The organism is Streptosporangium sp. NPDC087985 (assembly GCF_044741965.1).
Lineage (GTDB): Bacteria > Actinomycetota > Actinomycetes > Streptosporangiales > Streptosporangiaceae > Streptosporangium.
In genome coordinates, this window is record NZ_JBIUTQ010000002.1 from 399927 (window position 1) to 455726 (window position 55800).

Consider the following 55800-nt stretch of genomic DNA (forward strand, 5'->3'; position numbering starts at 1 on the left):
GCCGCCGGTGCACCTCCCGGCCGAGCAGGCCGAGCCGCCCCGCGTTGAGGAGCCGCCGGCTCCGTCGGTGTCCATTCCGCGTCCGGCTCCCGAGCCGTCGCAACCTACTTCCATCTCCGCGAGGCTCTCCGACCCCGGCCGCCGGCGCCCGGTGATTTTCGAGGAGCAGGAAGAGGAGCTCGACGTCCCCGACTTCCTGAAGTGACATTGCTCACGGCGGGGTGTGCGACGGATCACTCGGCTGTGGCAGGGAAAATGGATTCCGCCAGTTTGTTGGTAATCGAACGGCGGAAATGTGACGGAAGCAACACGACGTGATGAGATCGCGGCCGGTCTGGCCCGGGTCGAGGCGAAAATCGCCGAAGCCTGCCGGGCCGCCGGCCGTGCCCGCGAGGAGTTGACGCTCATCGCGGTGAGCAAGACCTATCCCGCCTCTGACGTGCGCCTGCTGGCCGCGCTGGGAGTGACGGATGTGGGGGAGAACCGCGACCAGGAGGCCTCGGTCAAGGCGCGAGAATGCGCCGGGCTGGGCCTCACCTGGCACTTCGTCGGTCAGTTGCAGACCAACAAGGCCCGTTCCGTGGTCGGCTACGCCGACGTCATCCACTCGGTGGACCGTCCACGCCTGGTGACCGCACTCAGTCAGGAGGCGGTCAGGGCGGGCAGGGAGATCACCTGCCTGCTGCAGGTCGCCCTGGACGGCGATCCCGGACGGGGCGGGACGCGGCCGGAGGACGTGCCCGCGCTGGCGGAGGCCCTCGCCGCCGCCCCGGGGTTACGTCTGGGCGGGGTGATGGCGGTGGCGCCGCTGGGCGGGGAGCCGGCCAGGGCTTTCGCGGAGCTGCGTGAGATCGCGCAGGCCGTACGGGATGCTCATCCGGGGGCCGATGTCATCTCGGCGGGGATGAGCGCTGATATGTCCCAGGCTATTGCGAATGGCGCGACACACCTGCGTGTCGGTACGGCGTTGCTCGGTCGCAGGGAGCCCTTAGTCAGGTAATGTCCCTCCAAGTGGACCTTGGCGTCCGCCTATCCAGATAGAGGTCGATCGGTGGTGAGCTCCAAGGGGGTGCGGCTACCGCCCCGGGCAAATCGAAGTCAGGCGGAGGAAGAAGTAGCGATGGCCGGCGCGATGCGCAAGATGGCGGTCTATCTCGGTCTTGTGGAGGACGACCGCTACGAGAGATACGACAGCTATTCCGACGACGAGTACGACGACTTCGACGACTCGCGGAGGGGCGGCGACGGGCGGCCTGGCACGGTCCACGACCGCGAGGACGACACCGACCCGGGTGTGCCCGCTCCGAGGCCCGCGACGGCTGTCATGGAGCGCCGCACGACGGATCTGGCACGTATCACGACACTTCATCCTCGCACCTACAACGAGGCGCGGACAATCGGTGAGCACTTCCGCGACGGCACCCCGGTCATCATGAATCTGACCGAAATGGTTGACAGTGACGCCAAGCGACTTGTCGATTTCGCGGCAGGTCTTGTCTTTGGCCTACATGGCAGCATTGAACGTGTTACCAACAAGGTGTTCCTGTTGTCCCCTGCCAATGTCGAGGTGACTGCCGAGGACAAGGCCCGAATCGCGGAACGCGGGTTCTTCAACCAGAGCTAGAGTTCCACCATGAACAGTGAGCGGCCGGACAGGTCCCGACAAGACCGGGGACGGCGGAACAGAGTGGAGGCGGGGGCGGACCGTGGGGATCGTTAGCGAGATCTTGGTCGCCGTCCTGGCTCTCTACCTCGTTCTGCTGATCGGCAGAATGATCTTTGAGACGGTGCAGGCGTTCGCGCGTCAGTGGCGGCCCACGGGGGTTGTCCTCGTCCTGGCGGAAGCCGTATACACGGTAACCGACCCACCTCTCAAGTTCCTCCGCCGTTTCATTCCACCACTCCGGTTGGGTACGGTGGCTTTTGACCTAAGCTTCACAGTGCTGTTCCTTGTGGTCTTGGTCTTGATCCAACTCGTGTCCGCGCTTCGTTGATCGGGTACCGTCCCTCCGGACAGACTCCAAGCGCGCCAAGGAGACCGAAATGCCGCTGACGCCCGCCGATGTGCGGAACAAGCAATTCAGTACGACCCGGCTCAGGCCGGGCTACGACGAGGAAGAGGTAGACGCCTTCCTTGATGAGGTGGAGTCCGAACTGGACCGTCTCATTCAGGAGAACGAGGAGCTCCGCGCCAAACTGGCGGAGTGCCTGCGGGGCAAGGTGCCCGGTGGAATGGGGATGGCCATGGCGCCCGCCCCCGTCGCTGAGCCCAAGCCCGAGATGATGATGCCGCAGCCGGAGCCCATGCGTGCCCCCGAGCCGGTGCAGCACCAGCAGCCCATGCCTGTTGGCATGGGAATGCCCCCGGCTGAGGACAACATGGACACCGCGGCCCGCGTGCTCGCGCTGGCCCAGCAGACGGCCGACCAGGCGATCTCCGACGCCCGCCGGGAGGCGGACGAGACGGTGACCCGGGCGCGCCGCGAGGCCGACGACATCCTCGGCAAGGCGCGCCGCCAGGCCGAGCAGGTCATCGGTGACGCCCGTGCCCGCGCCGAGACGCTGGAACGTGACGCGCAGGAACGACACCGGCAGGCCATGGGCTCGCTGGTGCAGACACGCGACGAGCTTGAGCGCAAGGTCGAGGAGCTCCGCAGTTTCGAGCGCGAATACCGCAGCCGTCTGAAGCTCTACCTGGAGAACCAGCTCGCCGAGCTGAACGTGGCTGCCGAGGGCAGCGGCGGGTTCCCCATGGTGGGTGGACCCCCTGCCATGTCCCACGCCGTGGCTCCTGGTGGACAGCAGCCCATCCAGAACGCCCCCAACCCGTTCGGTGGCGAACCGTCGCAGCATTCGGGCGCCTTCCAGGGCGTTGATGGTCCGCACAACGACCGCCGCTAGGGTGTCGGGTCATCCCCCTGACCCGTATCCGGGAGTTCCTCTGTGATCCTTATCAGCGCCGGCTTGGTGGTTACGGCCATCGTCCTGCTCATCGCGGGATTCGTGCTGGCCAAGCCGTTTCTGGTCATGTGGTCGATCGCGGTCAGTGTGCTGTCCGCGGTCTTCCTGGTGATCGGGGCGTTGTTGCGCCGCCATGAGTTGTTCCCCGGCGGCGGGCACGCCGGGTCGGCTCCGCTTCCGTCCAAGGGACCGGTTCCGGCCGGGCCGATGCCCGCGCCGCACATGATGCCGGACCCGCATGTCCCCCCGGCCCCGTACACGACGGCGACGCAGGGCACGCGACCGACGGCGGTCGCGACCCACCCCCGGATGAGCCCGGCGCCCGGACGGATCCCCTCCGCGAGGCAGGGTCTTCTGGACGCCAAGGCGATCGTCGTGGTGATCCCGGGGCGCAAGCGGTATCACGTCGCCGGATGCAGGCAGCTGGTCGGCAGGGATCATGAGGAGCTCACTCACGAGGAGGCGCGGGAGGAGGGCTTCACACCCTGCACCACGTGCCTGCCCGAGTTCACCGGCGGGAAGCAGCCGCAGGACACTCCCCGTGGAGTCCAGGAGCCGGCCGCGCCCCTGGCGCCCCCCTCTAAGGACGACGTCTCCGCTGACACCAGTGAACTCGGCGTTGACGAGCCCACCGCCCGTTTCAACCCGCCGTACCGACCTGTCACCTCCTCCGATCCTCAGGAGGTCGCCCCGGTGGCCCGGCTCCATGTCCAGGACGCTCCGGCCCCTCAGGAGCGGGCACAGCCCCAGGAGCCGGTGAGCCCGTCGCTCCGCGCGGCTCAGCCCGTCGAACGGCCCGCGCAGGCCCAGCCCCCGGTGCCCCCGTCGGAGACCTCCGCCGATTCCGAGGTAACCAGCTGGTTCAGCCGCGACGTGGCCAAGGCCGCGGCGGCCACCCCGGAGGGGCCGGCCGGACCCACCCCTTCCGGCGACTCCAGGGACGAGACCCCGGCCGAGCCGGAGGCAGCTCCCCCCGGTTCCACCGAGGTCGAAGCTCCCGCCGAGGCCGACAGTCCGGCACCGCCGGAGCCTGCCGGGGACGAGACCCCGGCCGCGTCCTCCGGAACCGGCCCCGCCGGATCCGATGGCCGGCCCGGCTCCGCCACGCGGGAGTCCTCCCCCGAGAAGCAGGACCCCATCGGCGAGCCCGTGTCCGCTGAGCCGGACAGCACCCCCGATCCGGTGGAGCCGGCTGAGACCGCATCCGGGCGCGCCGGGCAGCCGGTGCCGGCCGACTCCACCCCAGAGGAGGCGGAGACCTCTGCGGGCAGGCAGACCGCCCCGGAGGAAGCTCCTGACGAGGACGGTGAAGACGCCGACACCTCTCCCCACGGGATTCCGGTCGTCCAGGACGGGCCGGATCCAGGGGGGCCGGGAACGGTCAAGGTCATCGTCGGGACCCGCCGCTTCCACAGCTCCGCCTGCCCCCTCATCAGGGGCACGGATGACAGTGGCATCGAGACCATGTCCCGGGCCGAGGCCGAGGAGGCAGGTCTGAGTGGTTGCTCGGTCTGCCGGGACGGCTAGGACACCGGCCGGTCATCGGCAATGGGCCCCGGGGATGGATCCCCGGGGCCCATTGCTCTCTCCGGCGGGGATCCCCGTGCCACGGGGATCCCCGCCGGAGATCAGACGGTACGGCGGAGCTGGAAGGTCAGGCCGAGGTCGGCGTCGTGGTGGGCGGGGAGACCGTCGTCGGTGCCCTCGGTGAGGGAGACGGCGAGGACCTCGTCGGCGACTGTGCCGCCCTGGGCGCGCAGTGCCTCGGCCAGGTCGCCGTCGCCGGTGGACCACCACACGTCGATCCGGTCGGAGATGGACAGGCCGGTCGACTTACGGGCGTCCTGGAGCAGGCGGATGACGTCGCGGATCAGGCCGGAGCGGCGCAGATCGTCGGTGATGGTCAGGTCGAGGGCGACCGTCTCACCGGTGCCGGTGCCGATGGCCCCGGTCTCCACGGCCCAGCCGGACTTCGGCTGCTCGGTGACGATCACTTCCTCGCCGCTCAGCTCAACCGTCCCCAGCTCACCGGCGTCCACCGAGACCGCCGAGCCGGAGCGGAGGCCGTGGGCGAGCTCTCCGGCATCGGCGGCGGTGACGGCCGCGGCGACCAGCTTGGTCTGCGAGCCGAACCTCTTGCCCAGCGCCCGGAAGTTGGGCTTGACCGTGAAGGAGACCAGGTCGGCTCCCATACCCGACAGATCCTCCAGGTCCTGCACGTTGAGCTCGTCGGCGATCAGCTCACGCAGCTCGGGGGAGAGCGCGGCCCAGCCGCGAGCGCCGACCAGGGCGCGGCCGAGCGGCTGGCGGGTCTTGACCCCGCTGGAGGCGCGGGCCGAGCGGCCCAGCTCCACCAGGCGGCGGACCAGCGCCATCTGCTCCGAGAGCGCGGGATTCAGCAGTTCCTCGGACACGGAGGGCCAGGTGGCCAGGTGGACCGAGGAGGGGCCGTCGGCGTCGCGGAGCACGTCCCAGACGTAGTCGGTGATGAACGGCGCCACCGGTGACATCAGCCGGGTGACGGTCTCCAGGCATTCGTAGAGCGTGGCGAACGCCGAGGTGTCACCGGACCAGAACCGGCGGCGGGAGCGCCGCACGTACCAGTTGGACAGGTCGTCGAGGAACTCCGCCAGCCGCCGTCCGGCCCGGGCGGTGTCGAACTCGTCCAGCGACGCGGTGACCTCGGCCACCGTCCGGTGCAGCTCGGCCAGCGCCCAGCGGTCGATCAGCGGGCGTTCGGCGGGTGAGGGGGCCTCGGCGAGCCTGGACGGCGCCCACGACTCGGCGTTGGCGTAGAGCGTGAAGAACGACGCGGTGTTCCAGTAGGTCAGCAGGACCTTGCGGACGATCTCCTCCAGAGCGTTGTGCCCCACCCGGCGGGCCGCCCACGGTGAACCGGCGCAGGCCATGTACCAGCGCAGCGCGTCGGCGCCGTGCCGGTCCATCAGCGGGATCGGCTCCAGCACGTTGCCCAGGTGCTTGCTCATCTTGCGGCCGTCCTCGGCGAGGATCAGGCCCAGGCAGAGCACGTTCTCGTACGACGACCTGCCGAAGACCAGTGTGCCGACCGCCATCAGCGAGTAGAACCAGCCGCGAGTCTGGTCGGTGGCCTCGCAGATGAACTGCGCGGGGTAGGCCTTGTCGAACAGGTCGGCCTGTTGGTGCGGAGCGCCCCACTGGGCGAACGGCATCGATCCCGAGTCATACCAGGCGTCGATCACGTCCGGCACCCGGCGCGCCTCGGCCCCGCAGGTGGGGCAGGGCAGCGCGATGTCGTCCACGTAGGGGCGGTGCGGGTCGAGTGCGGACACGTCCTGGCCCGCCAGCTGGCTCAGCTCCTCCAGCGAGCCGACACAGGTGACGTGCGACTCGTCGGCCGAGCAGATCCAGAGCGGCAGCGGCGTGCCCCAGTAACGCGACCGGGACAGCGACCAGTCGACGTTGTTGCGCAGCCATTCGCCGAAGCGGCCCCACTTGATCGTCTCGGGGTACCAGCTGGTCTTCTCGTTCTCGGCGAGGAGCTGCTCCTTGATGGCCGTGGTCCGGATGTACCAGGCGGGGAGCGCGTAGTAGAGCAGTGCGGTGTGGCAGCGCCAGCAGTGCGGGTAGCTGTGCTCGAAGTGACCGCCCCGGTAGAGCAGGCCACGCGCCCTGAGGTCCTCGGTGAGGCCCTCGTCGGCCTCCTTGAAGAACTGGCCGCTGACCTGCGGGACACCGTCGAGGAAGCGTCCGTCGGGGCCGATCGGGTTGACCACCGGCAGGCCGTACCGCTTGCAGGTCGTCAGGTCGTCGGCGCCGAAGGCGGGGGCCTGGTGGACCAGACCGGTGCCGTCCTCGGTGGTGACGTAGTAGCCCAGCACCACGTAGTGGGCACCGGGGATGTCGACCAGGTCGAAGGGGCGCGAGTAGGTGGTGTGCTCCAGGTCGGTGCCCTGGAAGGTGGCCAGCACCTCGGCGCCCTCGCCCAGCGCGGAGACCAGCAGCGGCTCGGCCACCACCAGAACCTCGTCGGATCCGGCGGGGCGCGCCGCCACATAGGTCACGTCGGGGTGCACGGCCACCGCGGTGTTGGAGACCAGTGTCCACGGCGTGGTGGTCCAGATCAGCAGTGAGGCACCGAGGTCGGCCAGCGGGCCCGAGGTGGCGGGCATGCGGACGTAGACCGACGGGCTGGAGACGGTCTCGTAGCCGCCCGGCTGGCCGAGCTCGTGGTCGGACAGGCCGGTGCCGCAGCGCGGGCAGTAGGGAGTGATCCGGAAGTCGCGGAACAGGAGGTCCTTGTCGAAGATGACCTTGAGCGACCACCAGACGGACTCCACGTAGGCCGGGTCCATCGTGCGGTAGGCCTGGGACAGGTCGATCCAGTAGCCCATCCGCTCGGTCATGTCCTCGAAGGCGTCCACGTGCCGCAGCACCGACTGGCGGCACCTGTCGTTGAACTCGGCGATGCCGTACGCCTCGATGTCCTTCTTGCCGGACAGGCCGAGTTCCTTCTCGACGGCGACCTCGACGGGCAGGCCGTGGCAGTCCCAGCCCGCCTTGCGGGGCACGTTGTAGCCCTGCATCGACTTGTAGCGGGGGAAGAGGTCCTTGAAGACGCGGGCCTCGACGTGGTGCACGCCGGGCATGCCGTTGGCGGTGGGCGGGCCCTCGTAGAAGACCCAGTTGGGGCCGTCGGCGTTCTGTTCGACCGAGCGCTCGAAGACCTTGCCGTCCCGCCAGCGGTCGAGCACCTCATGTTCAAGCGCGGGCAGGTCGACCTGCGCGGGAAGAGGACGGAAATAGGCGGACATAACGGGCGGGACCTCCACGCTGGAGCTGGCAGTGGCGTGGAGGGACGAGACCATCGCGGCCCCGCGGTACCACCCTCCTTGACCTTCTCCTGAGAAGGTCCTCTTCCTTGGGTCGCTGCCGGGTCTACTGGGTCGCGAGGACCGTTCTTCCGGCGGCTCCGGGGTGATTTTCCCTCCGGTCCTCGCCCCGGGCTCACACCGTCCCCGGGTCGCTCGTGCGAGGGAACACGGAGTTAGCTGTCCCCATCAAAGCCTTGCGAACTCAAACGATAACGCACGGGCCTGTTCAAAGCTTCCCGTTATCGATGCGGCGGGGGAATCGAGAGGAAGGGGCTGGATGTTACGGGAGTGGTAAACATCACGGCGAGCCGTTTGCCGTTCTGTTATGAGAGACCTAGGCTGCCCGCACCGTTTACCGCATGGGATACGGTCCGATCGAGCAAGGAGGCCGACATGGCCGCGACTGTACGCGCAGACGGGAGCGCGGTAGCGCCGTCGAAGGACAGTACCGTCGTCACCTGGTCGGCCGAGGAACTCGCGAAGGTCCGCGAGCGGCTGGCCGTGGAGATCCAGGAGCTGAACCGGGAGATCATCAAGGCTGAGACCGAGATCGCGTCGAGTGACGTGGCCGACGGTGCCGGGGACGACCAGGCGGATGCCGGCGCCCGCACGTATGAGCGGGAACGCGAGATCGCCCTTACCCTGAATTCACGCGACCTGGTCGCGCAGAACGAGCGGGCGATCGCCCGGATCGACGCGGGAACCTACGGAGTGTGCGAATCGTGCCACAAGCCGATCGGCAAGGAACGCCTTCAGGCGTTCCCGAGGGCGACGCTGTGCGTGGCCTGCAAGCAGCGGGAGGAACGCCACTGACCGGCGACACCGTCGACGGGGCGGCTGCGGTCGCCCCGCCCGGGGCGCGGAGGATCGCCGTGCTGGCGGCGATCGCCCCGATCGTCTACATACTCGATCTGGTCACGAAGACCGTCGTGTTGAAGACGCTCGAAGACAGGGAGCCGCTCGTCGTCATCCCCGGATTGCTTCAGTTCCGGGTAATCTTCAACTCCGGGGCCGCGTTCAGCATGGGCACCGGCATGACGATCGTCTTCACGTTCGTCGCGGCCGGAGTGGTGATCGCGATTCTGCGCACCGCACGGCGGCTACAGAGCCTGCCGTGGGCGGTCACGCTCGGCCTGATGCTCGGCGGGGCGTTCGGAAACCTGACCGACCGCGTTTTCCGCTGGCCCTCGGGCTTCGGCCGGCCCTCGCCGTTCCAGGGACACGTGGTCGACTTCATCGAGACCTTCCCGGGGCACTTCCCGGTCTTCAACGTCGCCGACTCGGCGATCGTCTGCGGCGGGATCCTCGCCGTCTTCCTTGCCTGGCGGGGCTACCAGATCGACGGCACGCGCGACATGGGAGAGAAGAAGAACAATGGCTGAGCAGCGTAGTCTTCCGGTTCCCGAGGGGTTGGAGGGCGAGCGCCTCGACGCCGCCCTGTCCCGGCTGTTCGGCCTCTCCCGTACCCGCGCCGCCGAGCTGATCGTCTCCGGCGACGTGCTGGTGGACGGCTCGGCCGCTGCCAAATCCGACCGGGTCCACGCCGGCGCGTGGCTGGACGTCAGCCTGCCGCCGCCGCCCAGCGCGCCGATGCCGGTCGCGGAGCCCGTCCCCGGCATGAAGATCATTTATGAGGACGACGACATCGTCGTCGTCAACAAGCCCATCGGCGTGGCCGCCCATCCGACCACCGGCTGGACCGGGCCGACCGTCATCGGCGGACTGCTCGGCACCGGGCACCGGGTGGCGACGAGCGGCGCCGCCGAGCGCCAGGGGATCGTGCACCGCCTGGACGCCAACACCACCGGCGCGATGGTCGTGGCCAAGAGCGAGCACGCCTACTCGCATCTCAAGCGGGCCTTCAAGGAGCGCACGGTCGACAAGCGCTACCACGCGCTGGTCCAGGGCCATCCCGACCCGCTGCGCGGTACCGTCGACGCGCCGATCGACCGGCACCCCTCCGGGGACGGGCGGTTCGCGGTCGTGGCCGGGGGCAAGGAGTCGGTCACCCACTACGACACGATCGAGGCGTTCCGCGCGGCGTCGCTGCTGGACATCAAGCTGGAGACCGGCCGGACCCACCAGATCCGCGTTCACATGTCGGCACTGCGTCACCCGTGCGTCGGCGACATGATGTACGGCGCGGACCCCACGCTGGCCGCGCGGCTGGGCATGACCCGGCAGTGGCTGCACGCGGTCTCCCTGGCATTCGAGCATCCCGCGACGGGCGAGTGGGTCTCCTTCGTCACCGACTACCCCGATGATCTGGCCCACGCCCTGAAGGTCGTCGGCAGCGAGTCCTAGCGGCTACCCGCCCTCGCGGCGGTCAACCGTCGTCGCCGTTTCCGTCGGTCCTGGGCCCGGGGCCCGGGCCTGCTCAGGCCCGTTCTCGGGCGGGCCGTGCCTCTGCTGGATCATGGGATGCACCAGCGCAGCAGGGCCGTGACGACGGCCGCCGTCGCCAGTACCACCAGGAAGGGTGCGCGGAGCAGCAGGGCGACGACGGCGGCCCCGAGCCCGGCGGTGCGCGGCAGGTCGAAGTGGAGCGTCTGGCCGTGGGCGAAGGTCTGCACCGCGATCAGCGCGGCCAGCAGCGCCACCGGGACCAGCGCGGCGAAGCGCTGCACCGTCGGATGATCGAGCACCCGGCGCGGAGCCGACAGCCCGGCGAGCTTCAGCGCGTAACAGCCCGCGCAGGTGATCACGATGGCCCACCAGACAGTCACTTCGGCCTCCTCAGGACGACGGCGAGCACGGCCACCGCAGCGATCAGCACGGGCACACCCGGCGGGGTGAACGGGGTCGTGGCCAGCGCGATCGCCGCGCCGCCGCCGGCGATCAGCCTCAGCGCGCGCGTCTCGGGGCCGTCTCCGGCGAGCCGGGGCCACAGGATGGCCAGGAACGTCGCCGGGCCCACCGCGTCCAGGCCGAACACGGCCGGGTCGCTCACCCAGGAGGTGCCCACCGCGCCGAGCAGGGTGGTGGCGTTCCAGGTCAGGTAGAGGCTGACGAACGTGACGAGGAAGCCGGTCCTGGCCGACTCCTCGTCGGGCTGGGCCAGGGCCACCGCGGCCGTCTCGTCGATCACGCCGTGGGCCGCGGGGAGCCTGCGCCAGCCCCGCATCCCCAGCAGGTCGGCCATGCGCAGGCCGTACAGACCGTTGCGGACCCCGAGTAGCAGCGCGCCCGCCGTGCCCGCGACCAGGCTGCCGCCGCCCGCGACGACCCCCACCATGGCGAACTGTGAGGCTCCGGTGAAGGCGAACAGGCTCAGCGCGCATGCCTGCGCGACGCTCAGCCCCGCGGTGACCGCGGCGGCGCCGAACGCCAGCCCGGCCAGCCCCACGGCGATCCCCACGCCCAGTCCGTCCCTGATCGCTGAGGAACGGGTGGGTATATCCATGGTCATGAGGTTATATCCGGTTCTCTGGTCACGTTACGTATGTTCCTGCATGGTCACGGTTGGAAGGTATCGGTGAACTTGTCGAAGAACGACTGGTTCGACCTGATGTCGTCTGGACCTTCCCAGTAGATCGCGTACGGGCGGCCCGTGAGCGTGCGGAAACCCCGGTCCAGGACGCGGGTCTTGACCTTGTCCTTCATGTAGGTGAACTCCCAGTCGGCCGCCGGGAGGCCGCGGTATCTCAGCGGGGTGATGCCGATCCGCTCGTAACCCGGCCAGATGTTCTTGGCCAGGCCGCCCCGCTCCACCTTCTCCCAGTGCCTGACCGGGTCCGTCTCGGGGTCCTCGGTCGACTCGATCCACAGGAAGCCGTTCCTCCCCGGAGGCCGGAACTCGACCCGGTCGCGGCCGGAGAACCGCTTGACGGCCCAGCCCCGGGGCACCGCGACGGTGAAGCCCATCGGGTCCCGGTGGAGCCGCCAGCCCGCGGGGATCGCCGGGGACGGACGCCCGGACGGGGCGGAGGCCGTATCAGGGGTCCGGGAGGGACGGACGGGGGCGGTCGTCTGGCCGGGGACCGCCGACGAGGCGGCCCCGGTGTCACCCTGAACACCCTGATCACGGAGCATCAGCCATCCGCCGACCCCGACCGCGACCGCGAGCAGGGGCACCCCGGCCACGAGCGCCACCCGCCCCGCTCCTGGCCGCCGCGCCGGAGCAACGGGCCGGCCGGTGCCGGTGGGCTGTCCGCCGTGCGGCCACTGCCCCGGATGCGCGGGTCCGTCCGGGAAGGGCTGCCCGGTGTGGGGGGGACCGTTCCGATAGGACGGCCGCACCGGGTCGCCGATGAGGTCCGGGTGCACGGAGGGCCGGTCGGAGGCGGCGCGGCTGAGCAGAGCCGTGGCCTGCTCGGCGGTCATCCGGCCGGCGGGGTCCCTGGCCATCAGGCCGAGGACCGCGGTGCTCAGGGGACCGGTGTGCCTCAGGGGGGCGGGTTCGCCGTTGAGGACGGCCATCATGGTCGCCGCGGCCGTGGCCCGCTCGAACGGAGGGCGGCCCTCCAGCGCCGCGTACAGCGTCGCCCCGAGGGACCACAGGTCGGACTCGGGGGTGGCGGCCAGCCCGTGGAGCCGTTCCGGGGGGAGGAAGGCCGGGGTGCCGATCACCCCGCCCGTCCGGGTGATCCCCGTCTCCTGCGCCATCGAGGCGATCCCGAAGTCGGTCAGCACGACCCGGCCGTCATCGGCCAGCAGCACGTTCTCCGGTTTGACGTCCCGGTGCGTCACCCCGGCGGCGTGCGCGGCCAGCAGGGCGTCCAGCACCTGCAGCCCGACCGAGGCCACCCGCTCGGGCGCCAGTGGCCCGTCCTCGCGGACGATCTGGCCCAGCGAGCGCGACCGGACCAGCTGCATGACGATCCAGGGCCGCCCCTCCTCCTCGACCACGTCGTGCACGATGATCACGGATGGATGGTCGAGCCGCCCGGCGGTCCTGGCCTCCCGGATCGTTCGCCGGTTCAGCTCGGCACGCGCGGCCTCGTCGACCCCGCGATAGCGGACCTCCTTGACCGCCACGATCCGGTCGAGAAGCTCGTCGTGGGCCCGCCAGACGACCCCCATCCCGCCCTCGCCGATGGGTTCGAGCAGGCGGTAACGGCCCGCCACCTTCCGTTCGGTCATTCTTCCGCCCCTCTCGAACGTACTAATCAGAGCCGGTCGGAGCGGACCTCACTTTTTCGACGAGAAGGTCTGGGTGAACCCCTCGAAGAGGGGGAGGTTCTTCTTCCAGTTCTTGTCCAGGGTGTGCCAGTAGATCGCGTATCCCCGGCCACCCTTGGTGACGAACCCCCGGTTGATCACCCGGGCCTTGCCCGCACGCACGTTCCAGGTGAACACCCAGTCGGCGGCCTTCTCCATGTAGTCGACCTTCTCGATCCGGACCCGCTTGTAGCCGGGGAAGTTGCCCCGGCTGTAGGGCTCCTGCTTCTCCCAGTCCTTCTTCGGGTCGGGGCCGGCCTTGTCGACGTATTCGACCATCATGTAGCTCACCGGGTCGTTCGGCCCGCGGAACCGAACCTGCGTCCCCTGCCGCCTCTCCACGTACCACCCCTTGGGGAGGCCGATCGAGAAGTCGTTGCTGTCCTTGTGCATGTGCCAGCCCTCAGGGAGCTTCGACTTCTCCTCCGTCTTGGCGGGACTGGGACTGGGACTGGAGCTGGAGGTCGGAGGGGCGGACGTGGACGGTGCGGAGCTCGGACCCGTCTGAGCCGGCTCGGCCGACCTGGCCGGTCCGCCTGAGGGGGGCGCCGACTGGGTGTCCGGCTCGCCACTGTGCATCCCGAGCCATCCCGCGATCACCCCGACGACCAGAATCGCGGGCACGGCCACCAGCAGGCCGCGTTTCATGGGTGACTGAGGCCCCCGGGAGGTCACCGTCGGCGACGTGAAGAGGTGTCCCTCCACCGGTGCGGCCTCCAGGCCGACGACCTCGGCGTCCCGTCCCGCCGGTGGGACGGAGGCAGGCGCGACCGGCTCCGGCTCCGGCCGGGGCCGGGGGACGGGCTCTCGCCGGACAGGCGGGAAGGGGGCGCGTCCGGCCTTGGGAGCCTCTTCGGGGGCGGGCTCCTGCCGTACGGGGGCGGGCTCCTGCCGTACGGCGGCGGCCTGCTGCGGCTCCGGCCGCCGTGCCGGCGCTGCGGGAGGCGGGCTCTCGGCGGATGCCGACGCGGCCGGCTCCAGCTTCGCCCCGGTCGCGGGGAAGTCCCCCGGTGCGTACTGGATGCCGGGGTCGGTCTCGGCCGTCGGCGAGGTGCCCACGGCCGGCATGACGGCCGTCCTGGTGGGCTTGGCCGGCCGGGCGGGCCGCTGCCTGCCGCCCTCGGCCACCTCGCGCAGCAGCCGCGCGGCCTCGTCGTAGGACATGCGCTGGGCCGGGTCCTTGCGCAGCAGGCCGTCGAGCACCGTGCTCAGCAGCCGGCCCGCACGGACCGGGGGCTCGGGCTCGTCGTTCAGCACGGCGTGCATGGTCGGCAGCGCCCCGCCCCGGTCGTGGGGCGGCCTGCCCTCCACGGCCGCGTACAGCGTCGCCCCGAGGGACCACAGGTCCGACTCGCGCTGCGCGCTGCCGCCCTTGATCCGCTCCGGGGGGATGAACGCGGGCGTGCCCGCGATGCCGGTCATGGTCAGCGCGGTCTCGGTCTCGAGCGTCGCGATCCCGAAGTCGGTCAGCACGACCCGGCCGTCGTCGGCCATCAGCACGTTCTCCGGCTTGACGTCCCGGTGCAGCACTCCCTGCGTGTGCGCGGCACGCAGCGCGTCCAGCATCTGGAGTCCGATCTCCGCGACCCGCTCCGGCGGTAGCGGGCCGTCCTGCCGCAGGACCTTGCCGAGCGACCGGGACTCCACCAGCTGCATGACGATCCAGGGACGCCCGTCCTCCTCGACCACGTCGTGGACGACCACCACGTTCGGGTGCGTCAGCCGCCCGGCGGCCCGCGCCTCGCGCTTGGTGCGCCGGTTGAAGTCTTCCTGGTTGTGCTCGCCGAGCATGTCGGCGTAGCGGACCTCCTTGACCGCGACCTCACGGTCGAGAAGCTCATCGTGGGCCCGCCACACGATGCCCATGCCACCCCGGCCGATGGGCTCGCGGAGGTGGTAGCGGGCGGCAACGCGACGTCCCTCAGAAGACTGTGCTTCGGCCATCAACCGCACCTACCCCTTTCTAAACCCCCGAATACTCTCATAGGCCGAGAAGGGCGATCGACTCCCGCGAGACCCGGGCGTCCATAATCCGAGACGGATTGTCCAGTAGGTGGCATCCGGCGAGGAGATGGCCTATCGTCGATCCCATGACTTGCTATTTCGCGTTTATCGAGCCGGTTCCGGGAGGGCCGGTCGTGACAGTGTGATCTAGCGACCATCCGGAGCCGGCACAGGGCAGAGACCACGTCTCTGCCTTTTTCGTTTTCTACGACCTGCCGGCTCGCGGGATGCACGCCGGCTGAGCATGAGGAGCCGAGATGTCGTTGTCGACCGCACACCTGGAGCGCGGAGCCGTGAATCTGGGGACGCTGGAGGTGGGAGCCGGGCCGGCCGTGGTGATCGGCGGGCCGGGCGCGGACGCCCGCTGGGTCAACCTGCGCGGCCACCATGGGCGGGTGACCGCGGCCGGGGCCGTGGCGGAGGTCCGCGCCGAGTGGGCGGGGCCGATCCTGGTGGAGCCGTTCTCCACGGGCGATCTGCCGGAGATCGCGGAGAACGCCGACGGCGTGGTGGTCGGCGCGGCCTGGATGCAGGACTTCCAGCTGGTCCGCGCGGTCGCCCGCCTGGGTCTGCCCGTGGTCGTCCAGCGCGGCCCGGCGGCGACCTTGGAGGAGTGGCTGGCCATCGCCGACTACTGCGTGGCCGAGGGCAACGACCAGGTCCTGCTCTGCGAGAGCGGCAGCCGTACGCACCTGGCCGGGGTGACCCTCGACCTGGGCCTGATGCGTGCCGCCAGGGAGAGGTCCGGCCGCCCCGTCCTGGTCGACCTCGGCGAGGATCCCGCGCTGGCCGCCGCCGCGATCGCCGCCGGGGCCGACGGCCTGTTCCTGGCTCCCGGCGCCACCGAGCAGACCGCTCTCGCCGCGCTGGAGGCCGTGAAGGTCGTCGGAGCGGTCACCCGTCCCGAGGAGCCCGGCTCGGTCCTCGCCGCCCGCGGTGCCATCGACCGCGTCGACGCGGCCCTCGCCGTCCTCCTGGAGCGCCGCGCCGGACTCGCCGGCACCATCCAGCGCCTCAAACCCGTCGGCGGCTTCGCCGGCCGCGACATGGACCGCGAGCGCCGCCTGGTCGCCGAGATGGCGCGCCGCGCCCCCACCCTCGGTGAGGCGCGGCTCGCCCCCATCATGAACGCCGTCATCGAGGCGGGGCTCCAGCTGGCCGAGGAGCGGCGGACGAGCGATCAGGCCTGACCTCCCGACCGCCGCGGTCCGGGGACCGTCCCGGCGGCCAGGAGCTCCCCGCAGCCGCCACGTTCAGTCAACGGGCGCCTCGACGCGGTGCCGGGAGCCGACGATCCGCCAGCCGACGGCGATGGCGGCGACCAGGAAGGGGGCGCAGAAGAAGGCGATGCGCTGGTCGGCGTCGGCGAACGGCATGAGCAGCACCACCAGGGCGAGGAAGCCCAGGGTCAGCCAGTTGGTGTACGGCGAGCCCGGCATCCGGAAGGGAGGGCGTTCGAGCAGGCCCTGTTCGGCGGCGCGGCGCAGCCTGATCTGGCAGAAGACCAGGGTGCCCCAGGTGGTGACCACGCCGAGGGAGGCGACCGCGGTGGCGATGTTGAAGGCACGCTCCGGGACGAAGTAGTAGAGGACGACCCCGGCGACGAACACGGTCGCGGTGATGAGGATGCCGCCGTAGGGGACGTGGCGGGAGCTGAGCAGCCCGGCGAAGGCGGGGGCCTCGCCCTTGCGGGCCATGGAACGCAGGATCCGGCCGGTGGAGTAGAGGCCGGAGTTGCACGACGACAGGGCCGCGGTGATGACGACCAGATTCATGGCGTCGGCGGCCCAGGGGGCGCCGAGCGCGGCGAAGACCGTCACGAACGGGGACTGGTCGGGGCCGTAGGCGGTCCACGGCAGGACCATGCCCAGCAGCAGGACCGAGCCGATGTAGAAGATCGCGATCCGCCAGATCACGCTGTTGATCGCCTTGGGCATGACCTGCTGGGGGTTCTTCGTCTCGCCCGCCGTGATGCCGACCACCTCGATCGAGGAGTAGGCGAAGATCACTGACTGGAGGCTCATCAGCACGATGGGGAAACCATGCGGGAAGAAGCCGCCGTGGGCGGTGAGGTTCGCGATCCCCGCGCTGCTCCCGCCCAGGCCCAGCCCGAAGATCACCAGCACCAGCCCGATCACCAGGAACGCGCAGATGGCCAGCACTTTGAGCAGGGCGAACCAGAACTCCAGCTCGCCGAAGAGCCGCACCGACAGCAGGTTGACGGTCAGCAGGAACGCCAGCGAGATGAGCGCGGTGAGCCACCGGGGGAACTGCGGCGCCCACATGCTCACGTAGATGGAGATCGCGGTCAGCTCGGCGATGCCGGTAAAAGCCCAGTTGATCCAGTACATCCAGCCGCTGGCGAAGGCCGCCCACGGCCCGACGAAGTCGGCGGCGTAGTCGACGAACGAGCCCGAGGTCGGCTTGTAGAGCACCAGTTCGCCGAGGGCCCGCATCACGAAGAACGCCGCGAGCCCGGCGGCCGCGTACGACAGCACGAGGGCCGGACCTGTCGCCTGGAGCCGCCCACCGGCACCGAGGAACAGACCGACGCCGATCGCGCCCCCGATCGCGATCATCTGCACCTGGCGGTTGCCGAGCGCGTGGCTGTAGCCCTCGTCGGTCTTCACGGCTTCCCCCTGTATGCCCAGCTCAGCAAGAGCATTACTCAAAGTAGCCGATCATTGCGCAGAGTGTGCGGCGGCGGGTGCCCCGAGGGGTGGCAAACGCGCGTAGGCTTCCCACGCCGACACGCGACTAGGGGGAGGAACGAGGCCGCATGTCCGACTCGTTTGTGCATCTTCACGTTCACACCGAGTACTCCATGCTCGACGGAGCCGCCCGGCTGAAGCAGATGTTCAAACAGGTCGGTGACCTGGGCATGCCCGCCATCGCGATCACCGACCACGGCAACATGCACGGGGCCTACGACTTCTACAAGCAGGCCACCGGGGCCGGAATCAAGCCGGTCATCGGCATCGAGGCCTACGTCGCCCCGGCCTCCCGGTACCAGAAGAAGCCGGTGCTGTGGGGAGAGCCGCACCAGAAGCGCGACGACGTGTCCGCCGGCGGCTACTACACCCACATGACCATCTGGGCGAGAAACGCCACAGGTCTGACCAACCTGATGAAGCTCTCCTCGCGCGCCTACACCGAGGGCTTCGTACGCAAGTGGGCCCGGATGGACGCCGAGATCCTCGCCGAGCACGCCGAGGGGCTGATGGCCACGACCGGCTGCCCGTCGGGCGAGGTCCAGACCCGGCTGCGCCTGGGGCAGTACGACGAGGCGCTGGCAGCGGCGGCGAGGTTCCAGGAGATCTTCGGCAGGGACAACTACTACCTGGAGATCATGGACCATGGGCTCGACATCGAGCGCCGGGTCCGTGAAGGACTCACCCGCATCTCACGTGAGCTGAACATCCCGCCGCTGGTCACCAACGACTCCCACTACACCTACGAGCCGGACGCGGCCTCCCACGACGCGCTCCTGTGCATCCAGACCGGAAAGCAGCTGTCCGACCCCGACCGGTTCCGCTTCGACGGCAGCGGCTACTACATCAAGACCGCCGAGGAGATGCGCGCCGTCGATTCCTCCGACCTGTGGGCCGAGGGTTGCCGCAACACGCTGCTGGTCGCCGAGAAAGTCGACCCGACCGGCATGTTCGGGTTCAAGAACCTGATGCCGACCTTCCCGATCCCCGACGGGGAGACCGAGGAGAGCTGGTTCCGCAAGGAGATCTGGCTGGGCATGGAGCGCCGCTTCCCCCGGGGCGTCGACGACGAGCACCGGGCCCAGATCGAGTTCGAGATGGACGTCATCCTGCAGATGGGGTTCCCGTCCTACTTCCTCGTGGTCGCCGACTTCATCATGTGGGCGAAGAACAACGGCATCCGGGTCGGCCCCGGCCGTGGCTCGGCGGCCGGCTCGCTGGCGGCGTACGCGCTGGGCATCACCGACCTCGACCCGCTGCCGCACGGCCTGATCTTCGAGCGGTTCCTCAACCCCGACCGCGTCTCTATGCCTGACGTCGACATCGACTTCGACGAACGTCGGCGCGGTGACGTGATCCGTTACGTGACCGAGAAGTACGGTGCCGACAAGGTCGCCATGATCGCCACCTTCGGCACCATCAAGGCGAAGGCGGCCATCAAGGACGCGGCCCGCGTCCTCGGTCATCCCTACGCGCTGGGCGACAAGGTCTCCAAGGCGTTCCCCCCCGCGGTGATGGGCAAGGACATCCCGCTGTCGGGCATCTTCGACAAGGACCACCCGCGCTACAACGAGGCCGGTGAGCTGCGCAAGCTGTACGACGAGGACGTCGACGTCAAGTCGGCGATCGACCTGGGCAAGGGCCTGGAGGGCCTGATCCGGCAGACCGGCGTGCACGCCGCCGGCGTGATCATGTCCTCGGAGGTGCTGACCGACTACATCCCGATCATGCGCCGCGACTCCGACGGTGTGATCATCACGCAGTTCGACTACCCGACCTGCGAGACGCTCGGCCTGCTCAAGATGGACTTCCTGGGCCTGCGCAACCTCACGATCATCGACGACTGCCTGAAGATGATCGAGGCCAACACCGGCATCGCGATCGATCTGCTCAAGCTGCCGCTGGACGACCGCAAGACCTACGAGCTGCTCGGCCGAGGCGACACTCTGGGCGTGTTCCAGCTGGACGGCGGCGGCATGCGGTCGCTGCTGCGGCTGATGAAGCCCGACAACTTCGAAGACATCTCCGCCGTCGGCGCGCTGTACCGTCCTGGGCCGATGGGCGCCGACTCCCACACCAACTACGCGCTGCGCAAGAACGGCCTGCAGGAGATCACCCCGATCCACCCCGAGTTCCTGGAGTCGCTCTCGGAGATCCTCGGCACGACCTACGGCCTGATCGTCTACCAGGAGCAGGTCATGGCCATCGCGCAGAAGGTCGCCGGGTTCTCGCTCGGCAAGGCCGACTTGCTGCGCCGGGCGATGGGCAAGAAGAAGAAGTCGGAGCTGGACAAGCAGTTCGAGTCCTTCGAGCAGGGCATGAAGGACAACGGCTACTCGGCCGCCGCGATCAAGACCCTCTGGGACATCCTGCTCCCCTTCTCCGACTACGCCTTCAACAAGGCGCACAGCGCCGCCTACGGCCTGGTCTCCTACTGGACCGCCTACCTCAAGGCCAACTATCCCTCCGAGTACATGGCCGCCCTGCTGACCTCCGTCAAGGACGACAAGGACAAGTCGGCCCTCTACCTGAACGAGTGCCGGCGGATGGGCATCAAGGTGCTCCCGCCGGACGTCAACGACTCCGACTTCGACTTCACCCCGCGCGGCACCGACGTCCGGTTCGGCCTGTCGGCCATCCGCAATGTCGGCGGCAACGTGGTCGACGGGATCATCGCCGCGCGCCGGGAGAAGACCCGCTTCGCCGACTTCAAGGACTTCCTGCGCAAGGTCCCCATGGTCGTCTGCAACAAGCGGGTCATCGAGTCGCTGATCAAGGCGGGTGCCTTCGACTCGTTCGGGCACGTGCGCAAGGGCCTGGTGATGGTCCACGAGCAGGCTGTCGACAGCATCATCGGCATCAAGAAGAACGAGGCCCAGGGACAGGACTCCCTGTTCGGCGCCATCGAGGGCGCCGAGGACCAGACCTTCGACGTGCAGATCCCGCCGGGGGAGTGGGACAAGACCACCCTGCTGGCGTTCGAGCGGGAGATGCTCGGCCTCTACGTCTCCGACCACCCGCTCTTCGGTGTGGAGCACATCCTCTCCTCCGGCGCCGACTGCTCGATCGCCGCACTCCAGGATGAGCACCGTCCCGACGGCCAGATCGTCACGGTCGGCGGCATCCTGAGCGGCGTCCAGCGCAAGGTCACCAAGAAGGGCGACACCTGGGTCCTCACCATGCTGGAGGACCTGGAGGGCGCCATCGAGGTGATGATCTTCCCTTCGGCCTACCAGCTCTGCGCGACGATCCTCGCCGAGGACGCCATCGTGTTCGTCAAGGGCCGTCTGGACAAACGCGAGGACGTCGGAAAGATCATCGCGATGGAGGTGACCGCCCCCGACCTGACCCGCGAGAACGGCGGCCCCCTGGCGGTCAGCCTCCCCCTCACCCGCTGCACGCCCCCGGTGGTCGGCCGCCTCAAGGAGGTCCTGACCGCCCACCCCGGTACCACCGAGGTCCACCTGCAGGTCCACAACGGCCCGAAGACCACTGTCGTCCGCCTCGACGACCGCCTGCGCGTGGCGCCCTCCCCGGCCCTGATGGGCGACCTGAAACAGCTCCTGGGCCCCGCCTGCCTCGGGGCGTGAGCGGTTACGGGGTGCCCAGATCGGTCAGGAGGGCGTCCCACCGGGCGCTGATGACGCCGGGCTTGTGGCGCGAGACGGTGAGCAGCGCGTTGCCGCCGAGCGTGCGGCGCAGTTCCTCTGAGGACGCCCCGGTGCCGGGAGCGGATGTAGCGGACGAGTTTGAGGTCGGTCCGGAGGGTGAACCGGTGATAGGCGGTCTCGTCCCGGGGTTGTGAACTGCTGATTGTTTCGTCAGTGTTTATCGGTTCTTCTCTGGATTCTTCCGTCCGGTGGGGCGGGTGGCCGGCCCTTGGATCAGTGGGGTGCCGAAGAGGCCCGCGGGCGGTGCGAGGGCGTGGTGCGGGTTTTTCCGCCGGTCCGGTGGCTGTCGATCATCTCCCGAAGGTAAGCTCACGGTCATCGTTTGACAGCGGTGAGTAAAGAGCGAGGTGGGGGTGGGGTGGTGCGGGTCCATCAGGCCTACCGCTACGCCCTGGACCCCACCCCCGAGCAGGCTGTGGCGCTGGCCTCGCACTGCGGGGCGGCCCGGTATGCGTTCAACTGGGCTCTGGGCCGGGTCAAGGCGGCCTTGGAGCAGCGGGAGGCCGAGAAGACCTACGGCGTCGCCGCCGAGCTGCTGACCGAGGTGCCGTGGTCGCTGTACGGCTTGCGTAAGGTGTGGAACGCGGTCAAGGGGGTGGTGGCGCCGTGGTGGGCGGAGCACTCCAAGGAGGCCTACAACACCGGCCTGGACGGTCTGGCGCGGGCGTTGAAGAACTGGTCGGCCTCCCGTCAGGGCACCCGCAAAGGACCGAAGATCGGGTTTCCCCGGTTCAAGTCCAAGCACCGCACCACGCCGTCGTGCCGGTTCACCACCGGCACCCTCCGTGTCGAGGCCGACCGCCGCCACGTCACCCTGCCCCGGCTGGGCACCCTCCGCACCTGCGAGTCGACCCGGAAGCTGGCCCGGCAACGGGGAACGCTGCCCCGGCGACGCGGCGGCTCGCTGGCTCTCACCGAGAAACACTGAGAATCAGCGAACGGTGGAGCCGGTTCACCAATGATCGCGCGTCCACCGCCGCCATTCGCGGTATCCGCGGTTCTCCCCGCCCCTGAGGTGCGGGCGGTACAGCCCGGGCTCGACGGTGCGGCGCTCCGCGGCGGAGCGCCTACCGGCACGGCGCCCCGCCTCCTCGGCCTTCTTGTCCTTCTCGTCCTTCTCCAGGCCAGGGGTGTGGCCGCCGCCGAAACGCCACATGTCGGGACGGTGGAAGGAGGACGGGGGGACGTCCCGCAGGGCGCCGGACATGGACGACACCCAGATCGGGCCGGGCAGGGAGGCTCCCTGGACCGCACCGTAGTATTCGCCGCCGATCTCCACGTCCCGCAGTGGGTAACGGTAGGAGCCCCGGATGTCGCCCAGGCTGACCGCGGCGGCCAGGTCGGGGGTGTAGCCGGCGAACCAGGCCGAGGTGTAGCCGTTGTTGGTGCCGGTCTTGCCCGCCGCGTCGCGGCCGATGCTCTGGCCCGTCATGGTGCCCTTGGTGAACACCCCGGACAGGATGTGGCTGACCGCGTCGGCCACCCCGCGGTCGATCGTCTGCTCGCAGTCCGGCGGCACCTGGACACGCCTGCCGTTCCGCTCGACGATGTCGGTGATGGCCATCGGACGGCAGTAACGGCCCCGCGCGCCGAACGCGGCGAACGCCGCCGCCACCGTCACCGGGTCCATCTCGTTGACCCCGAGGGTGAAGGTCGGGACCTCGCGCAGCGGCGCGCCGTCCGCGCGGGCGATGCCGAGCGCCCTGGCGGTCCTGACCACCCGGCAGAGGCCCACCCGCCGCTCCAGCATCATGTAGAAGATGTTCACCGACTTCCAGGTGCCGGTGGAGAGGCTGTACGGGCCGCCCGTGCCCTCGCCGCTGGCGTTGAAGATCTCGGCGTTGGGGTCGTTGACCTTGCGGTGCCGGCAGTCGACGTAGCCCCAGTCGGGCACGAACCGGCCCGGCGTCATGTAGCCCTGATCGAACCGCCAGCCCCGGCTCAGCGCGGTGGCCAGCGTGAACACCTTGAACGTGGAGCCGGCCTGGAAGCCCTGGCCGCCGCCGTGCGCCACGTCGGCGGCCAGGTTGTAGGTGGTTCTGGGGCCGTTGTTGGTGTTGCCGGAGTTGCGGCCGTACTTCTTGCTGGCGGCCATCGCCCGGATCCGCCCGCTTCCGGGCTCGATCATGGCTTCGGCCGCGACCTCGGTGTCGGCTGCGCTGACCCGTGAGGAGATGGCCCGCTGTGCCGCCCGCTGGGCGGCCGGGTCCACGGTGGTGCGCAGGATGATGCCGCCCCTGGCCAGGCGGCGCTCCCGCTCGGCGACGGTGTTGCCGAAAACCGGGTTGCTCAGCAACTCCCTGTGGACGTAGATGCAGAAGTAGGGGTAGGTGCTCTCCTCGCAGCCACCGGGCTCCGGCTTCAGCCGGATGCGCAGGGGGTTCTTCTTGGTGGCGTCGGCCTGGGCCTGGGTGATGTTGCCCACCTGGGCCATCCGGTCCAGCACGAGGTCCCTGCGTTCGCGCAGGCGCTTGCGGCGCTGCTTGTCCAGCGACGGGTCCGTCGCGTACGGCGTGCGCACCGCGCCGGCCAGGGTCGCGGCCTGCTGCAGGGACAGCTTCGAGGCCGGGACCGAGAAGAACCGCTGGGCCGCGGCCTCGACGCCGAACGCCCCCGCGCCGAAGTAGGCGATGTTGAGATAACGCTCCAGTATCTCGGCCTTGCTGTACTTCTTCTCCATCGCCAGGGCGTACCGCAGCTCGATGATCTTACGTCTGAGGCTCGGCGCCCGGGCCTGGGCGCGTTCGGCGCTGGTCTGGGCGTTCTCGACCAGGATGTTCTTCACGAGCTGCTGGGTGAGGGAGGATCCCCCCTGCCGGACCCCACCGGCCTGGGCGTTGGTCACCAATGCCCGCAGCGTCCCCTTGATGTCCAGGCCGGCGTGCTCGTAGAACCGGGAGTCCTCGATCGCCACGATCGCCTGGCCCATGACCGGGGCGACCTTGTCGAGAGGGACGACCGTCCGGTTCTCCGTGTAGAACTGGGCGAACTGCCTGCCGTTCCTGTCCAGCAGCACCGTACGCTGCGGAAGCGGGTTCTCGCGCGGGCTGGGAGGCAGGTCGGTAAAGGTGCGCGCGACGCTCTTCGTGGTGATCCCGACGCCGCCGACCACCGGCAGGGCCGCGGCTGCCGCCAGCAGCCCGCCGAGCACGCCGCAGGCCAGCAGCCCCTGCAGGCACACGACGGGACTGTGCCTTACCTCGTGTCGTCGAGATATCACAGATAGTAAGGTGCAACCGGATGATCAGCCATAAACATCCGGGTGGAAGATTTTACTCCTGGAGAGCCTCAGCTCTGCTGATCTTCAGGCCCAGCGAGGCGAACTGCTCGAAGGGGCGGTGGTAGCCCCGCTCGATGTGGTGCACCCCGCGCAACGTGGAGGTGCCTTCGGCGGCCGCGGCCGCGAGCACGGCGGAGAACCCTGCCCGGATGTCGGGCAGCGTCACGTCGGCGCCGCGCAGTTTGGACACCCCACGCACGACCGCCGAGTGCTTGGCGTTGGTGTCGTGGTAACGGCACGCCGGGCCGCCGAGGCACACGTCGAAGACCTCTATCTCACATCCCATCTTCTGCAGGGCGGGCACGTAGACCAGACGGTTCTCGAACACCGTCTCGTGCAGCACCGACATGCCCTGGGCCTGGGTGAACAGCACCATCAGCGGTGTCTGCCAGTCGGTCATGAATCCCGGATGCGTGTCGGTCTGCACCGCCGCCGCCCGCAGCCCGTCCGGTGCCGACGCCGACACGTAGTCGTCGGTGATGTCCATCTCGGCGCCCATCCGGGCCAGCGTGGTGATCGCGGTGACCAGCCGGTCCTGGGGGCAGCCGTGCACCCGGACCTCGCCACCGGTGATCAGGCCTGCCGCCAGGTAGGAGAACGCCTCGATCCGGTCGCCGTTCAGCCACGTGGACGCGCCGCGCAGCCGCTCCACGCCCTCGATCACGATGCGCCGGTCCGGGCTGAGCTCTATACGCGCGCCCATGCGCTGCAGGAACAGGGCGAGCTCCACCACCTCGGGTTCCATGGCCGCGCCCTTGAGCACGGTCTTACCCTCGGCGAGCACCGCCGACATCAGGATCGTCTCGGTCGCGCCCACGCTCGGGTAGGGCAGTTCGATCCGGGTCCCGCGCAGGCGTTTGGCCTTGGCGTAGACACCGGTGTCGCTCACCTCGACCTCGGCCCCCATGGCGCGCAGGGCCTCGACGTGGAAGTCGACGGGCCGGCGCCCGATCGGGTCGCCACCCACCAGCGGCACGAACGCCTCACCCGCCAGGTGCAGCAGGGGGCCCAGCATCAGGATGGGGATCCGGTTGAGACCGGTGAACGCGGCGGGTACGTGGGGGTTGATCTGTGATCCCTGGGCGATTCTGATCTCCCGGGGTGTGATCTCCACGTCGATGCCGAGCGCCCGCAGCATCTGCGCGGTGATCCCGACCTCGCCCACGTCGGGAGCGTTGTGGATCGTGCTCTCACCGATGCCCAGCATCGCGGCGACCATGTGCTTGGAGACGCCGTTCTTGGACCCGCGGACCTCGACGTCGCCGCGTAGCGGCCCGGATGGTTCGATCAGCCATACCTCTTCGTTCACCCGGACAGACTAACGGGATCCGGGCGGAGTCTCGGGGAGCACGGGCCGGGTGCTCGGTAACATCGGGCACATCAGTACACAGGGTGAGGGGAAACACATTGCGGCACGCGCGCGACTTCGTCGTCACGGTGCTGGTGCTCGGCCTGCTGGGGATGGGAGCCGGCGTCCTGTGGTCGGTTCTCGCGCCACGCCCGCCGTACGTCATGACCGGGCAGGGACCGCTGCTCGCCGACCCCTCCACCCAGGCGCTCATCGCGGCCGACGGCTGGTTCGCCGTCGTCACCGGCGCGCTCGGGCTGGCCTGCGGAGCCCTCGGCTACAGCCTGTCGCGCCGAGGGCGCCCGGTCGCGGTGGTGCTCGGCCTGGCCGTGGGTGGCCTGCTTGGCGGCCTCCTCACGCTGGCGGTCGGCCAGGCGGTCAACCTGGGGGCGGAGAGCGTCACCGCCGCCGGGACGGCCGTGTCCCTGGTCCCCGGCCCGCTGGGCGTGACCGCCCGCGGGGTGATGTGCGCCTGGCCGCTGCTGGCCGTCGGCGTCTTCTTCGCGCTGGAGGGCATCGCGGGCTACCGTGACTCGCCGCTGCGCCGCCCGTTCGGCGGGCAGGACCCCTACGGGCCGATGTCCTCCTACGACATCAGTGACAGGTAGCCGCGCGGCGTCAGAGGCCCGCGGGCCTGCGCGTGCCGTGCCCGGTGGCTCGCTCGAACGCGTGGGCCAGCCGCAGCACCCGCAGGTCGGCGAAGGGCGCCCCGATGATCTGCACGCCCACCGGCAGGCCGCCGGCGGTGAACCCGCACGGCACGGACGCCGCGGGGGCGTGCAGCACGCTGATCCAGTAGGCCGAGCGCATCCACGCGAGGTAGTCCGGCAGCGTCTCCCCGTTGATCTCCGAGACGTACGGCGCGTCCACCGGGAACGGCGGCACCTGGCTGACCGGCGCGATCAGGAAGTCGTAGCTGCCGAAGAAGTCGGTCATCCGCCGGTAGAGGCCGCTGCGCAGCCGCTCCGCCCTGGCCAGGTCGGCCCCGGTCACCGCGCGTCCCCGCTCGACGTTCCAGCGCACGTTCTCCCCCAGGCCGTCCTGGGGGAGGTCGCCGAAGGACAGTGCGTAGTACCACGCCCGGTAGATCCGGAACGCGTCCTCGGCGTCCGACAGGTCCAGGTCCACCCTCTCCACCCGCGCGCCCAGCCCCGCGAGCACCGCGGGGGCGTCGGCGGTGACCTTGGCCGTCTCCACGTCGACCGGCAGCCCGCCCAGGTCCGGGCTCCAGGCGATGCGCAGCCCCGTCAGATCCTCCTCCAGCGGTCCGGCGAAGGCCGCGCCGCTCTCGGTGATCGACAGGGGGGAGGCGGCGTCGAACCCGGCGATCACGCTCATCAGCAGCGCGAGATCCTCCACGGTGCGGGCCATCGGGCCCGGCACCCCGAGGGTGAACCACGCCGCCGTGGGTGAGGGCGACGGCACCCGTCCAGGGGTCGGCCGCAGTCCCACCACGTTGCAGAACGAGGCCGGGTTGCGCAGCGAGCCGCCCATGTCCGAGCCGTCGGCCAGGGCCGTCATCCCGGTCGCCAGCGCCGCCGCGGCGCCACCGCTGCTGCCCCCGGCCGACCTCGACAGGTCGTACGGGTTGCGGGTGGCGCCGAACAGTTCGTTCACGGTGTGCGAGCCGGTGCCGAACTCCGGGGTGTTGGTCTTGCCGATCGTGATCGCTCCCGCCTCGCGCATCCGCCGCACGATCGGGGCGTCGGTGTCCGGGACATGGTCGGCGAAGAGCGGTGAGCCGTACGTGGTGCGGATCCCGGCGGTGTCGGTCAGATCCTTGTGCGCGACCGGCAGGCCGTGCAGCGGCCCCCGCAGGTGTCCCCGCGCCAGGTCGCGGTCGGCCTCTCTGGCCTCCTGCCGGGCGCGCTCGGCCACCAGGGTGACGATCGCGTTGACCCGCGGGTTGACCTCCTCGATCCGGTTCAGGTGCGCTTCCAGCAGCTCGCTCGCGCTCACCTGCCTGGTGCGCAGCAGTTCGAGCATCTCGGTGGCGGTCAGGTAGAACATCTGCTCTCCCGGTCGGGTGCGGCCTGCGCCGAGTCTCGCCGAAGGACGCCCGCGACGCGTCGGCAACCTTTGACAACGCGGATGGCCGGGGGAGACTAGGCCGCTCTGCCGATGGGGGCGGTGACCGCCTGGGTCAGCCGTACCAGCTCCGCCGGGGCGGTCTCGATCTGCAGTCCGCGGCGCCCGGCCGAGAAGTAGATCGTCGCGAAGTCCAGCGCCGAGGCGTCGATCACGGTCGGCAGCCGCCGGCGCTGCCCCAGCGGGCTGATCCCGCCCACCACGTAGCCGGTGATCCGCTCCACCTTGGCCGCGTCGGCCATCGCCGCCCGCTTGCTCCCGAGCGCCGCCGCGAACGCCTTCAGGTCCAGTTTGCCCGACACCGGCACCACGGCGACGGCCAGGCCGCCCTCCACCTCGGCCACGAGTGTTTTGAAGATCTGCCCGTACGGCACGCCGAGCGCGTCGGCGGCCTCCTCTCCGTAGGCCTGGGCTCCGGCGTCGTGCTCGTAGGGGTGAAGGGTGAACTCCACCGCGGCCTGGGTCAGCGCCACCGTCGCGGGGGTGCCCTGGCCGCCCTTGTTCCTGCTCTTGCTCACGGGGGGAGTGTAGTGCCAGATTAAAATCTACATTGTAAAGGGTGTGTCCGGATGATGGACAGAACGGGACCGGGCGCCGGACCTACGTAGACTGGACAGGTGATTTCCCGTACCGACCTGCGCGGAACCCTTCCGGAGGATCTGCGCCATGTGCTGCCCCGTGCCGAACTCGACGTCGAAGCCGCTCTGGAGAAGGTGCGGCCGATCTGCGAGGACGTGCATCATCGTGGCGTGGAGGCGGTGCGGGAGCTGACCGCGAGGTTCGACGGCGTCGAGCTCGCCTCCACCCGGGTGCCCGCCGAGGCGATCACCGAGGCGCTGGAGAAACTGGACCCCAGGGTCCGGGCGGCCCTGGAGGAGTCGATCCGCCGCGCCCGCCTGGTCCACCGCGACCAGCGGCGCACCGACGTCACCACCCAGGTCGTGCCCGGCGGCACCGTCACCGAGCGGTGGGTCCCCGTCGAGCGCGTGGGCCTCTACGTCCCCGGCGGCCGGGCCGTCTACCCCTCCAGCGTGGTCATGAACGTCGTCCCCGCCCAGGAGGCGGGGGTGCCCTCCCTGGCGGTCACCTCGCCCGCGCAGAAGGAGTTCGGCGGGCTGCCGCACCCGGCCATCCTGGCCGCCTGCGCCCTGCTCGGCGTGGACGAGGTCTACGCCGTCGGCGGTGCCCAGGCCGTGGCGATGTTCGCCTACGGCACCGAGGAGTGCGCGCCGGTCACCATGGTCACCGGTCCCGGCAACATCTGGGTGGCCGCCGCCAAGCGGCTGCTCAAGGGGCGCATCGGCATCGACTCCGAGGCCGGCCCCACCGAGATCGCGATCCTCGCCGACTCGACGGCCGACCCGGTGCACGTGGCCGCCGACCTGATCAGCCAGGCCGAGCACGACACGATCGCCGCGGCCGTCCTGGTCACCGACTCGGTGGAGCTGGCCGACGCGGTGGAGCGCGAGCTGCCCCGCCAGGTCGCCGCGACCAAGCACGGCGAGCGCATCACCGAGGCCCTGTCCGGCCGGCAGTCCGCCATCCTGCTGGTCGACGACATGGAGGCGGGGCTGCGCGTCGTCGACGCCTACGCCGCCGAGCACCTGGAGATCCACACCGCCGACGCGCCCTCGCTGGCGGCCCGGGTCCGCAACGCCGGGGCCATCTTCGTCGGCGCCTACGCGCCGGTCTCGCTCGGCGACTACCTCGCCGGGTCCAACCACGTGCTGCCCACCGGCGGCTGTGCCTGCCACTCCTCCGGGCTGTCGGTGCAGACCTTCCTGCGCGGCATCCACGTCGTCGACTACACCCGCGAGGCCCTCGCCGCCGCCGCCGGGCACGTGTGCGTCCTCGCCGACGCCGAGGACCTCCCGGCGCACGGCGCGGCGGTCCGCGCAAGGTTCGACTGGGAGACGCCCGCGTGAAGCTTGAGGACCTGCCGATCCGGGACGACCTCCGGGGGCGCTCGCCGTACGGCGCCCCCCAGATCGAGGTCCCCGTCCGGCTCAACACCAACGAGAACCCCTACGGGCCTTCGGCGTCCCTGGTCGCCGATCTGGCCGAGGCGGTACGGCACAGCGCGGCCGGGCTCAACCGCTACCCCGACCGCGACGCCGTCGCCCTCCGCGGGGACCTGGCCGCCTACCTGGGCCACGGCCTGACCGTCGAGCAGGTCTGGGCGGCCAACGGCTCCAACGAGGTGCTCCAGCAGATCCTGCAGGTCTTCGGCGGGCCCGGTCGCACCGCGCTCGGCTTCGAGCCGTCCTACTCGATGCACCCGATCATCACCACCGGCGCCTCGACCGAGTGGATCTCCGGGGCGCGCGAGAAGGACTTCGGGATCGACCCGGACAAGGCCGTCGCCGCGATCGGGGAGCACCGGCCCGACGTGGTCTTCCTGACCTCGCCCAACAACCCCACCGGCACCGCGCTCGATCCGGCGGTGATCGCCCGGATCGTTCAGGCCGCGCCCGGCATGGTCGTCGTGGACGAGGCCTACTTCGAGTTCGCCCGCACCGGTACCCCGTCCGCGCTGACCCTGCTGCCGGACAACCCCCGGCTCATCGTCACGCGGACCATGTCCAAGGCGTTCGCCATGGCGGGCACCCGGCTCGGCTACCTCGCCGCCCACCCTGCGGTGATCGAGGCGCTGCTCCTGGTCCGCCTGCCGTACCATCTGTCCACGCTCACCCAGACGGCGGCGCGTGTCGCGCTGGCCCATCGGGCCGAGCTGCTCGGCACGGTCGACACGCTGCGTGCCGAGCGGGACGCCACCGTGGAGTGGCTGCGGGGCAGAGGGCTGGTGGCCGCCGACTCCGATGCCAACTTCGTGCTGTTCGGCCGCTTCGCGGACCGGCACGCGGTCTGGCAGGGCATGTTGGAGCGCGGGGTGCTGATCCGCGAGGTGGGGCCGCCCGAATGGCTGAGAGTTTCGATCGGAACGACCGAGGAGATGGTGGCCTTCCGCGCCGCCCTGGAGGAAACCCTGTGAGCAGTCTCGCCGGAGACGGGTCCGTCAAGCGTTTCGGCCGTGTCGAGCGCGTCACCAAGGAGACCTCGGTGCTGGTCGAGGTCGACCTCGACGGCACCGGGCACGTGGAGGTGTCCACGGGCGTCGGATTCTACGACCACATGCTGAACCAGCTCGGCAAGCACGGCCTGTTCGACTTGACCGTCAAGACCGAGGGTGACCTGCACATCGACTCCCACCACACGATCGAGGACACCTCGCTCGCCCTGGGGGCCGCGTTCCGCGAGGCGCTGGGAGACAAGTCGGGCCTGCGCCGGTTCGGTAGCGCGTCCTGTCCGCTGGATGAGGCCCTCGCCCAGGTCACCGTCGACCTGTCCGGCCGGCCGTACCTGGTGCACACCGAGCCCGGGGGCATGGCCCCGATGATCGGCGCGGAGTACGACACCACGATGACCAGGCACATCCTGGAGTCGTTCGTCGCGCAGGCGGCCATCTGCCTGCACGTCCACGTCCCTTACGGCCGCAACGCCCACCACATCGTCGAGGCTCAGTTCAAGGCGCTGGCCCGGGCGCTGCGCGAGGCCTCCGAGCGGGACCCTCGCGCCACCGGTGTGCCGAGCACCAAGGGTGTGCTGTGAGCGGGCGGAATCGTCCGGCGGGGGAGGGCGTGTGAGCGACAACTGGACGGCCATCGCCATGGCCTTCATCGCCCTCTTCCTGGTCGGCGGGGTCTTCTCCTTCTTCAAACAGGGACTGAAGATGGGGGCGCTGCTGCTCGCCGCCCTCGCGGTCCTGGCGACTACAGCGGCGGTGCTCTGGTGGTGAACGTAACTGTTCTTGACTACGGATCCGGCAACCTCCGTTCGGCGGAGCGTGCCCTGGCCCGGGTCGGGGCGGATGTCACGGTGACCTCCGACTACGACACGGCGATGGAGGCCGACGGTCTCGTCGTCCCGGGCGTCGGCGCGTTCGCCGCCTGCATGGCCGGGCTGCGCGCCGTGCGTGGCGACCGCATCATCGACCGGCGCCTGTCGGCCGGGCGTCCGGTTCTGGGCATCTGTGTCGGCATGCAGATCCTGTTCGACAGGGGTGTCGAGCACGGTGTCACGACCGAGGGCTGCGGTGAGTGGCCGGGTACGGTGGAGCGTCTCGACGCGCCGGTCCTGCCGCACATGGGCTGGAACACGGTGAAGGCGCCCGAGGGCACCGTGCTGTTCGACGGCATGGACCCCGGCACGCGTTTCTACTTCGTCCACTCCTATGGGGTGCGGAGCTGGGAGTTGCAGGCCGGACCGGGGTTCACCGATCCGCTGGTCACCTGGGCCGAGCATGGTGTCCCGTTCGTCGCCGCGGTGGAGAACGGTCCGTTGATGGCGACCCAGTTCCACCCGGAGAAGTCGGGCGACGCCGGGGCCCAGCTGCTCACCAACTGGCTGGGGACCGTCAGGTGAGTCCTCAGGTGAGCCGGCGGTGAGTAAGGAGCGGGCCAGACGCAGGGCCGAGCGGGAGGCCGAGCAGGAACGCCTGGTGGCGCTGCGCGCCGAGCGTGAGGCCAGGCGGGTCCGGCGGCGCGAGCGCATCGGCCGGGTCACCGCGCTGCTGCCCCGCAGGCCCGTGCGGATCGCGGTTCAGGGCGGCATCATGGCCCGGCGCCGCCGCGCGCAGAACGGCCTGGTGGCCGTCCTGTTCTTCGTCGTCCAGGCCATCGCCTGGCTGTTGTGGTCCTCGTGGACCGCGCGGTTCGGCGTGTTCGTTCTCTCGGTGCTCTTCGTGCCGCTTTTCGTCACCCTTGTTTTCGACCGGAGGTCCTGATCAGATGTCGCTAGAGTTGCTGCCCGCCGTGGACGTCGCCGACGGCCAGGCGGTCCGCCTGGTCCAGGGTGCGGTCGGCACCGAGACCTCCTACGGCGACCCCCTCTCCGCCGCGCTCGCCTGGCAGGAGGCCGGTGCCGAGTGGATCCATCTGGTCGACCTCGACGCCGCCTTCGGCCGCGGGTCCAACCGGGAGCTGCTGGCCTCCGTGGTGGGCGCGCTGGACGTCAAGGTGGAGATGTCCGGCGGTATCCGCGACGACGCCTCTCTGGAGACGGCGCTGGCCACCGGCTGCCGCCGCGTGAACATCGGCACCGCCGCCCTGGAGAATCCCGCCTGGTGCTCCAAGATCATCTCTGAGTACGGTGACCGGATCGCGATCGGCCTCGACGTCCGCGGTACCACGCTCGCCGCCCGTGGCTGGACCAAGGACGGCGGTGACCTGTGGGAGGTGCTGGAGCGTCTGGAGGCCGACGGCTGCTCCCGCTACGTCGTCACCGACGTCACCAAGGACGGCACTCTGCGCGGGCCCAACCTCGAGCTGCTCCGTGAGGTCTGCGCCCGTACCGACAAGCCGGTGGTCGCCAGTGGCGGCGTGTCCTCCCTGGATGACCTGCGTGCCCTGGCCGCGCTGGTCCCGCTCGGCGTCGAGGGTGCGATCGTCGGCAAGGCCCTCTACGCGCAGGCTTTCACCCTCGAAGAGGCCCTGGCCGCGGTGAGCTCGTAAATTGCGTTGTATGGGCGGAAACGTGGGGAGCCACCGGTCGGGCACCAGAGTGTTCAGCGGTGGCGTTTGGGAGGAGCGGTACGGCTACGCCCGCGCGGTGGTGGTGGGCCCATGGGTGATCGTCTCGGGGTGCACCGCCACAGTCGACGGTGAGGTCCAGCACGTCGGCGACGCCTACCGGCAGGCGCTGACCGCCTTCGGCATCGCGTTGGACGCCGTCAAGGAGGCGGGGCTGTCCCGCCACGACGTGGTCCGGGTCCGTTATTTCGTCGTCGACGACGCGCACTACGACGAGGTCGGCCGTGCGCACGCGGAGCTGTTCGGTGATGTCCGTCCGGCCTGCACCGGGGTGCGGGTGGCGGGTCTGATCGATCCGCGCATGCTTGTCGAGGCCGAGGTCGAGGCCTACCGTGAATGAGGAGCTGTAGAGAGATGAGTGTCGCGGTACGAGTGATCCCCTGCCTGGATGTGGACGCCGGGCGGGTCGTCAAGGGTGTCAACTTCGAGAATCTCCGCGACGCCGGAGACCCGGTCGAGCTGGCCCGCCGCTACGACGCCGAGGGGGCCGACGAGCTGACGTTCCTCGACATCACGGCCTCCAGCTCCGACCGGTCGACGATGTACGACGTGGTCAGGCGGACGGCCGAGCAGGTGTTCATCCCGCTGACGGTCGGCGGGGGGGTGCGCACGGTCGAGGACGTGGACAGGCTGCTGCGCGCCGGGGCGGACAAGGTGGGCATCAACACCGCCGCGATCGTCCGGCCGGAGCTGCTGACCGAGGCGTCGCAGCGGTACGGCGCGCAGTGCGTCGTGCTGTCGGTGGATGCCCGCCGGGTGGTCGGCGGCCCGCCGACGCCGTCCGGGTTCGAGGTGACCACCCACGGGGGTCGCCGGGGCACCGGCATCGACGCGGTCGAGTGGGCCCGCCGGGGCGCGGAGCTGGGGGCGGGGGAGATCCTGCTCAACTCGATGGACGGCGACGGCACCTGTGACGGTTACGACCTGGAGATGATCCGGGCGGTGCGGGCCGTGGTGTCGGTCCCGGTGATCGCCAGCGGTGGGGCCGGGTCGCTGGAGGACTTTCCGCCGGCCGTGGAGGCGGGGGCGGACGCGGTGCTGGCGGCGTCGGTGTTCCACTTCGGGCAGCTCAAGATCGGCGAGGTGAAGGAGACGCTCCGCGCGGCGGGACATCCTGTGCGCTGAGGCCGTGTTGTCCCGGGAAGCCGTGTTTTCCTGGGCCCGCGCTGTGGCGGGCCGGGTGGAAAGCGTGTGGCCTGGCCGTGCCGGATCTCTCCGGTACGGCCAGGCCGCACAGGCCGGGCGTCAGCCGCAGTTCGTTCCGCGCTTGCCGCCCTCGGTGCCGCTGATGCGGCCCATCCAGTCCACGCACTTGCCGGCCGCGGACAGGTAGATCGGACCGGCGTAGCTGGTGTAGTAGTCGCCCTGGTAGACGTCCCAGTGGTTTCCGGCGGGGCTGACCGAGAGGCCCGCTTCGATCAGCACGGCCGAGCCGGAGGTGTTCCGCTTCGCGACCACGCAGTTCTTGCCGGTGGCGGAGCTGTAGGTCAGGAACACCGTCCCCCGGCTGTCGGGGAGGTGGAGCTGGTTGACGACGCTGTATCCGCTGCCGCACTGCGCGCCGTAGATGGCGGCCGACGCGGGGGTGGCGGTCGCCAGCGTTCCCGCGGCCATCGCGACCGCGGTCAGTCCCATTGCGGCGACCTTCTTCGAGATCCGGATCATCGCTCTTCCTCTCCGTTGCGGATTCCGTTGTGGGATCCACAACGGAAAACGCTAGGTCGGGCCTCGTGGGCCAGAAAGGCGATCGGGTGCTGTTTCGGCGGTCGCCGAAAAACCGAGGTGACAGGGCCGGTCGGGGGTTCCGGCGATCTTCTGTGACCGCTGGAGATCGACATCTCGCTTGTGTCTCGGCATACTGCTGCCGTGAGTCAGGGTTGATGACTTCTTGATGTTCGACGGCGATCCGATGTCGTGATCCGGCGACCGGTTCCGGTCATCGGAGTGTCTCGCCTGGTGACCGTTGGGGGAAGGGCCACCCGGTACAGCCCGGATGCCGGTGGCCATGGAATGAGAGCGGGTTCAGAAGACGCGGAAGTGGTGGAACAGTTCGTAGGCGGCGTCCTGGGTGGCGAAGGCGCGGGCTTCGGAGCGTTTGACGGCGAGGTAGGCGGCGGCGCGCAGGGGGCCGAGGGCGTCCATGAGGACGTCGTCGGCCTCCAGGGCGTCCAGGGCCTCGTCCAGGGAGGTCGGGAGGCGGGGGACGCTCCCCTCGGGGAGGGTGGCGGGGTCGACGTCGACGGGCTCGCCGGGGTCGAGTCCGCGGCGGAGGCCGTCCAGGCCGGCGTGCAGGACGGCGCCGAGGGAGAGGTAGGGGTTGGCTGAGGAGTCGGAGGGCTTGAACTCCAGGTTGGCCGACGCCTCGGTGTTCTGCCCCGTCGGGGAGCAGATCCGTACCGCGGCCTCGCGGTTGTCCATGCCGTAGCAGACGTAGGCGCTCGACCACATCCTCGGCGCCAGCCGCCGGAAGCTGTTGACCGAGCCGCAGGTCAGCGCGGTGAGCGCCGGGAGGTGGGCGATCAGGCCGCCGATGAAACGGTAGGCGAGGGCCGACAGGCCGTAGCGGCCGGCGGGGTCGCTGAAGGCGTTGACCCGCAGTTCGGGATCCCACAGGGACAGGTGCAGGTGGGCGCCGTTGCCAGCCTGGCCGGCGAGTGGTTTGGGGGCGAGGGAGGCCCACAGCGACATGCCGAGGGCGACGCCGCGGACGGTTTCGCGGTAGAGGACCTGGTTGTCGGCGGCGCGTAGGGCGGAGGCGTGGTGGATGGAGAGTTCCTGCTGGCCGTGACCGAGTTCGGGGTGGTAGTGCTCGACCCGCAGGTCCTGGGTCTCCATGGCGTTGACCAGGCGCATGGTGTAGTCGTGGGCCTGGTCGAAGCCGGTGGTGGCGTAGCAGAGGCTGTCGTCGAGGGGGATCAGCCGGTCCAGCCCGCCGTCGGGGGCGGGCACGCGGCGGCCGAGGGTGAACTCGGGTTCGTAGGCGGCGACGGCGACGTGGCCCTCGGCGGCCAGGGCGGTGATCGCCTCGCGCAGGAAGGTGCGGGGGCAGCAGGGCCAGGGGGAGCCGTCGATCCGGCGCAGGTCCGACAGCATGGCCGCGGCGCCGGGGGCGTAGGGGAGGGTGACGAAGGTGGCCGGGTCGGGGACGAGACGGATCTCGCCGACCGGGCCGAGGTGCTCGACGTCCTGGAGCTGGTCGAGCATGTTCATCGCCATCATGGCCACGGTGTGCCCGATGCCGGTGGTGAGCCGTTCGGCGAGCCGGGAGCGGGAGACGGCCTTGCCCCGGATCACTCCGCCGTGGTCGGCGTAGAGGAAGCGGATCAGTTCGATGCGTTCTGTCTCGGCGTGCTCGACGGCGCGGAGGCCCGCTGGGCCGAGCCGATGAACCCCGATGACGTTGTGGCGATCTCCCATGTTCTCTGCGTAACACGTCCGCGCAGGCAGGGAAAGCACATTGCGTTGTGGCTCGGCTTGCGGTGGTTGCGCGCTCCCGCGTGGATCGGGCGGGAGCGCCGGGAGAAAGGTCGGCGATGGAGGTCAGGGGCGGAGTGAACCTCCGCCGATGGTCAACTCAGCACACGTGTGAAGAACAGGGCCAATTGGTCTGCTCCCCTCACGATCCCGTCGAAGACTCCGGTCACCGCGTCCGCCGCCTGGGCGGGCTTGGTGAACAGATAAAAGGCCACGAACGCCACCGCTACGTAGGTAGCGACCTTTTTGACCTGCATGGGGGCCTCCTGCGGTTCCAGTCCCAGCCTTACATACCCGGATTTTAAGGACCTTTGGCATCTTCGGCCCGGGTGGCTCCCGGATTTTGTTGATCATACCTGTCCGGCCGGGGCGACCCATGGTCAGATCGCCGAATTGGCATGGGTCACCTCCGTTATCGTGCGGGGGGAGAGGCGCTTCTGTCCAACCCTCATTGCCAGATATACCGGTAGGGCTAGGGGGAGAGCGAGATCGGGGCCAGGCCGGCACCACGATCATCAGAGCCCGGAAGGGGCCCGGCCAGGAAGCCGGGCTGAAACAGGGGTCCGGTCAGAGCTCCGCGGGGACCTTGGTCTCGGCGCGCTCGGGTGCGGGGGTGCGCAGGGCGGCCAGTGCGGGCAGCGCGGCCGCCGCGACGGCGGCCAGGAGCAGTCCGGCCGCGGCTAGGGTGAGGGCGTCGGGGCGCAGGAGCGGCTGGCCGCGCAGCGCCTGCCAGGTCACCAGGGCCACGAGCCCGGCGTAACCGCCTCCGCCGGCGAGTACCAGGCGCAGGCGGGCGGCCTGGTCGCGCACGCGGCCCGTCGCCAGGGCGAGCAGCGGCAGGACCTGCATGGCATGCAGGCCGACGAAGTGCGGGATGCGCAGGTCGCCGCCGGTGGTGCTCCAGCCGAGCAGCGGCAGGCCCGGCCCGCCGTCGGCGACGCCCACGCTGTGGGCGCCGACGGTGGTGATGACGGCGTCCGAGAGCTGGGCTGCGGTGGGCAGGACCATCAGGTAGGCCAGGGCCATGCCCACGACGGAGACGGCCAGCCCGAGGCGGATCGCCCAGGTGGAGGCCGGGTCGGCCTGGCGCTCGCGCAGCACCAGGATCGACACCACGAAGTTGGCGATCATGAGAACGAGGATGGTGGTGCCCATGATGGAGTACAGGGAGGAGTCCAGTGCGGTGGAGACGTTGAAGTGGCTGCGCCGTCCGCGCACGGCCTGGACCAAGATGATCGCCATCTCGACCATACTGGTGATCACCAGTATGGTGCCCAGCCACCAGCCCCAGCGCGGGGCCCGCAGCCGCAGGGACAGCAGCCACGCCCACGTGAAAGCGTAGACACCCAGCGAGACGCTGAACTTCAGTGGCTTGGCCCAGATGGGCATGCCGTCCAGCACGCGGTCGTCGAGGAGGAGCCCGCCAAGGGAGACGGCGGCCAGGACGGCCATGAGCGCGGAGAACAGGAGGAGGGGACGGTGCCAGCGGGCCATGGGATCTCCCGTATAGATAACGGATTTATCTGTTATCTATAGCTAAGATTTCGCCGGCCCACAAGAGCCGGACGACAAGAGGAGGAAAGCTGTGCGGATGGCGGAGCTGAGCCGGGCGACGGGCGTCTCCGTGCCGATGATCAAGTATTACCTGCGGGAGGGACTGCTCCCCGGCGGGGAGCGTACCAGCCCCAACCAGGCGAGATACGGCCAGGAGCACGTGCGCCGGATACAACTGGTGCGGGCCATGGCCGACTATGCGGGCCTGTCGATCGCCGACATCCGCACTCTGCTGGAACACCTCGACAATCCCGGGCGCGGCCTGCACGACCAGCTCGGTGCCGCGCAGAAGGCCGTCACACCCAGACGTGAGCCCGGCGAGGGCGAGCAGTGGGAGACGGCCGCGCGCCAGGCCGGGGAGCTGATCGCCCGGCACGGCTGGGTGCAGAATCCCGACAGTCCGGCGATGCGGACCGTCACCGGCGTGCTGCTCACCTTCGCCGGGCTGGGCTACGACGGCGTCCTCGCCCGGCTCGACGAGTACGCCGAGGCGGCCGCGCGGATCGCGGAGGCCGACCTCGCGGCGGTGGCCGAGAGGCCGGATCCGGAGAAGATGGTCGAGCTGGTCGTCGTCGGGACCTCCCTGGGCGACGCGCTGATCGCCTCCCTGCGCCGGATCGCGCAGAGCAACGCCTCGGCCCGGCTGTTCCTCGACGCTCCGGGCGAGGGCGGGGGATCGGACGGATCCTGAGAGAGGACGCCCCGTTCGAGCGGGCCGTACGGTGTGCGCCGCGCGGCCGGGACGTCGCGGAACGGCCGGCCCTCCTGCCGTCTGACGCCGGACCGAGTCCTCTCAGACGCCCAGCCGGGCGTCCATCAGGCGGGCCACGGCGTCCTCGGGGCCGGTGAGGCCGACCTTGGCGTGGGACTGGCGGCCGAAGCAGAACAGCAGGAGCTCACCGGCCGTGCCGGTCACCTCGACCACCGGAGCGTCCCTGGTTCCGCCGAGGGCGACGCCGCCGCCGCCGATGCGGTGCAGGACGACGCCGACCGGGGACCTGCGCAGGAACAGCCGCCTGCCGGTGCGGAGCCGCTTCCAGAAGATCTCCTCAAGGTCGGCCGGGAGCTCGCGCGGCTCCCAGACCCGCTGCGCCCGCCGTACGTCCTCGTGATGGACGAAGAACTCCAGGGTGTTGACGGCGCTGTCCGCGCCGGGCACCAGGCGGTAGAGCCCCGCCGGGCCGGAACGGACCAGCTCGACGAGGCCCGCGTAACCATGCCTGGCCTTCAGGGACTCCTGCACGGAGGCGGTGTACCGGGCCAGCGGCCTGAGCGCGATGCCGCCGGCGGCGTCCGGGCGGCGCTCGCGCAGGACGAGGTGGGCGGCGAGGTCGAAGGTGGTCCAGCCCTCGCAGAGCGTGGGGGCGTCCGGGCCGAGCTGGACGAACAGGTCGCCGAGAGCGGCGCGTTCGGCGCCGGCGTGAGTCATCTGATGATCCTAACAACCTTGTTGTTCCGGCAATCGGGGACGATCGGGCAAGAAACGACACTCCGCCGGAGCCCGGCGGGAATAAGGACTCGATCCGGCGTGATAGGGACTTACCGCGTGCGCACCTGTGCGCGAAGCCTAATCTGTCCTGGTCGTTTGTCGCCTGTGTAAAGCGGAATCACGTGGGATCGTCGAGACGGCGCGGAATACCAGGTCAGGCGGTTATTGACGTTCGCCGTGGTGGTTTCGGGGATGGCCGATAACTGGTCGGTCGTCGGGGTGAGATCAGGCCGCCTGTGACGGATGACAGATGTGACATGTTCTCCCGTATGAACGCCTTACATGTGTGCGCGCATGCGCCCGCGTACGCACGTAAGGGGGGAACCGGGGGGAAACTGTCATCCGTCACAGGCTCGACCGAGAAAGTCATGTTTTCCCAGCTCAGACCATGAATCTGGGCGATGACGGATCCGTCATTCGTCGTCAGCGGGTTCCGGGCCGACGAAGCTGCCGAGGCTGGGCCGGGTGTAGATCAGGCCGTCCGCGCGTAGGCCGGCGGTCACTTTCCGCGCCGTGGTGTAGGCGATCCCGAACTCCTCGGTGATGGCGCGCTCGGAGAGCAGCCGGCCGGGAGCGTACTCGCCCGACTCGATCCGCCTGCGGAGGACGGTCGCGACCTGCTGCCAACGGGGGAGGTCGGCGCGCCATTCGATCATGGACGGCAGGTTAGGTGATCATGCTGCCGGACATCTCACCGCGTAGACGTGCACTGCTGTACCCCGCTGTGTAGAGCAGGGCATAGCGGTTGTGGTCTAATCGGGACAGGTGTGGCGGTGTAGCACCATCTGCATCGCCACACCAACCAGACCGTTGACATCCCCCATAAACGAAGAAGGCCCCCACCCGGTTGGCGCCGGATGGGGGTTCTTCCAGCTCAGACATCCAAATGCGACTTGGAGTCCGAACATGAAGAACGATATGCGTGCGCCCGCATCCGTGCCAACCCCGGCTGGTAAGCGGACGAAAGCGGAGAAGCTCGCCCGGGCCGCCCAGGCCGCGGCTGACGTCCGCGCCTACGACACCAACCCCGACGTCATCGCCTACCGCATCGAACGCATGCGGGCCCGCGTCGACTGGCTCATCTGGACCGGGTTGATCCTCGGCCTCGCCTTCACCATGGCCAACGTCCAGAACTTCGCCGCGGCCGACGAGACGCCGTTCACCATCCTGTGGTGGATCGCCTGGCTGCTCGACCCCATGGTGTCCCTCGTCCTTGTCGGCGTCCTCCTGGGCGAGCAGGTCATCGCCCGCCACGAAGTCGTCGCCGGCCGATGGGTGCGCCGTACGAAGTGGACGGCGCTCCTCCTCACGTACGGGATGAACACCTGGCAGGCGTGGACTGCGCTCGACCCGGCGGCGATCCTCCTCCACTCCGTGCCGCCCGCGATGGTGTTCTGTGCCGCCGAAGCCGTCACCACGCTCCGCCTGCAGATCACCGAAGCCGTACGGAAGGCGTACGACGCGGCGGCCGTACAGGACCGTACGGAGGAGGAGCCTGCACGCCGTACGGCCCGTACGTACGTGTTCCGTACGGCCCCCCGTACGGAGGAGCCCCGCACGATCCGGCGGGCGTTCACCTTCCGCTCGGGTGGCCGTACGGAGGAGCCCCGTACGGCCCGCCGTACGTTCGTCTTCCGTACGGGCCCGGCCGCTGCGCCCGTACGTACCATCCGGCGCGCGTTCGCGTTCCTCCCGGCCACCCGTACGGAGAGGCAGCCCGTACGGCGCCCTGCCCGTACGGAGACGCCGGTATTGGCCGACCGGGAGGAGTTCGTCGCGGAGATCACTCAGGAGATCCTGGCCGCGGCCGAGCGCGGCGACCGGTGGGGCCCGGACTACGAGGTGCTGATGGCCCGTACGGGGCGGCGCCGCTCCTGGTGTGAGAAGGCCGTACGGGCCGCCCGCACGAACGTCTTCCGTACGGAGACGGCGGTGGCGGCATGACCGTCCTCGATGAGCCCCGTACGGACCGTACGGGCGACACCTTCGTACGGCCCCGTACGCCCGCCGAGTTTTGGGAGCGGCCCCGTACGGGAGCCCGTACGGCCGTACGCGTCCGGTCCGCCGTACGGACCGTACGGCAGGGTGGGGCCCGTACCGTACGGGTCGCCTACCGTACGGCCACCGCGCCGGCGGCCGGGACCGCACTCCTCGGCCGCACGTACTGGCAGTGGATCAAGGCGGCCGACTACGCCCAGACGGACGACCTCAAGTTCCTGGAGTCCGTACGGACCCGGCGGCGCCGTACGGCCTGGTGGGTCGGCACCGGCTACGTGATCGGCACCGCCGCGGGCGCGTACGTGACCGGCGGATCCGCTGCGCTCCTGGCCGCCGGTGCTGTCGTGTCCGTCGGCACGGTGGCCGAGGTGCGCAAGCGCATCAAGGACCGGCCGGTGCCCCTGAAGTTCCCGGGCCTCGGCAGCAAGAAGACGCCCGGGGAGGACATGGTGGTCCGCGCGGCCATCGCCGCCAAGCTCGGGCGGGCAGACGGGATGAAGCTGGCTTCCCCGGTGCTGGCCGAGCCCGGCGGCTGGTCCACCATCCTGCAGTTGCCGCCCGGCCAGCTCGCCCGCAAATGCCTCGGCATGGAAGGGGCTTTCGCGTCCGCGCTCGGCGTCGGTGAAACCCAGGTGGTGTTCGAGCTCGTCGACGCCCACGCCGGACACCTGACCATCTTCGTGGCGGCCGCCGACCCGTTCCTCAAGCTGTACCGGTCCCCGCTGATCGGCCGTACCGAGCCGCTCGACTTCTGGGCGGGCATCCCCGCCGGGATCAACGGCCGCGGCCGCGAGGAACGCCTACGGCTCGTCGACGCCTCGCTCCTGGTGGCCGGGGAGCCGCGCGCCGGGAAGTCCGCCGCGGTCAACGGGATCATCGCCGCGGCCGCCCTGGCGGTCACACCGAAGATCCACCTGTGGGACGGCAAGGGCGCCGGGGATCACCGGCCGTGGCGGCGGATCGCGCACACCGCGGAGAAGCGCAACGCCGTCGGCCTGCTCACTCACCTGAAGAAGATGCAGGCGCAGATGGAGCACGTTTTCGACCTGCTTGACGAGGCGGGCGGCTCCACCAAACTCACCCCCGCGTTGTGCCGCCAGTTCGGCGTCGACATCGAACTCACGATCGTCGACGAGACCCGGTACTACGTCACCTCCCCGCAGGGTGAGGAGATCGTCGCTCTCATGGTGGACATCGCTTCCCGGGGTCCGGCCGCGGGTGTGCTGCTGATCCTGGCCACGCAGCGGATGACCACCGATGCGATCCCCGGCCCGCTCAAGGGCGTGTGCTCGCTTCGGTGGGGGATGCGCTGCCCGGACACCACCGCATCCAATGCGGTGCTCGGGCAGGGTGCGGCGGGTGCCGGCTACAACTGCTCGGAGATCCCCCGCTCTCACCGCGGTGTGGGGATTCTGGACGCGGACGGGTCCGACCCGGGGAAGTTGCGCTCCTACTTCTTGGATGACCCGGATCTGGTCGCGGTCGCCGATGTCGCCTACGAGCTGCGTCGTGCGGCCGGAGCCCTGCCCGACCGGGAGGCGGCGGCCGCGGTCGTTGAGGATCCGGTGGAGCTGGTCCTGGCCGCGTTCGGTGAAGCCGAGAGGCTGCACACCGTCGACCTGGTCGAGGCGCTCGGAGACGGGTGGGCGCCGGCCCGGGTGGCCGAGGTGTTGAAGCCGTACGGCATCACCCCGGGTCAGGTCGTGATCGACGGCCGCAACCGCAACGGGTACCGCCGCCAGGACCTTGAGAACGCGCTCACCCGGGTCTGAGAACGGCTCTACCGGGCGTCTACCGCCCGCCCGGGGTCTACCCCGCCTCTACCGTCTGCGACCTGCACGGTAGGGGCGGTAGACCTCTTTCCCTCACCCCCTGAAACCGGCCCTGGGAGGGCTGTAGAGAGGCGGAACCGCGCATGGAGCTCATCCTCGTCGGCATGGTGGCGGCAGCGATCTGGTGGTCTTGGGATCGTCGCCGGCACCCGGTCAAGAAGTGTCCGGCCTGTCGCCGGCACCCGGGCAAGAAGATGTCGGGTTGGAACGGGTCGGCGTACGGTGCGTGCCGTCGTTGCGGTGGTAAGGGGGAGGTGCCGCGGTAGGCCCTGGGTAGATGGTGATGGCCCCGCCTCCTCCATGACGGGGGCGGGGCCATCGTTCTCTCTGCCGCTGGCCCATTCGGAGTGGGCAGGCAGGGAGGTCTAGTACCGGCTGGGAGGGGGGTCGCCGCGCAGGTCCGCGTAGTACTCGGCGAGGTTCTGCTGCCGGGTGGCCCATCTGGCCGCGTACTCCCAGTCGCCGGCTTCTTCTAGCGCCGCCTTGCGAAGCGCGTTGAGGCGTTCCGGGTCCCAGCCGCGTTTCAGAGCGGCGGCGTGCATGCGGTCGATGTCCTCAGGCGTCACGGTGCATCTCCGCCCACTCCTCGTCGGTCACCCGCTCCACTTCGAGGGTGTCGGCTACGGCGTCGAGGTCTTCGCGGGTGAGGCCCCAGTGGCGGGCGAGCTTGAGTGCTGTCTCGCGTTGGCTGATCATCCGGATTCCCGGTGCCGCTGGAGGGCCGCGGTGGCGACGGCCACGATGTGATCGAGCGCCGCCTCGATCGACAAGGTGGGGCCGTCGTCTGGTGGGGGCGTGGTGTCGGCTTCGGTCGTATCGTTGGTCATGGGTCAGGACCTCGATTCCTGATCAAGAGCCCGCCCGGCGTTCACAGCGTCGTGGCGGGCTCGTCACGTTGAGGGCTCTCAAGGTCACCGTACGTTTCCCTAGTCATGCCTGTCTATAGCTATGAGCTGATACGGGCTTCTATGAATGACGCTCGGGTCCTACGTACAGTCATGATCGTGTTCGAGTATGACCCCACCCAACCGAAGTGGCGACAGATCTATGACGTGGTCAAACACCGCATCGAGACCGGCGAGTACCCGCCGAATGGCCTCATTTCCGAGGTGCAACTCGAAGCTGAGTTCGGGGTCGCCCGCATCACGATCCGCAAGGTGACCGCCAAACTCCGCGAGGATGGGCTGATCATCACCACGCCCGGCATGGGATCGTTCGTGGCCGAGCGGTAGCCAGGAACGCAAAAGAAGCCCCCGCCCACCCTCCGAAGAGGATGAGCGGGGGCTCTTTTTCGTTTCCAGGCGAAACGCGGTCACCACCGTACGCGTACGGGGTCCGTACGTCTACAGGTTGTGCAGGTCCCTGCCAGCGTGCGCGCCCGGGTGGGCGCCCTCCTGGTAGGTCGGCATCCGGGTGGAGCCGAGCAGGATGCCGATGAGCGGCCACTTCCGCTGCAGGGTGGACACGGTCACCTGGTAGACGGTGGTCGTGGCCGCGCCGACACCGGCACCCACGGCGAGCGCATCCGCCGGGTCGACGTCGACGCCCTTCGTGGCCAGCCAGGCGGCCAGGCCGCCGACACCGGCGGGGACCGCGGTGCGCACCCAGGACAGGATCAGGTCATGCATGGGTCCTCCAAGGACTCAAGGGGGATGGTTATCGGGTTCCGGCATGCCACGTGAGGGGGCCGACGATCCCGTCATCGACCAGGCCCGCGGCGCGCTGGAACGCTCTGGTGGCGGTGCGGGTGTGCGGGCCGAACGAACCGTCGATCACGACAGATCCGTAACCCGCCCGGATCAGTGCGGCCTGCCAGACGCGGACGTCCTGGCCGTACATGAGCGGCTTGCCCGTCGTGTAGCGGAGCATCCGCCCGGGCCACGGTGTAGGCCCGGCCACGGTGGCGGGGGAGCCGTTGACGATGGCCCGTGCTCTGCGGAGGATCTCCGACTTCTGGATGATGATCCGCGGGCCGGGGCAGTGAGGGTGGTTGCCCCACGGGATGCCGCCCATCGAGTGGTGGCCCAACCCGTAGCCGGTGGGGTCGTCGGCGAGCTGGAGGGGGACTCCGTGTTCGGTGTGCGCCCACGCCAGGACGCGGGCGTTCGCGTCGAGCTGGGCGTCGGTGAGTTCGTCGCCGCCCTTGCCTTCGTTCTCGATGCTGATCCAGGAGCGGTTGCCGAGGGCCTGCGTCCAAGATCGATCCTTGGTGTCGACCCACTGGACGAGCGCACCCTGCTTGCCGGTGCCGAAGTGTGAGGAGGCCTGTGCGGCCGGGTTGCGGAACCAACTGTCGGTCCCGGCCAGGGTGCCGGCCATGATGTGGATCACGACTCCCCGGACTTCGACCTGGCCGCCGACCGTGTGGTTGATGCTGATGGGCTTCCAGTCGGCATCCGGCATGCGAGCCATGGTCAGCCTCCTCGGGTGAACGACAAGACGGCGAGGATCAGCGAGGCGATCGCGACCAAGGCGGCCAGGGACGGCAGAGGCCACCGGCTCCGCTCCAGAGCGCGGATCCTGGACTCGTGGTCGGTGAGGTCGTTGACGAGTTCCCCGTGTGCCTGGGCCACCTGGGCTACCTCTCCACGCACGGCGTCGACCTTCCGGTCCGTCTGGAGCAGTTGGTCGTAAATCTCGCGGGCTCCGATTTGGACGGGGCCGAGCGGGTCCAGGGACATGCGCACTCCGTGGGGGATGGTTGGGGGTGCCGTCGCCTGTTCCCCCCGATCAGGCGACGGCAGCATGGGGGAGGGTCAGGGGGCGATGATCCCGGGGAGGCGCAACGACTGGAGCAATGCCGTATACGAGTTGGCCAGCGACTCGCAGGTGTCTGTGATCGTCCGGATATGCGCCTGGTCATAGTTGGCCGGCGGGTTGAACAGGTTGATCACCGGGTTCGGCACGCTCGGCCCCTGGGCGGGAATCTGTTTCACCTGCCCGCTGCTGGTGATCACACGGAAGTCGCCGCCGGACCCGTAGATGACCGGGCCGCCGGACGGCCTGGCCGGGGTGCCGGAGTTGGGCAGGAAGAACGGGCCGGACGCCTGCACGATCGGCGTGCCCTTCGCCTGCCTCACCAGGGCTTCGAGGTCGGCGACGCGACGTTCCAGCGCTTGGATGATGCGGTTCTGGTCCACTGGGAACGGGTCGGGCATGCTCATGCGCCCACCCCCGGCTGCTCGGTGATGAGCTCCAGCTTGTCTTTGCCGGAGCCGCGGGTGGCGGGGGTGAGGGCCCAGCCGAGGAGGCGTTGGGAGTCGTTGCGGCTCGCCCCACCCTCCGCGGTGATGGGGTTCCAGTCGTTGTGCATGATCCAGCGCACGTACCCTCCGATCATGTTCGGGTGAAAGGAGCTGGACCGGCCGAGGATGACGTTCGCGGAGAACACTCTCGGGGCGCCGGCCGCGGTGGACGCGTACCGTTGGGCGTACCGCTCCAGCTCCGACAGGTCCGTCGTCGCGGACGGGTGAGTGAGTCGCTGGTCTATCAGTGGCCACCCCGCGGCCAGGTGCGGCGTCTCGAACAGCTTCGAGCGGACCGCGACCCGGTCTTCGGTGGCGTCTTCGGACTCGGGGATGCCGCCGATGGCTCCCCACCGGGTGCCGCCGCGCAAGGCCGACCGGATCTCTTTCCAGTCGGTGACTTCGCCGCCGGTGCGGCCCTCGGTGAAGGTGACCTTCAGGTTGGGGAAGTCCAAGGTGGGGGAGCCCCACACCCAGCGGCGTTCGATCGCGCCGCCCACGATCGTGGGGTTGATCACGTAGCCGAATCCGCCGTCGGTCCTGGCGTAGTCGCGGAGCACCCGGCCGAACGTGGTGTTGTCCGCCTGCTTCGCTTCAAGGGGTCGTTCCACGCCGGAGATGCCGCCAGTCAACCCGAACCCCATGTTGCTTCTCGGGTCTCGGCCGAGCAGTTGGATGAGGTCCCGGGCGTTCTGAATCTGATCACCCTCGAACAGGACGTCTTCCTCCAGGGCGACGGACGCCATGTAGGCGTCCAGGGTGCTGCCCTGCAGTTGGATGCCCAGGCCAAGCCTGGATGATTTGATGATCTCGGCGGTGTGCAGCCAGTAGATGCCCCACAGGACACCACCCCGCCAGCAGTGCACCACCAGGCGGCCAGGACCAGACCGCAAGTCGGCCGGATCCCTCGGGATGATGCGGGCCAGCTTGTCGGCCTCTTTCCGGTTCGACATGGGGCACCAGCCCGAGAAGCCGCCCGCCTCCCCATCCCGGCGGTCGAAGGTGACGTTGTCCGGGGTGAGCTCCCCCCGGTAGGCGCCCGTCAACGCGTCATGCACCCGGTACCGCATCCGGGCGAGGCCGCGGATCGGGGTGAACGCCGGAAACGACGGCGGGGTGGGGGGCGGCCCGGACGTGCCGGCCGCGGACGGGATGATGATCGTGTAGGCGTGCGCGTTCGTCGCGCTCGGAGCGGTGAACGCCAACTCTTGCAACCGCGTCGTCGACGTCACACGCCGGGCGGTGACCGCGCTGACGACGAACCGCCCGCTCCACGCCGATGTCATCGGGTCGTACCCGGCGGGTGGCGCCCCCCAGGTGGGAGGGGCGGGCACGGACGCGAGCGCGCCCACCCAGCGGATCTCCAACCCGTTCGGGGTGAGCGGGGTGGCGGGCGGCGCGTACGCCTTGCCGAGCGACAGGGCGGCGGCGTCGCCCACCACAACAGGAGGGGTGCTCGCGGCGCCGGACACGGAGAGCAGGGTGAGCGCACCCTCCGCCGCGTGACCCACCGTGTACTCCGGCGCCACACGCGTCAGCACGCTGCGCCACACCTTGGTGTGGATGCGCTCCGGGCCGGAGGTGTTGGACGCGATGAGCGTCCACTCGCCGGGGGTGGGCGCCGTCATCCCGCCCAGGTCGCCGCCGAACCCGACATGCAGCGCGTACAGGTAGTCGCCTACCTTGGTGCCGGGCGGCGTGTCGACGGCAACGGTCCGGAGCAGGTTGCCGTTGGCAGCGGTCCGTAGAGTCGCAGGCATGGGCCTCCTGTCCGGTCAGTTGTGGGCGTGCCGCCACAGGACGGTGGCGGGTGGTGCGCCGCCGCCCTGCGTGCTGTAGGAGATGCTGCTCTCGTCGCGGCCGAGCACGAAGTCGGGGACGCCGATGGACTCGTCAGTCAACGCGTCGATCTTGTCGTCGTCTCCGATGGACGCGTTGCCGTTGATCGGGTCAATGATCAGCGTCTGCCCGACCTCGACCTCAAGATCGAACCCGACGACCCGCATATCGTCGGAGCCGTCGTCAAGTACCCGCTCGATCACCAGCTCGGGGCCGTTGGCTGGGCCGGGACAGCGGATCAGCGGATGCGTCGACGTGTTGCCCGCATGCCACACCTCCACGGTGCCGCCGTCCGGTACGACCGCGGTCAGCAACTCCCGGGAGTAGAGGCGGGGGTTGGACAGCTCCCACATGGCGGCACCCTTGGCGAGGCCGACGCGGAAGTTCTTGTCGATCGGCAGTTGCCGGTTCAGGCAGGCCCCTTTGCCGACGAGGATCTTGTCGCCGACCCGGATCGCCAACGGGAGTTCCCCGTCGTCGTCAGGTAGGGGGAGCCCGGCCAGGAGGTCGAATGAGATCTGCTCGATTTCTTCGCGGCGGCCGCGGACGGTGAACTCCAGATTGATGATGCGGGCCTGGGCGAGTTTCTGCCCGGACATGGCTCCGGGTGCGGACGGGTGCGGCACGTTGCCGTTGTCGATGGCGGGCATGTCGACGAACGCGCCGGTCAGCCGCTGCCACCGGTACGGGCTGCCCGGGCCGCCCATGACGAAGCCGTTGAAGGACAGCATGCCGGGTGCGATGAGGTCGTCACCGGCGTTGATCGGCACCTTCACGGCAGGCGCGGGGATGGCCGCCCGGGCGACCAGCAGGGCGGGGGTGAGGGTGACGTTCTTGTCTGTGGCGACGGTCGGCCGGGGGATGCTGGCGGCGCCGCGGACGAGGTCGGGCCGAACATTCGTCGGCGGGCTGGACCCGACGAACACGTCCGGTGTTGGGACGCTCGCGGCACCCTGCACGAGGGGCGGCCGACGGGTGATGCCGAGCGAAACGCCCGGGGAGGGGATGGACGTGACGCCCAGGATGGGGGGCGGGGACGTGTCAGTGTTGACTGACAGTCGGGTGATGATGCGCCGCCGGGCGGGCCGCCACGCGATCGGCGGACCGTCCTCCGTCGCCCCGCCGGTACCGGTCAGGGTTTGCCCGTTGCCGGAGTAGTCGACGTTCTCCACCTGGCTGAGCGGATACCAGGCGTGCAGGCCGTCGGTGCGGCGGGGTGTGGTGGTCCACGCCTCGGTTTCCAACTCCGCCTGAGTGAGGTTGGACGTCCACCACTTGACGGCGGCGATCGACCCGTCGAGCCACTCCCCCCCGTAGACGGACTCGCCCAGCCGCATGGTGGTGGGGTTGATGCCCGCGGTGATGCCGTCCGTCCACGTGGTGACGGCAAACGTCGTGTCGGTGGCGGCGCGGGTGACCATGACACCGGTGCCGCCGTTCACCGATACGCCGACGTAATACCAGGTGCCGACCGTCAGGAGGCGGGTGCCTTTGGCGACGAAGGGACCGGTGCCGCCCACGACACGGTAGGACGCGAATTCGAGCGTCCTGCCGTCATCGGCGGTTTGCAGGTAGGCGCCTTGCCCATCGCCCGTCCCGGGACGGTTATCGTCCCAGCACCACATGGTGGCGCAGTCGTTCCGATTTACGCTGATCTTGAACCAACCGCTGACGGACCACCGGGTTTGGTTGCCGAGGGAAACGGTGCGGGTGCGGTGCTGGCCGGCAGCCGTTGCGCGAAGCGCCACAGGTCACCCTCCGATCAGGTGTCGCTGTAGGAAACTCGAACCTCGGTCACCGCAGCGTCGTTGGCCATCGTGTCCACGGCGTGCGAGCCGATCCGGCGTAGACGTATACGCACGTCGTCACCCTCAGCGACGCCATCACGGTTCGCCCCGGTGACGACGATCGTCGCCTCATGCAGGCGCTTGGAGGTGGCTCCCAGGTGCGCGTCATCAACGATGACGGCCGCCGCGAAGGCCTTCGTTTCAACGTTGACCGCAGCTGATTTCGGGGTGATCGCCGCCATCGCGATCTCCCAGCGGACCGTGCCGGTGGTGGCGTTGACCGCATACCAGCGGATCTTGAATGTCCAGTCGCCGCTGCCGTAGTTGTCGGCCGTCAGCTTGAAGAACCGGGCCTCATCCAGGGAGGCGTCGAACAGGATCCGCTCAACGGGGAAGGCAGTCCCTTGGATGACGTCCACCGGGGCGATGCCCGCCGAACCGCCCAGGGACTCCCCGGCGACGAGGACGTGCTTGACGGTTGCCATACGCCCTCCTTACGGGGTGAGGTCGAGCTCGTAGATTCCGGCCGGGTTATGCGTGATCAGCATCGTGCCGTCTTGGGTTTCCTTCGGGGCGCCGAACCAGACGGCGGCCAGGGCGCGATCAGAATGCGCGTGGTCGTACAGCAGGTAGCCTTCGGCGATGATCGTGCTGTTCGGGATGGAGAAGTTGTCCGCGTCGAACCGCATCGAGCCGGCCGCGGCTACGAGGGTGGTGCCGGCGACGAGGATGCCGCCCGCCGTATACCCGGCACCGGAGCATTCACCGGAGTTCCACGGCCCGCTGCCGTAGGCGAGGTCGGTGTTGAAGTTCGGGGTCACTCCGCTGCCCCAGAAGGCGGCCTTCAGATCCGTCGCCGAGGTGAGGTCCGTGGCCAGCTGGGCGGGGCCCCACTTGTTGACGTGGGAAGCGACCATGAGGCCACTTGCAGACCATGCCATCAGACACCACCTCCTACTCCGCTGGCCAGCTGCTGCATGGCGGCGATCAGCGGCCCGAAATCCCGCTGCAGCTGGGAGAGGCGGAATTCGGCCACCTTCGCCTGCTCGCTGCCGGGGTCCCGCGCGATCTCCGCCTCGGCCTGGCGGATGCCGTCGACGGCCCGCAACCAGGTCCTGGTCTCCGCCAGGGACTCCATCTCAGCCTGCATGGCCGCCCAGGTCTCCTCCGTGGGGTTGGCGGTGTGCGCCTGCTTGGCGTCGAGCAGGCGTTCCTGTTCAACCTCCAGGGCCACCTCCAGCTCCAGTTGCGCTCTGGCTTTTCCTCGCACCCTCGTCATGCTTCTGCCTTCCGGAAAAGGGCCCCGCGGATGAGCGGGGCGTGGACGTGGACGTCGACGTGGTCGCTCCGGCGCGCGTGGTATTCGCGGGTGGTGATGGTGGCGCCGGAGTCGGTCACCTCTCGGATGAGGCGCACCATGCGCAGCCCGACACGGCGTTCGACCACGCGCGGCGCGGTGCGACCCTGGCTGGTTTGCACGGACCGCAGCCTGGCCAGGTCCGCCGGGGTGAAGCCCTGAAGGTTTCCGGGCATGGCTGTACCGCCTCTCTGTCGTGGGTGGGGATCAGACGGCGCCGCGGAGGCTGTACTCGAACCCGAACTGGGCGCCGAGCTTGGTGATGTCGGCGTCCTCGCGGATGGTCGTGTCGTGCATGTTGACGGTGACCCCGCTCGGCGCCGGGGGGCTGAACCCGCCGCCACCGCCGAACTCCGTGACGGAGGCGCCGCCGGAGCTGCCCGGCACCGTATTGAGGTTGATCTTCGTCGTGGAAGCCGCCGATGCCGCCTTGCTGATGCTGCCGAGCGCGGTGTCCGCGGTGGACACGACTTTGCCGATGAGGCCGGCCATGGCTGCCAGGGTGGTGGACTCCATGGACTGAATGCCTTGGATGTAGCCGGCCATCGTGAACTGGCCGATTTCCGCCATCACCTGCGACGGCGACTTGATTTTCAGTTCCTTCTTGATCGCCTTCACCAGGGCTTGGACGATTTTCTCCATCGCCTTGTCCAGCTCCTTCAAGGACTCTTCGAGCCCCTTCAGGTAGCCTTCACCCGACTTTTTGCCGACGTCGTACATGGCGTCAGCCGACGATTTTCCAAGCTTCTTGCTGGCCTTATCCACGGCCGCCTGCGCCTTGTTCAGCGCCTTGATTTCCGCGCCGTCGGAGCCGACCAGCATCTCCGCGAAGGTGGCGCCCTTTTCGACCCCGGCGTCAATCAGGTCCTGAATGATTTTTTTGTTCAGGCCGCGCTTAGCCAACGTGGTGATGTTGTTGGCGAACGAGTTGATCGCGCTGGCCTTGTCTTGGAGTTCGGCCGCCATATCCCCGGCACCGGTAATGTCCTCGACCTTCAGCCCGGTGATGTCCGCCCACTCCTGAGCGGTACCGGCGACACGCTTGGCCATTTCCTTGGCGTCGGCCAAGGCCTGGACAATTTCCTGCCGTTGCTTCGCCAGATCCTCGAGGTTCTTGTTGCCGACGCGCACGAAATCCAGGAGCCCGTCCACCACATCCGGTCGGCCCTTGAAGCCGTCCTTGATGTCCTTGACCAGTTTGTCGACGACGCTCTTAATGTTCGCGCCCTCGGCGGTCAGCCCATCGATGAGACCCTTGACGGTGTATTTGCCGATCTCGTGCATGATGGTGGACGGGCGGGTTCCGCCACTGGCGCCACCACCACCGGACCCGGTGCCGGTGCCGGTGCCCTGCTTCGCGGCGTTCACGGCCCGATTCATCAGGCCCTCTACCGTGGTCAGGGCTTCCTTGCCCTTGTCGATGACCCCATCGATGAAGCCGAGGATCGTGTTGCCGCCGATGTCCTCGAAGATCTTGCTCGGAGAATGCTCGTCGAGCGTCTTTTTGGTGCCGCCGATGACGTTGGACATGATGTTTCGGACGGCATCCACGGGCGCGGACGCCATCGACCGGATGCCGTCGACGAATCCGGCGATGGCGTCTTTACCGGCCTGCATCAGCCAAGTTTTCGCATCCGACAAAGCGGCCTTGAGCTTATCCGGGAGCTCCTGAACGAATTTAACCGCACTGTCGATACCATCGGAAATGGTTTTCTTGAAATTCTCCCAGGCTTCGGAGGCTTGGGATTTCATTTCCTTCCAGGATTTGTCCATAAATCCGGCGGTGGCCTTTAGGGCGTTTTCCACAATGTCTTCGACTAGCCCCCACAGGCTGTCCCAGATTTTGGTGAGGCCTTCCTTCATCTCATCAAAATCGCCGGTCAGGATGCCCTTGATGGTTTTGAAAAGACCGGAAACGGTGCCCCAAAAAGCGTTCCAGACGCTGAGGAAGGTGTCGACAAGCCAGGTGACGCTGACGATGATTTCGTCGCCGTACTCGTCCCACAGCTCCTTGATGGTGGTGAGAACATCATCGACGATTTCGGAAATGCTCCCGAAACCCTCCTCGAATTTCGCCTTCCATCCGTCGATGGTTTCCTTGTTATCCTCCGCCCAGCTTTTGATGCCCTCCGCGGCTTTGGACGCGAAATCCTCGATGGCGGGTAGGGCCGTGCCGCCCAAAAAGTCGACGACGTTCTGTTCCAGGCCTCGCTTGAACGATTCGAGCTTGTTGCTGGCGGTGTCGTGCAGCGTGTCGCCGGCCTTCTTCGCGGCCCCATCGACTTGGCCGAGCGCGGCCACTGCGCTGCTCGGATCCAGCGCGTAGAGAGCGTCTCCGAGGTCCTCAGCCTTCGTCCCGAACAGCTCGACCGCGAGGGCGTTCCGCTTGACGGGGTCCTCAACGTTGCGGAGCTTGTCGAGGATCAGGTCGAGCGCCGCGGCCGCGGTCGGCCCGCCCTTGCCGAGCCGGGCGACCAGATCATCTGCGTTGAGCCCAAGCGACTTGAGCCCGTTAACGATCTTGTCGGACCCGGCGACCGCCTCGATCGAAAATTCCTTGATCGCGTCGGCGACCACGTCAGCGTCCCGGGCGCCTGCGCGGAGGCCCTGCACGATGAGGCCCATGGCCTGCTCGCCTGACAGGCCCATGTTCCGGAACTGGGTGCTGTACTCGCTGTAGGTGTCCAAGAGGTCTTCGGCTTCGTTGCCGCCGAGCTGGGCGCCGCGGACGAGGATGTCGAACGCCTCGTCGGCGCTGCTGGCCAGGTCCGTCTTTAGGATCTTGGCGACCGCCCGGGTGACGTGGCCGACGTCCTCGTCGAGGATCTTGCCGGTGTCGATTGCCCGCTTGGACATGGTGCCGAGAGCCTCATCAGAGGCGCCGCGAAGACCGTCGACGTTCTGCACCAGGCCCTTGATGGCCTGGGTGACGTCGCCGAGCCCTTCGCCGTACCCGTCGGCGTACACCTTCCCGGCGACTTTGCCGAGCTTGCCCATCTCCTTCTCGCTGGCGCCGATCTGGGCGGACAGGAGAGCGAGCAGGTCCTCTTTCTCCATGGCGCCCTTGATGCCGGAGAACAGGGCGGCGCCGATCGCAGCCCCGGCGGCGAGGGCGATGCCGACCCCAGCGGTTTTGAGGCCGCCGAGCAGGGTGTCCGCGAGCCCCGACCCGCCACCGCCGCCGCCCGAGCTTTTGACGCCGTCGCTGAACTTCGTCCCGGCGTCATGCCCGGCCTTCCGCGCCACCTGCTCGGCGTCGCGCAACCCGGCGCGGAGACCGTCGGTCATGTCGTCGCCGGCGTGCTGGCCCACCTGTTCGGCGTCGCGCACCCCGGCCCGGAGACCAGAGGTGAGTTCGTCGCCGGCCTTCTTCCCGGCCTGCTCGGCGTCGTCGTCGAGCTCGTCGAACGCGGCGTCGATGATGGCGTTCAGCTCGTCAGCGAACTGGTCGGCCTCGTCGAGCATCTCCTGCAGTCCGGCGTCGAGCGCACGCTCCAGCTTGTCGAGGTCACGGATAGCCTCAGCCGGGTCGAGGCCGTCGGCGATCGACTTTTCGATCTC

56 protein-coding genes (2 of these 56 running past the window's edge) are annotated in these 55800 nt (G+C 69.3%); 26 read left to right on the forward strand and 30 right to left on the reverse strand.

Features of this window, described 5'->3' with window-relative positions:
- From ftsZ to ACIN94_RS07055, 6 genes are all read left to right on the forward strand, one after another.
- Nucleotides 1–205, forward strand: the end of a protein-coding gene (gene ftsZ / locus ACIN94_RS07030; protein WP_400700664.1) for a cell division protein FtsZ. The gene continues 1175 nt to the left of window position 1, outside the view; the window shows 205 of its 1380 coding nt (coding positions 1176–1380); its start codon lies beyond the left edge, outside the window; the stop codon is at nt 203–205.
- A gap of 90 nt (nt 206–295) precedes the next feature.
- Nucleotides 296–1000, forward strand: coding sequence for a YggS family pyridoxal phosphate-dependent enzyme (locus ACIN94_RS07035; protein WP_400700666.1), 705 nt, complete (start codon nt 296–298; stop codon nt 998–1000).
- Nucleotides 1001–1120: 120 nt separating this feature from the next.
- A complete protein-coding gene (locus ACIN94_RS07040) occupies nt 1121–1624 on the forward strand; it encodes a cell division protein SepF (RefSeq protein WP_400700668.1) in 504 nt (167 codons plus the stop codon).
- A gap of 82 nt (nt 1625–1706) precedes the next feature.
- Complete coding sequence (locus tag ACIN94_RS07045; RefSeq protein ID WP_400701671.1) at nt 1707–1994, forward strand: YggT family protein; 288 nt, start codon at nt 1707–1709, stop codon at nt 1992–1994.
- A 49-nt stretch (nt 1995–2043) separates the two neighbouring features.
- Nucleotides 2044–2901: a DivIVA domain-containing protein gene (locus ACIN94_RS07050; RefSeq protein WP_400700670.1), complete on the forward strand. Its 858-nt coding sequence runs from the start codon at nt 2044–2046 to the stop codon at nt 2899–2901.
- 42 nt (nt 2902–2943) lie between these two features.
- Nucleotides 2944–4488: a hypothetical protein gene (locus tag ACIN94_RS07055; protein ID WP_400700672.1), complete on the forward strand. Its 1545-nt coding sequence runs from the start codon at nt 2944–2946 to the stop codon at nt 4486–4488.
- Nucleotides 4489–4589: 101 nt separating this feature from the next.
- On the opposite strand, the gene ileS is transcribed toward ACIN94_RS07055, so the two are convergent.
- A complete protein-coding gene (ileS, locus tag ACIN94_RS07060) occupies nt 4590–7754 on the reverse strand; it encodes an isoleucine--tRNA ligase (RefSeq protein ID WP_400700674.1) in 3165 nt (1054 codons plus the stop codon).
- A 453-nt stretch (nt 7755–8207) separates the two neighbouring features.
- On the opposite strand from ileS, the gene ACIN94_RS07065 reads away from it, so the two are divergent.
- From ACIN94_RS07065 to ACIN94_RS07075, 3 genes are read left to right on the forward strand one after another with little or no spacing between them, the layout of a single operon-like run.
- On the forward strand, nt 8208–8627 hold the full coding sequence (locus ACIN94_RS07065; RefSeq protein WP_400700676.1) for a TraR/DksA family transcriptional regulator: 420 nt from the start codon (nt 8208–8210) through the stop codon (nt 8625–8627).
- The gene (gene lspA / locus ACIN94_RS07070; protein WP_400700678.1) at nt 8591–9196 is read left to right on the forward strand and encodes a signal peptidase II; all 606 of its coding nucleotides are present in this window, start codon (nt 8591–8593) and stop codon (nt 9194–9196) included. The genes ACIN94_RS07065 and lspA overlap by 37 nt, the downstream gene beginning before the upstream one ends.
- Nucleotides 9189–10118, forward strand: a complete 930-nt coding sequence (locus ACIN94_RS07075; protein WP_400700680.1) for an RluA family pseudouridine synthase — start codon at nt 9189–9191, stop codon at nt 10116–10118. Before lspA ends, ACIN94_RS07075 begins: the two co-directional genes overlap by 8 nt.
- Nucleotides 10119–10228: 110 nt before the next feature.
- Here ACIN94_RS07075 and ACIN94_RS07080 read toward each other — a convergent pair whose 3' ends face one another.
- From ACIN94_RS07080 to ACIN94_RS07095, 4 genes are read right to left on the reverse strand one after another with little or no spacing between them, the layout of a single operon-like run.
- Nucleotides 10229–10540: an AzlD domain-containing protein gene (locus tag ACIN94_RS07080; protein ID WP_400700682.1), complete on the reverse strand. Its 312-nt coding sequence runs from the start codon at nt 10538–10540 to the stop codon at nt 10229–10231.
- On the reverse strand, nt 10537–11217 hold the full coding sequence (locus ACIN94_RS07085) for an AzlC family ABC transporter permease (RefSeq protein ID WP_400700684.1): 681 nt from the start codon (nt 11215–11217) through the stop codon (nt 10537–10539). Before ACIN94_RS07085 ends, ACIN94_RS07080 begins: the two co-directional genes overlap by 4 nt.
- Before the next feature lie 53 nt (nt 11218–11270).
- Complete coding sequence (locus tag ACIN94_RS07090) at nt 11271–12896, reverse strand: protein kinase (RefSeq protein ID WP_400700686.1); 1626 nt, start codon at nt 12894–12896, stop codon at nt 11271–11273.
- 48 nt (nt 12897–12944) lie between these two features.
- Entirely contained in the window at nt 12945–14918 is a 1974-nt protein-coding gene (locus ACIN94_RS07095) for a protein kinase (RefSeq protein ID WP_400700688.1), read from the reverse strand.
- 317 nt (nt 14919–15235) lie between these two features.
- Between ACIN94_RS07095 and ACIN94_RS07100 the strand changes: the two genes are divergently transcribed.
- Nucleotides 15236–16168 (forward strand): chorismate mutase, encoded by a 933-nt coding sequence (locus tag ACIN94_RS07100; RefSeq protein WP_400700690.1) that lies wholly within the window; start codon nt 15236–15238, stop codon nt 16166–16168.
- 63 nt (nt 16169–16231) lie between these two features.
- On the opposite strand, the gene ACIN94_RS07105 is transcribed toward ACIN94_RS07100, so the two are convergent.
- Nucleotides 16232–17608 (reverse strand): amino acid permease, encoded by a 1377-nt coding sequence (locus tag ACIN94_RS07105; protein WP_400700692.1) that lies wholly within the window; start codon nt 17606–17608, stop codon nt 16232–16234.
- A 149-nt stretch (nt 17609–17757) separates the two neighbouring features.
- Between ACIN94_RS07105 and dnaE the strand changes: the two genes are divergently transcribed.
- Together dnaE and ACIN94_RS07115 are read left to right on the forward strand one after the other, a co-directional pair.
- The gene (gene dnaE / locus ACIN94_RS07110) at nt 17758–21279 is read left to right on the forward strand and encodes a DNA polymerase III subunit alpha (RefSeq protein ID WP_400700694.1); all 3522 of its coding nucleotides are present in this window, start codon (nt 17758–17760) and stop codon (nt 21277–21279) included.
- Between the two features lie 439 nt (nt 21280–21718).
- A complete protein-coding gene (locus ACIN94_RS07115) occupies nt 21719–22288 on the forward strand; it encodes a helix-turn-helix domain-containing protein (protein WP_400700696.1) in 570 nt (189 codons plus the stop codon).
- Between the two features lie 24 nt (nt 22289–22312).
- On the opposite strand, the gene ACIN94_RS07120 is transcribed toward ACIN94_RS07115, so the two are convergent.
- Nucleotides 22313–24541, reverse strand: coding sequence for a transglycosylase domain-containing protein (locus tag ACIN94_RS07120; protein ID WP_400700698.1), 2229 nt, complete (start codon nt 24539–24541; stop codon nt 22313–22315).
- Nucleotides 24542–24632: 91 nt separating this feature from the next.
- Nucleotides 24633–25949: a UDP-N-acetylglucosamine 1-carboxyvinyltransferase gene (murA, locus tag ACIN94_RS07125; RefSeq protein ID WP_400700700.1), complete on the reverse strand. Its 1317-nt coding sequence runs from the start codon at nt 25947–25949 to the stop codon at nt 24633–24635.
- A gap of 98 nt (nt 25950–26047) precedes the next feature.
- On the opposite strand from murA, the gene ACIN94_RS07130 reads away from it, so the two are divergent.
- Nucleotides 26048–26596 (forward strand): hypothetical protein, encoded by a 549-nt coding sequence (locus ACIN94_RS07130; protein WP_400700702.1) that lies wholly within the window; start codon nt 26048–26050, stop codon nt 26594–26596.
- 10 nt (nt 26597–26606) lie between these two features.
- On the opposite strand, the gene ACIN94_RS07135 is transcribed toward ACIN94_RS07130, so the two are convergent.
- The gene (locus ACIN94_RS07135) at nt 26607–27998 is read right to left on the reverse strand and encodes an amidase (protein ID WP_400700704.1); all 1392 of its coding nucleotides are present in this window, start codon (nt 27996–27998) and stop codon (nt 26607–26609) included.
- Nucleotides 27999–28093: 95 nt separating this feature from the next.
- Nucleotides 28094–28594 (reverse strand): Cys-tRNA(Pro) deacylase, encoded by a 501-nt coding sequence (gene ybaK, locus ACIN94_RS07140; protein ID WP_400700706.1) that lies wholly within the window; start codon nt 28592–28594, stop codon nt 28094–28096.
- 99 nt (nt 28595–28693) lie between these two features.
- Between ybaK and hisD the strand changes: the two genes are divergently transcribed.
- The 9 genes from hisD to hisF are packed head-to-tail and all read left to right on the forward strand — an operon-like array spanning nt 28694 to nt 34789.
- On the forward strand, nt 28694–30001 hold the full coding sequence (gene hisD, locus ACIN94_RS07145) for a histidinol dehydrogenase (RefSeq protein WP_400700708.1): 1308 nt from the start codon (nt 28694–28696) through the stop codon (nt 29999–30001).
- Nucleotides 29998–31068, forward strand: coding sequence for a histidinol-phosphate transaminase (locus ACIN94_RS07150; RefSeq protein WP_400700710.1), 1071 nt, complete (start codon nt 29998–30000; stop codon nt 31066–31068). The genes hisD and ACIN94_RS07150 overlap by 4 nt, the downstream gene beginning before the upstream one ends.
- Nucleotides 31065–31685 (forward strand): imidazoleglycerol-phosphate dehydratase HisB, encoded by a 621-nt coding sequence (gene hisB, locus ACIN94_RS07155; protein WP_400700712.1) that lies wholly within the window; start codon nt 31065–31067, stop codon nt 31683–31685. The genes ACIN94_RS07150 and hisB overlap by 4 nt, the downstream gene beginning before the upstream one ends.
- A gap of 31 nt (nt 31686–31716) precedes the next feature.
- Nucleotides 31717–31872, forward strand: a complete 156-nt coding sequence (locus ACIN94_RS07160; RefSeq protein ID WP_400700714.1) for a hypothetical protein — start codon at nt 31717–31719, stop codon at nt 31870–31872.
- Nucleotides 31863–32498, forward strand: coding sequence for an imidazole glycerol phosphate synthase subunit HisH (hisH, locus tag ACIN94_RS07165; RefSeq protein WP_400701674.1), 636 nt, complete (start codon nt 31863–31865; stop codon nt 32496–32498). Before ACIN94_RS07160 ends, hisH begins: the two co-directional genes overlap by 10 nt.
- Nucleotides 32499–32517: 19 nt before the next feature.
- Complete coding sequence (locus tag ACIN94_RS07170; RefSeq protein ID WP_400700716.1) at nt 32518–32859, forward strand: hypothetical protein; 342 nt, start codon at nt 32518–32520, stop codon at nt 32857–32859.
- A gap of 4 nt (nt 32860–32863) precedes the next feature.
- Nucleotides 32864–33586, forward strand: coding sequence for a bifunctional 1-(5-phosphoribosyl)-5-((5-phosphoribosylamino)methylideneamino)imidazole-4-carboxamide isomerase/phosphoribosylanthranilate isomerase PriA (priA, locus tag ACIN94_RS07175; RefSeq protein WP_400700718.1), 723 nt, complete (start codon nt 32864–32866; stop codon nt 33584–33586).
- 10 nt (nt 33587–33596) lie between these two features.
- Entirely contained in the window at nt 33597–34004 is a 408-nt protein-coding gene (locus tag ACIN94_RS07180) for a RidA family protein (RefSeq protein WP_400700720.1), read from the forward strand.
- 14 nt (nt 34005–34018) lie between these two features.
- A complete protein-coding gene (gene hisF, locus ACIN94_RS07185; protein WP_400700722.1) occupies nt 34019–34789 on the forward strand; it encodes an imidazole glycerol phosphate synthase subunit HisF in 771 nt (256 codons plus the stop codon).
- 120 nt (nt 34790–34909) lie between these two features.
- Here hisF and ACIN94_RS07190 read toward each other — a convergent pair whose 3' ends face one another.
- The 4 genes from ACIN94_RS07190 to ACIN94_RS07205 form a co-directional block, all read right to left on the reverse strand.
- Nucleotides 34910–35329, reverse strand: a complete 420-nt coding sequence (locus ACIN94_RS07190) for a spore-associated protein A (RefSeq protein WP_400700724.1) — start codon at nt 35327–35329, stop codon at nt 34910–34912.
- A gap of 357 nt (nt 35330–35686) precedes the next feature.
- On the reverse strand, nt 35687–37081 hold the full coding sequence (locus ACIN94_RS07195) for a glutamine synthetase family protein (RefSeq protein WP_400700726.1): 1395 nt from the start codon (nt 37079–37081) through the stop codon (nt 35687–35689).
- A gap of 152 nt (nt 37082–37233) precedes the next feature.
- A complete protein-coding gene (locus tag ACIN94_RS07200) occupies nt 37234–37395 on the reverse strand; it encodes a hypothetical protein (protein ID WP_012889618.1) in 162 nt (53 codons plus the stop codon).
- A 310-nt stretch (nt 37396–37705) separates the two neighbouring features.
- On the reverse strand, nt 37706–38632 hold the full coding sequence (locus tag ACIN94_RS07205; RefSeq protein ID WP_400700728.1) for a hypothetical protein: 927 nt from the start codon (nt 38630–38632) through the stop codon (nt 37706–37708).
- 97 nt (nt 38633–38729) lie between these two features.
- On the opposite strand from ACIN94_RS07205, the gene ACIN94_RS07210 reads away from it, so the two are divergent.
- On the forward strand, nt 38730–39383 hold the full coding sequence (locus ACIN94_RS07210) for a MerR family transcriptional regulator (protein ID WP_400700730.1): 654 nt from the start codon (nt 38730–38732) through the stop codon (nt 39381–39383).
- Nucleotides 39384–39485: 102 nt separating this feature from the next.
- On the opposite strand, the gene ACIN94_RS07215 is transcribed toward ACIN94_RS07210, so the two are convergent.
- Together ACIN94_RS07215 and ACIN94_RS07220 are read right to left on the reverse strand one after the other, a co-directional pair.
- Nucleotides 39486–40121 (reverse strand): TIGR03085 family metal-binding protein, encoded by a 636-nt coding sequence (locus ACIN94_RS07215; protein WP_400700732.1) that lies wholly within the window; start codon nt 40119–40121, stop codon nt 39486–39488.
- Between the two features lie 473 nt (nt 40122–40594).
- Entirely contained in the window at nt 40595–40837 is a 243-nt protein-coding gene (locus ACIN94_RS07220) for a winged helix-turn-helix domain-containing protein (protein ID WP_400700734.1), read from the reverse strand.
- 250 nt (nt 40838–41087) lie between these two features.
- On the opposite strand from ACIN94_RS07220, the gene ACIN94_RS07225 reads away from it, so the two are divergent.
- Nucleotides 41088–42125, forward strand: a complete 1038-nt coding sequence (locus ACIN94_RS07225) for a hypothetical protein (RefSeq protein ID WP_400700736.1) — start codon at nt 41088–41090, stop codon at nt 42123–42125.
- Nucleotides 42122–43951, forward strand: a complete 1830-nt coding sequence (locus ACIN94_RS07230) for a hypothetical protein (RefSeq protein ID WP_400700738.1) — start codon at nt 42122–42124, stop codon at nt 43949–43951. The genes ACIN94_RS07225 and ACIN94_RS07230 overlap by 4 nt, the downstream gene beginning before the upstream one ends.
- A 425-nt stretch (nt 43952–44376) precedes the next feature.
- On the opposite strand, the gene ACIN94_RS07235 is transcribed toward ACIN94_RS07230, so the two are convergent.
- Genes ACIN94_RS07235 through ACIN94_RS07245 form a run of 3 tightly spaced genes read right to left on the reverse strand, consistent with a single transcriptional unit; the run spans nt 44377 to nt 44838 of the window.
- Nucleotides 44377–44577 carry a hypothetical protein gene (locus ACIN94_RS07235; protein ID WP_400700739.1) on the reverse strand — a complete coding sequence of 67 codons (201 nt, stop codon included), beginning with the start codon at nt 44575–44577 and terminating at the stop codon, nt 44377–44379.
- Nucleotides 44567–44707, reverse strand: a complete 141-nt coding sequence (locus ACIN94_RS07240; RefSeq protein WP_400700740.1) for a hypothetical protein — start codon at nt 44705–44707, stop codon at nt 44567–44569. Before ACIN94_RS07240 ends, ACIN94_RS07235 begins: the two co-directional genes overlap by 11 nt.
- Nucleotides 44704–44838, reverse strand: a complete 135-nt coding sequence (locus tag ACIN94_RS07245; protein ID WP_400700741.1) for a hypothetical protein — start codon at nt 44836–44838, stop codon at nt 44704–44706. Before ACIN94_RS07245 ends, ACIN94_RS07240 begins: the two co-directional genes overlap by 4 nt.
- A 177-nt stretch (nt 44839–45015) precedes the next feature.
- Here ACIN94_RS07245 and ACIN94_RS07250 point away from each other — a divergent pair, with 177 nt between their 5' ends.
- A complete protein-coding gene (locus tag ACIN94_RS07250) occupies nt 45016–45243 on the forward strand; it encodes a GntR family transcriptional regulator (RefSeq protein WP_400700742.1) in 228 nt (75 codons plus the stop codon).
- A 111-nt stretch (nt 45244–45354) separates the two neighbouring features.
- On the opposite strand, the gene ACIN94_RS07255 is transcribed toward ACIN94_RS07250, so the two are convergent.
- From ACIN94_RS07255 to ACIN94_RS07305, 11 genes are all read right to left on the reverse strand, one after another.
- Complete coding sequence (locus ACIN94_RS07255; protein ID WP_400700743.1) at nt 45355–45639, reverse strand: hypothetical protein; 285 nt, start codon at nt 45637–45639, stop codon at nt 45355–45357.
- A 28-nt stretch (nt 45640–45667) separates the two neighbouring features.
- Nucleotides 45668–46423, reverse strand: coding sequence for an N-acetylmuramoyl-L-alanine amidase (locus tag ACIN94_RS07260; protein ID WP_400700744.1), 756 nt, complete (start codon nt 46421–46423; stop codon nt 45668–45670).
- A 2-nt stretch (nt 46424–46425) separates the two neighbouring features.
- On the reverse strand, nt 46426–46692 hold the full coding sequence (locus ACIN94_RS07265; protein WP_400700745.1) for a hypothetical protein: 267 nt from the start codon (nt 46690–46692) through the stop codon (nt 46426–46428).
- Nucleotides 46693–46767: 75 nt separating this feature from the next.
- Nucleotides 46768–47175 carry a hypothetical protein gene (locus ACIN94_RS07270; RefSeq protein WP_400700747.1) on the reverse strand — a complete coding sequence of 136 codons (408 nt, stop codon included), beginning with the start codon at nt 47173–47175 and terminating at the stop codon, nt 46768–46770.
- Nucleotides 47172–49016, reverse strand: a complete 1845-nt coding sequence (locus tag ACIN94_RS07275; protein WP_400700749.1) for a hypothetical protein — start codon at nt 49014–49016, stop codon at nt 47172–47174. Before ACIN94_RS07275 ends, ACIN94_RS07270 begins: the two co-directional genes overlap by 4 nt.
- 15 nt (nt 49017–49031) lie before the next feature.
- Nucleotides 49032–50843 (reverse strand): LamG-like jellyroll fold domain-containing protein, encoded by a 1812-nt coding sequence (locus tag ACIN94_RS07280; protein ID WP_400700752.1) that lies wholly within the window; start codon nt 50841–50843, stop codon nt 49032–49034.
- Between the two features lie 14 nt (nt 50844–50857).
- The gene (locus tag ACIN94_RS07285) at nt 50858–51367 is read right to left on the reverse strand and encodes a hypothetical protein (protein ID WP_400700755.1); all 510 of its coding nucleotides are present in this window, start codon (nt 51365–51367) and stop codon (nt 50858–50860) included.
- A gap of 9 nt (nt 51368–51376) precedes the next feature.
- Nucleotides 51377–51799, reverse strand: coding sequence for a hypothetical protein (locus tag ACIN94_RS07290; RefSeq protein WP_400700758.1), 423 nt, complete (start codon nt 51797–51799; stop codon nt 51377–51379).
- Between the two features lie 23 nt (nt 51800–51822).
- A complete protein-coding gene (locus tag ACIN94_RS07295) occupies nt 51823–52161 on the reverse strand; it encodes a hypothetical protein (protein ID WP_400700761.1) in 339 nt (112 codons plus the stop codon).
- A complete protein-coding gene (locus tag ACIN94_RS07300) occupies nt 52158–52415 on the reverse strand; it encodes a hypothetical protein (RefSeq protein ID WP_400700764.1) in 258 nt (85 codons plus the stop codon). Before ACIN94_RS07300 ends, ACIN94_RS07295 begins: the two co-directional genes overlap by 4 nt.
- 31 nt (nt 52416–52446) lie before the next feature.
- Nucleotides 52447–55800 carry the 3' portion of a phage tail tape measure protein gene (locus ACIN94_RS07305; RefSeq protein WP_400700767.1) on the reverse strand. It continues 30 nt past the right edge of the window, so the window shows 3354 of its 3384 coding nt (coding positions 31–3384); its start codon lies off the right edge, out of view — the gene reads right to left on this strand; its stop codon occupies nt 52447–52449.

Bases quoted from the DNA above. Each gene is read 5' to 3' on its own strand.
- ACIN94_RS07075 (WP_400700680.1), top strand. From the start codon at position 9,189: ATGGCTGAGCAGCGTAGTCTTCCGGTTCCCGAGGGGTTGGAGGGCGAG.
- ACIN94_RS07135 (WP_400700704.1), bottom strand. From the start codon at position 27,998: ATGTTCTACCTGACCGCCACCGAGATGCTCGAACTGCTGCGCACCAGG.
- ACIN94_RS07205 (WP_400700728.1), bottom strand. From the start codon at position 38,632: ATGGCCCGCTGGCACCGTCCCCTCCTCCTGTTCTCCGCGCTCATGGCC.
- ACIN94_RS07215 (WP_400700732.1), bottom strand. From the start codon at position 40,121: ATGACTCACGCCGGCGCCGAACGCGCCGCTCTCGGCGACCTGTTCGTC.
- ACIN94_RS07200 (WP_012889618.1), bottom strand. From the start codon at position 37,395: ATGCAGGTCAAAAAGGTCGCTACCTACGTAGCGGTGGCGTTCGTGGCC.
- ACIN94_RS07190 (WP_400700724.1), bottom strand. From the start codon at position 35,329: ATGATCCGGATCTCGAAGAAGGTCGCCGCAATGGGACTGACCGCGGTC.
- ACIN94_RS07220 (WP_400700734.1), bottom strand. From the start codon at position 40,837: ATGATCGAATGGCGCGCCGACCTCCCCCGTTGGCAGCAGGTCGCGACC.
- ACIN94_RS07180 (WP_400700720.1), top strand. From the start codon at position 33,597: ATGGGCGGAAACGTGGGGAGCCACCGGTCGGGCACCAGAGTGTTCAGC.
- ACIN94_RS07265 (WP_400700745.1), bottom strand. From the start codon at position 46,692: ATGTCCCTGGACCCGCTCGGCCCCGTCCAAATCGGAGCCCGCGAGATT.
- ACIN94_RS07050 (WP_400700670.1), top strand. From the start codon at position 2,044: ATGCCGCTGACGCCCGCCGATGTGCGGAACAAGCAATTCAGTACGACC.
- ACIN94_RS07065 (WP_400700676.1), top strand. From the start codon at position 8,208: ATGGCCGCGACTGTACGCGCAGACGGGAGCGCGGTAGCGCCGTCGAAG.
- ACIN94_RS07245 (WP_400700741.1), bottom strand. From the start codon at position 44,838: ATGACCAACGATACGACCGAAGCCGACACCACGCCCCCACCAGACGAC.
- ACIN94_RS07240 (WP_400700740.1), bottom strand. From the start codon at position 44,707: ATGATCAGCCAACGCGAGACAGCACTCAAGCTCGCCCGCCACTGGGGC.
- ACIN94_RS07290 (WP_400700758.1), bottom strand. From the start codon at position 51,799: ATGGTCGCTTCCCACGTCAACAAGTGGGGCCCCGCCCAGCTGGCCACG.
- ACIN94_RS07040 (WP_400700668.1), top strand. From the start codon at position 1,121: ATGGCCGGCGCGATGCGCAAGATGGCGGTCTATCTCGGTCTTGTGGAG.
- ACIN94_RS07100 (WP_400700690.1), top strand. From the start codon at position 15,236: ATGTCGTTGTCGACCGCACACCTGGAGCGCGGAGCCGTGAATCTGGGG.
- ACIN94_RS07260 (WP_400700744.1), bottom strand. From the start codon at position 46,423: ATGGCTCGCATGCCGGATGCCGACTGGAAGCCCATCAGCATCAACCAC.
- ACIN94_RS07230 (WP_400700738.1), top strand. From the start codon at position 42,122: ATGACCGTCCTCGATGAGCCCCGTACGGACCGTACGGGCGACACCTTC.
- ACIN94_RS07270 (WP_400700747.1), bottom strand. From the start codon at position 47,175: ATGAGCATGCCCGACCCGTTCCCAGTGGACCAGAACCGCATCATCCAA.
- ileS (WP_400700674.1), bottom strand. From the start codon at position 7,754: ATGTCCGCCTATTTCCGTCCTCTTCCCGCGCAGGTCGACCTGCCCGCG.
- ACIN94_RS07295 (WP_400700761.1), bottom strand. From the start codon at position 52,161: ATGACGAGGGTGCGAGGAAAAGCCAGAGCGCAACTGGAGCTGGAGGTG.
- ACIN94_RS07085 (WP_400700684.1), bottom strand. From the start codon at position 11,217: ATGGATATACCCACCCGTTCCTCAGCGATCAGGGACGGACTGGGCGTG.
- ACIN94_RS07225 (WP_400700736.1), top strand. From the start codon at position 41,088: ATGAAGAACGATATGCGTGCGCCCGCATCCGTGCCAACCCCGGCTGGT.
- ACIN94_RS07275 (WP_400700749.1), bottom strand. From the start codon at position 49,016: ATGCCTGCGACTCTACGGACCGCTGCCAACGGCAACCTGCTCCGGACC.
- hisF (WP_400700722.1), top strand. From the start codon at position 34,019: ATGAGTGTCGCGGTACGAGTGATCCCCTGCCTGGATGTGGACGCCGGG.
- ACIN94_RS07210 (WP_400700730.1), top strand. From the start codon at position 38,730: ATGGCGGAGCTGAGCCGGGCGACGGGCGTCTCCGTGCCGATGATCAAG.
- ACIN94_RS07195 (WP_400700726.1), bottom strand. From the start codon at position 37,081: ATGGGAGATCGCCACAACGTCATCGGGGTTCATCGGCTCGGCCCAGCG.
- ACIN94_RS07300 (WP_400700764.1), bottom strand. From the start codon at position 52,415: ATGCCCGGAAACCTTCAGGGCTTCACCCCGGCGGACCTGGCCAGGCTG.
- priA (WP_400700718.1), top strand. From the start codon at position 32,864: ATGTCGCTAGAGTTGCTGCCCGCCGTGGACGTCGCCGACGGCCAGGCG.
- dnaE (WP_400700694.1), top strand. From the start codon at position 17,758: ATGTCCGACTCGTTTGTGCATCTTCACGTTCACACCGAGTACTCCATG.
- ACIN94_RS07090 (WP_400700686.1), bottom strand. From the start codon at position 12,896: ATGACCGAACGGAAGGTGGCGGGCCGTTACCGCCTGCTCGAACCCATC.
- ACIN94_RS07255 (WP_400700743.1), bottom strand. From the start codon at position 45,639: ATGCATGACCTGATCCTGTCCTGGGTGCGCACCGCGGTCCCCGCCGGT.
- ACIN94_RS07095 (WP_400700688.1), bottom strand. From the start codon at position 14,918: ATGGCCGAAGCACAGTCTTCTGAGGGACGTCGCGTTGCCGCCCGCTAC.
- ACIN94_RS07285 (WP_400700755.1), bottom strand. From the start codon at position 51,367: ATGGCAACCGTCAAGCACGTCCTCGTCGCCGGGGAGTCCCTGGGCGGT.